Genomic DNA, 56,937 nt, shown 5'->3' with positions numbered 1-56,937 from the left:
CAACCTCCTGCACTACACGACAGTGACAAGAGAGGATTTCACCAGGCGGGGCCGCCTGACCGACCTGATTGTCAGCGGAAAACTCTTCAATGATCTCGGCTTGCCGAGGATCTCCCCCGAAGAAGACCGCGCCATGATCTGTGGCTCCATGGCTATGCTCAAGGACACGAAGGAACTCTGCATCAGCCACGGACTGACAGAGGGCGCGAACAACAAACCGTCCCAGTTTGTTGTGGAACGAGCATTTGTCGATTGAAGATCGTGATGCGAATTCCGGCATGGCTGCACAGCAATTCAGCGCTGAGCGCGCGCAATCCGCATTGACACGTTTTTCGAAAATATGTTTGCATACTAACGAAATGCAGACGCCGTACAAAGGGAGTCAGGACGTTGACTGCTGCTGAAGGCAAGCCAGAAAAGATCCGTTGCGACGCCTGTCCGGTGATGTGCTACATCGCTGAAGGCCGTTCCGGCGCCTGCGACCGCTATGCCAACGACAACGGCCAGCTGGTGCGCCTCGATCCCTTGAAAATTCTCGAACACACCGAGGCGTCCGGCAGAGATGTCGTTCCCTTCCTGGAAAAGGAATGGGACGGCGAAATTGTGCCCGGCAAGGACGGTTTCGTCACGGCCATAGGCGCAGGAACGACCTATCCCGACTACAAGCCCGCGCCTTTCATAGTGGCCTCTGAAGTCGATGGCATCGACATGATCACGGTCGTGACCGAAGGGATTTTCAGCTACTGCGGCGTCAAGCTGAAGATCGACACGGACCGTCACCTCGGCGAGGAATGCGCGCCCGTGCGGTCGGGTGGAGAAGTGATCGGCCACGTAACAACATCGGAGTATGGCAGCCAGATGCTCTCCATTGGCGGAGTGCATCACCTCACCGGGGGCTCGAAAAAAGAAGGCCGGCTGACCTGTTCGACAATGCTTGCACTGTGCAACGGTGAAGACGTCGCGCTTGAAATCGATGGTGGTGCGAACCTTCAGGTCCAGGCGGGCAAGGCCCCGATCATCAATGGCACATCCGAAGAACGGATGCGGGTCGGTTGCGGGTCGGCAACCGTCGGAATGTTCGCCGCGCAATGGAAAGGGCTTGTCGATGAAGTGGTCGTTGTCGACGATCACATCACCGGTGTCATGTCCGAGCACCAGGCGGGCAAGGTCATCGGATGGGAACCGACAGGCGTCAAGATCAACGGGCGCCGTTCCACGCCGGGGCGCTATTTCCAGGTGGCCGAGCCGGGGACGGGATGGGGTGGAACCAACCTGCAGGACCCACTGGCCATTCTCGGGAACTTCGACACCAGGACCGCTAGACCCGGGTTGAGCCTGCTGATGGTCTCCACAACCGGAGAACATGCCGCCTATTACGAACTCGATGAAGAGCTGTTGCCGGTTCAAAAGGAGATGCCCGACCGGCTCCTTCCTTCGGTGAAACGGATCGAGGACAATTGCGAACCGGCTCTGACCTCGGTGCTCTTCATGGCAGGAGCCGGCGGATCCCTGCGGTCCGGAGTAACGGAACATCCTGTCGGCCTGACCCGGTCCGTCCAGCAGTCCCTGACCTATGTGAGCTGCGGCGGTGCGCCGGTCTATATCTGGCCAGGCGGCGGCATAACCCTGATGGCCGATGTGACACGCATGCCGAAGAATGCCTTCGGCTACGTTCCAACGCCGGCGCTTGTGGCACCGATCGAATTCACGATGCGCGCAGAAGACTATCGGGCACTCGGTGGGCACATGGACTACGTCATGCCGCTGCAAGAGGCCCTGTCCGGAAAAACCGGCAGGCAAAACGATCACATTCTGACCGGCCGACGTGGTGTTGCCACACCGGCCGACAGCCCTTGGCCGACAAGGGCGAACGCCTACCCGTGGAAAGGGACATCCTGATGACCCGCCGGACCTGGTCGGAAACACCCACGGCACGGATGCTCCCGGACGGGCGGCGGCTTCATCTTCAGCATGGACCGATCGACCTCGTACTGGAGGCCTTCGGCGCACCGGAGGAGGTGTCCGAAGCCTATGCCCGGGTCCGGGCCGCTTTCCCGGCCGTCCTCACCGGCCTTACGGATGAATTGCCGCGCCTGCGTGCGGCCTCCGGACCGCCGCCTGCTGGACCGGTCGCGAAGACCATGTGGGCGGCAACGCAGCCCTTCACGCCTGAATTCATCACGCCAATGGCCGCTGTTGCCGGTAGTGTGGCAGACCATGTCCTGAGCATCTTGCGCGATGGCCGGACATTGACCAGGGCCTATGTGAACAACGGCGGTGACATTGCGCTGTTCGTCCGGGAAGGGTCATTCAGGATCGGCATATGCGACGATCCCGCAATTGGCCTGTCGGGCGGATCGGTGGAAATCGGTCCTGACGACGGAATCGGTGGTCTGGCCACAAGCGGCTGGCGCGGCCGGTCCCATTCGCTGGGAATCGCAGACGCGGTGACGGTCCTGGCCTCAAGCGCAGCCCAAGCCGATGCTGCCGCAACGCTGATCGCCAACAAGGTAGACTTGCCGCGGTCCTCCAAAATTGGGCGCACATCAGCCTCGGATTTGTCTCCGGACAGCGATCTTCAAGACAGGCCGGTAACAACGGGCGTTGCGGAACTGACGCCAAACGAAATTGAAGCAGCGCTTCAGCGCGGTGTCGAAACGGCGCAACACTATCGGACGACAGGACGAATTGTGGCCGCCTATATCGCCTTGTCCGGCGAGCGCCGCGTCGTTTCTCCAGCACAGCACATAACAACAAGCGAAATGAGGGAGGCAGCCTGTGCTTGAACCGATCCTGCGCAAGACCGCAGTGACACTGGAAGAGATCTTTCATGAAGGCGGCCCGGCATCGGAGCACCCTCTGCGCCGCGTGGCCATGGTCAGCGTCATCGAGAACCCGTTTGCGGGATCCTATGTCGAAGACATCTCGGGCTTCATGGACGATCTCAAACCACTCGGCCTGCGAATGGCGGAGAGGATGGTGACCGTACTTGGCGGAGATGCCAGCGTCATTGAAGGCTATGGCAAGGGCGCCATCGTCGGAATTGCCGGAGAGCTGGAGCACGGAGCGCTCTGGCATGTTCCCGGAGGCTATTCCATGCGCGAAATCCTGCCCGCATCCAACGCAATCGTGCCCTCGACGAAAAAGGTGGGCGGGCCGGGCACCACGCTCGATGTTCCGGTAACCCACTGCAACGCATCCTATGTCCGCTCCCACTTCGATTCGATGGAGGTCGGTCTGGCTGACGGGCCGAAAGCCAACGAAATTCTGCTGGCGCTCGTGATGACCACCGGCCCGCGCATTCATGCACGTGTCGGTGGCCTGAAAGCTTCCGAGATAAAGGGAGAAGACGGTCTGAGATGACGGCCCTGATCCGCAAACTTGTTACCACTCTGGAAACGGTCAGTCGAGAGGCCGGTCAGCGGGTAGCCCCTGCGTCCGTGCGTGTGTGCTGCTCGGCTGTCGTGACCAATCCGGTAGCGGGCCGGTTTGCGGAAGATCTTTCCGAGCTGATCGAGATCGGAGCGGAGATGGGTGATCTGCTCGCCAGAAGATGCCTTGAAGTCAGCGGATTGCAGCCGGCGGATATTCAGAGTTTCGGCAAGGCCGCGCTGGTCGGAGAAGCCGGCGAACTAGAACATGCAGCTGCGGTTCTGCATCCCGCACTCGGCGCACCTTTGCGCGGCGTGATCGGGGGCGGCAAGGCGCTGGTGCCCTCCTCGAAAAAGATGGGCGGGCCGGGAGACACGCTTGACGTGCCGCTTGGCCACAAGGATGCGGCCTACGTCCGTTCCCACTTCGATGGAATGCCAGCGCGGATTTCCGACGCCCCCCGCGCCGACGAAATTCTGATTGCGATTGCCCTTTCACCCACAGGCCGCCCATTGCCGAGAGTCGGGGGGCTGACCCACAGCAAACTCACAGGAACCGACGGTTTGAGATAGCCGTAGACAGGAGGGAGAGCCATGGAATTTGTTCGCAATGCTTGGTACGTCGCAGCCTGGTCTTCCGAGATCGACGACGAGCTCCGTCGTTTCACGATCCTGGACGAGCATATCGTCATGTACCGGAAGACGGACGGCACGATCGCGGCTCTGGAGGACCAGTGCCCCCACCGGCTGCTTCCCCTGTCACTTGGCAAGCGTATGGGAGACGATATCCAGTGCGGATATCACGGAATGACGTTCGACTGCGACGGCAAATGCGTTCGCATACCGGGCCAGAGCAATCTTCCGAGCTCGGCTTACGTCGTGTCCTATCCGGTTCACGAACGCCACGGCATTGCCTGGATCTGGACAGGCGACAGGGAAAAGGCTGACCCGGATGATATTTTCGACATGCCGGAGTTCACAGACCCCAACTGGCTGGCCCATCAGGGCGATGCGCTGCATCTGAAAGCAAATTACCTGAACGTCGCCGAAAATCTCGTCGACCCGGCTCATGTGAGCTTCGTTCACCCGACAACTCTCGGCAACGCCGCTTCGGAAAACATCCCGGTGCATGTTTCAACCGAGGGGAAGACGATCGTCGCCTGGCGCTGGATCCGGGACGCGGAGCCGATCGGTTTCTTCAGGAAGTTCGGAGGCTTCACGGACAATGTCGACCGTTGGCACTACTACTATCTCCATACGCCTTCGATCGCAGTGATCGATTTCGGCAGCGCTCCCACCACCGACAATCTGGCGGAAGACGAACGCGACAAAGGCAACAGGATTTTCGCGCTGCACTTTCTCACACCGGTCACCAAAGACCACACGATCGACCGCTGGATGCACGTTCGAAACACGGCGATTGACGATGAGGCAGCCTCCGAAAGCATGGACGCCATGTTCAGGATCGCTTTTCAGGAAGACAAGGAGGTGCTGGAGGCCATTCAGCAGGAAGAAGACCGGCCTGCCAAGCGCCGTCCCATCCGCATTGCCATCGACAAGGGACCGATGGTCTACCGAAAGCGCATCAGCGAACTCATAGAGAAGGAACGGACGCAAGATCTCGCGTCCAATCCGACCCCTGCCTACGTCTACCACGACTGATCTTTCAACAAGCGGGAACCTCGCGGCGGATCAGACCAAACGATACAGAGCGACCGAAAAAGGCGCCGCAATCACCTACCAGAACGAGGGAAGTAGAATGAGTTTAAAAACCTTAGTGGCGGCAAGCGCCGCCTTGCTTGCGGCAACCTGTTCATCCTTTGCCGCGGACAGCATCAAAATCGGTGAAATCAACCACTACAAGAGGCTGGCCGCTTTTGCCGAACCCTACAAGAAGGGTATCGAACTCGGCCTGAAGGAAGTCAACGACGCAGGCGGCGTCCTGGATCGTCCGTTGGAGTTCATCTTCCGTGACGACAACGGCAAGCCTGGTGACGCCGTCAAGATTGCCGAAGAACTCATGACCCGTGACGGCGCGGTCATGCTCACCGGGACGATCCTTTCGAACGTCGGTCTCGCAATCGCGTCTCTTGCCGGTGAAAAGGGCTATATCTACCTGGCCGCGGAACCGCTTGCCGATGCGCTGGTCTGGGAATCCGGCAATCCGTACACATTCCGCCTGCGCACCTCCACCTTCGTTCAGGCAGCCATGCTGGCCGAAGAAGCTGCCAAGACAGATGCTGTCCGGTATGCCACGATCGCTCCCAACTATGCCTACGGCACTGCCGCTGTTGCAGCTTTCAAGGAAAATCTGAAGAAGCTCAAGCCGGAAGTGGAATTTGTCGCCGAACAGTGGCCTGCTCTGTTCAAGATCGATGCCGGAGCGGAAGTCCAGGCAATCGAAGCGGCAAAACCGGATGCAATTTACAACGTCACCTTCGGTCCGGATTTGCAGAAATTCGTCCGTGAGGGCTCTACTCGCGGCGTATTCGACGGCCGAAAGGTCTACGGACTACTGACCGGTGAGCCGGAATATCTCGAGCCGCTGGCTGACGAGGCTCCGGAAGGCTGGTTCGTTACCGGTTATCCCTGGTACAGCTTTACGGAAGGGCCTGCCAGGGATTTCGTGGACACCTACACGGCTGAATACCCGGACGAAACACCCAAGATCGGTTCCATTGTCGGCTACATGACCGTGAAAAGCATCGCAGCCGCACTGGAAAAAGCCGGATCGACGGAGACACCTGCTCTCCTTGCGGCCTTCGAAGACCTCAAGGTCGATACGCCCATGGGCGAGATTGTCTATCGCGGCATCGACAATCAGTCGACCATGGGGGCATACGTGGGAACCACAGCCCTGAAAGACGGCAAGGGGGTCATGGTTGACTGGTCCTACAAGGACCCGGTCCCCTACATGCCGAGCGACGAAGAAATCAAGGCGAAACGTCCGGCTGAATAAGCCTGCACTTCACCGAAGACTTTCCCGGCGCGGGGTCTCTCCGCGCCGGCCCGTCAAATCTTTGCGTAGGAATGGTAACTCCCCATGGGTCTTTTTGTTGCTCAGATCCTGACAGGGCTTGCAAACGCCGCGGCTTTGTTTCTGGTGGCCTCCGGGCTGTCACTGATCTTCGGGGTTACCCGGATCGTGAACTTCGCACACGGGTCGCTCTATATGCTCGGTGCCTATTTCGGGATAACCCTGATGAACACATTGCCCGGGGCCTTCGGGTTCTGGGGCGCGATCCTGCTATCAGGCCTGATCGTCGGACTCATCGGCGTCATCATTGAAATGTGCGTCCTCAGGCCGGTTTACCGCGCCCCGGAGCTGTTCCAGCTGGTGGCGACCTTCGGTGTCATTCTGGTCATTCAGGATCTTGCGCTGATGATCTGGGGGGCGGAGGACCGCCTTGGGCCTCGAGCTCCCGGGCTGAAATCCGTTGTTCGCATCATGGGCGAACCCGTTCCACAATATGATCTTGCGCTGATCGCGATCACGCCCTTCATCCTTTTGGGCCTGTGGTGGCTTATCACCAAAACACGCGTCGGAATTCTTGTCAGGGCCGCCACGCAGGACAGGGAAATGGTCGGGGCCCTCGGGGTCAATCAGTCTTGGCTCTTTACCGGCGTGTTTTTCCTCGGGTCTGCATTGGCCGGGCTCGGTGGCGCGATCCAGCTGCCGAAAGGCGGGGCTGATCTCCTGATGGACCTGAACATCATCTCCTCGGTTTTCGTGGTGGTTGTCATCGGCGGCATGGGGTCAATTCCCGGTGCTTTCGTCGCTTCTGTTCTGATTTCCGTTCTCAACGTTTTCGGTGTCGCCTACCTTCCCCAGAGCACGCTTGTGCTGATGTACGTCGTGATGGCTGTCGTGCTGCTTCTGCGGCCTTACGGGCTCTTCGGACGCGAAGAAAAAGCTGGAGAGCATGGTCAGTCCGGCGAACCCGACAGGCCCATCCGTCCGGCGGGCCTGTACGGCCGCTTGGCGGTTGCTGCGCTTCTTGCCGTGCTCGCTCTGGTCCCCGCCTTCAGCGGAAGTTTCACGCAGGTCCTGCTGACCGACATCATCATCTTCTGCCTGTTTGCGGCCTCATTGCAATTCATACTCAGCACGGGAGGCCTGGTCAGCTTCGGTCATGCCGCCTACTTCGGTGGTGGCGCGTATGCAGCCGCGCTGCTGGTTTCCTACTCGGACACCCCCATGGAGATTGCGTTTCTGTTTGCCCCTCTGGCCGCGGGCCTGCTGGCGATCCTCTTCGGCTGGTTCTGTATCCGGTTAAGCGGTGTCTATTTCGCCATGCTGACGCTGGCCTTCTCCCAGCTGATCTGGTCTGCGGCCTTCCAGTGGTACGAAGTGACAGGCGGCGATGACGGACTGGTCAATATCTGGCCCGCCGAGTGGCTTTCCGGAACAACCGCCTACTATTATTTCACGCTGATTGTCGGGGTGGGCGGCATCATCCTCTTGCGCCATCTTACTCATGCACCCATCGGCTATGCGCTGCGTGGCACACGAGATAGTGCGCGCCAGGCGGAAGCGACCGGGATCAACGTCAAGCTGATCCAGTGGCTGGCCTTCTCGATTGCGGGCGCTCTTGCCGGTCTGGCCGGAGGACTTTTTGTCTTCTCAAAGGGCTCGATCTTCCCGAACGAACTGGAAATCTCCAAGAGTTTTGATGCCTTGATCGTGGTCTTTCTCGGCGGTGTGAAAACACTGTCCGGAGGCGTGGTCGGCGCGGGTTTCATGGAAGTGGCCAAAGACTGGCTCACACGGCTGGAATATTGGCGGCTGATCCTGGGCCTCGTGATCATCGGCGTTGTCATCATAGCTCCTGACGGCATTGTCGGAACACTCCGAAAGGTCAGTGAACGCATCGGACTGCGCCGGACAGAGGAGTTCATGAAATGAACGCCGTGCTCAAGGTCAACGGATTGAACCGCTTCTTCGGCGGCATCCAGGCGGTCAAGGACGTAAGTTTCGAAGTCGCCGCCGGAGAACTCAAGGCTCTGATCGGCCCGAACGGTGCCGGAAAATCCACATGCTTCAACATGCTCATGGGTCAGTTGCCCCCCTCTTCGGGAAATGTCTTTCTCAACGGGGAGGAGATAACCGGAAAGCCGCCACGGGACATCTGGCGCCGGGGTGTCGGCCGCACTTTTCAGATTACGGGCACGTATCAGAGCATGACGGTTGCCGAGAATGTCCAGATGGCCCTGATGTCTCATCACCGCAAGATCTTTGCCATCAGGCCCTACGCCTACAAGCTCTACCGGGAAGAGGCAACGGAGCTCCTGGAGATCGTCGGCATGGCGGATCAGGCCGACCGGGCCTGCGCGATCCTGGCTTATGGCGATCTCAAACGCCTGGAACTTGCGATCGCCCTTGCCAATGATCCGACACTGCTGCTCATGGACGAACCGACTGCCGGAATGGCCCCCAAAGAGCGGATCAAGCTCATGCAGCTGACCTCTGATATCGTAAGCGAGAGGGGCGTCAGCGTTCTCTTTACCGAACACGACATGGATGTGGTCTTCGCCCATGCGCACCACATCATGGTCCTGAACCGCGGTGAACTCATTGCCGATGGCACAGCCACGGAAGTCCGCAACAACAAGAAGGTTCAAGAGGTCTATCTGGGTGGCGGGATGCTCTTCAACAAGGAGGACGCCCATGCTTGAAGTCACATCCCTCAACAGTTTCTACGGCAAGGCGCATATTCTGAGCGATCTGAGTTTTTCCGTCGGCCGGGGCGAAGTGGTGGCACTGCTGGGGCGCAATGGCGCAGGCAAGACAACGACCATGAAATCCGTGATGCAGCTGGTCCGCCCGAAGTCGGGCTCCGTCATCTTCGAAGGGACCGACATCGCAGGACAGCCATCACATCGGGTTGCCCGGCTCGGTGTCGGTTTCGTCCCAGAAGAGCGGCGCATCTTTACCGATCTGACCATCCTGGAAAACCTCGAGGTTGGCCGTCAAAAAGCCCGCAGCGATGCTCCCGAGTGGACCCTGGAGGCCCTGTTCGAGATTTTTCCGAACCTCTGGGAGCGAAGGCACAACCGCGGCAAGGCCATGTCCGGCGGCGAACAGCAGATGCTGACCATTGCGCGCACACTGATGGGCAATCCGAAACTCTTGCTGCTGGACGAACCCTCTGAAGGCATAGCGCCCGTCATCGTCGAGCAGATGGCAAAGACCATTCTCCGGTTCAAGCAGGAAGGCCTGACTGTTATAATCTCGGAACAAAACCTCCATTTTGCCGGAGCCGTCGCCGATCGGGCCGTTATTATCGAAGGCGGTGAAAAGAAGTTCGACGGGTCATTTTCCACACTTGAAAACCAACCCGAAATCCGGGATGCCTATCTGTCTGTCTGAATGGCCGCAAAGGCGACAAGGAAACACTGTGAACGATCAAGCCGAACAAGCACTGTTCTCCGAAGCGAATGAGCCGGGCGATGACGTTTCCGATCACGGCTACGTTCTGGATGAACAGATCGGCTACCTTCTCAGAAAGGCCTATCAGCGCAATGCGGTGATCTTCTCCGAAAAGATCCAGGATCTTACCCCGACTCAGTTCGCTGTCATGGCGCGCCTGACAGAGCTGGGCCTGGTTTCACAAAACCGGCTGGGCAGAACGGTTGGACTGGACGTGGCGACAACAAAGGGTGTTGTCGACCGATTGAGCGCGCGCGGTTTGCTGCAATCCGAAAAGGATCCCGGCGACAAACGCAGGCAACTGATCTCATTGACACAGGAGGGGCACCGCTACTTCGGTGCAAACGCTAAACTCGGCCTTGAGGTGTCCACCGAGACAATCGCCCCGCTGACAGCAGCCGAGCGGCGTACCCTGTCCCGGCTTCTGAAGAAAATTCAGTAAGCATTCAGCCAGGCGGCTCGGTTGCATGCGGACCGGCCAGCAAAGGCCGTTGACGTTCCAGAACTCCTGTCTGAAAACCAAACACAAAATCACATTGCATGACTTGCGACAGTCCGGACCCCCGCATCGGCCATTGCCTTGCGGGCCGCGTCCAGAGAACCGTCCATGTCGATTGCCCGGCAAGCATCCTCGATCAGAAACGTTTCAAAACCGAGCACCGCGGCATCCACCGCCGAAAAAGCCACACAGAAGTCGGTGGCCAGCCCTGCCAGAAACACCCGTCGCAAGCTCCGCTCCTTCAAATAGCCGGCAAGGCCGGTCGGCGTTTTCCTGTCGTTTTCAAAGAACGCCGAGTAGGAGTCGATCCCGCCCCGGAAGCCCTTCCGGATCACAAGTTCAACGCCCGTCAGAACAAGATCCTTGTGAAACGCGGCCCCCTGACTTCCCTGGATACAATGATCCGGCCACAAGGTCTGCGCCCCATAGTCCAGCTCCGTCAGGGAAAATGGCTCTTTTCCCGGATGCGAACTGGCGAACGACGAGTGTCCCGACGGGTGCCAGTCCTGCGTGACCACCATGTGCGAAAACTTTTCACCAAGCCCGTTGATCGGCGCAACAACAGCGTCCCCGTCGGCGACGGCCAATGCCCCTCCGGGACAAAAATCATTTTGAACATCGATTGCGACAAGCACGTCCCGGTCAGTGATTGGCATGTCTGTTCCCCTGTCTTCTTCGGTCATTTGAAAAGTTGCACACTTTTTTATCACGCCAATTTAGCAGGCGAATCGCCGTTGCCAACCCATCATTCAATTGTTAGCATACACACGATTTGAAAGGTGCGTTCAGAAGGCCTGCAATCCGGTTTACAAGTATGATCGAGGGGATCAGTCAGATGGGAAATTTGTCTCGGCGCCGTTTTTTGTCGGCCACAATGTATTCAACCGGCGGCGTACTCGCGGCCGCCAAATTTGCCGCCCCGGCAATCGCTTCATCGCAACCGATCAAGATCGGAGCGGTTCTGCCTTTCTCGGGCGGGCTGGAGTTGTTCGGAAACCAGGCCAAGCTGGGACTGGATCTCGCCGCGCAGGAGATCAATGCATCCGGCGGCATACTCGGACAGCCCGTTGCAGTGATCTACGAAGACAACAAGACCGATCCGAAAACCTCCGTGGAACGTGCAACATCCCTGATCCGGCGCGACGGGGTGCTCGCTCTGAGCGGGCCGATCACCTCAAACGCCCGGGATGCGATGGCGCCAACGGTCAAGCGCATGAACACACCGCTTCTTTACGCGACCAACTACGAAGGCGGTGCATGTGACCGCTACATCTTCGGGTTCAACACGGTCCCCAACCAGGAACTGGAAAAACTGATCCCGGCCCTGAAGGAAAACGCAGGCGACAGCTTCTACATGTTCGGCGCGGACTATGTCTGGCCGCAAAAAATGTTCGAGACAGCTTCCGGGCTGATCGAAGATCTCGGGGGCAGCGTCGCAGGCACCGAGTTTACGCCCTGGGGCGTGAAGGACTTTGCACCCGTCATTCGCAAGATCAAGGACTCCGGGGCGAAGGTTCTGCTGTTCGCTCTCCCGGGCGCGGATGGCATCACCTTCATCAAGCAGGCGGAAGACCTTGGCCTTCTGGACGAAGTGACGGTCGGTTTCCTCGGGTTTGCCGAGACATATCTTGGCGCATTTGGAGAGGGCAAAGGCCAGAACATGTGGGTGACGGTTCCCTTCGCTGCCTCTCTGGACACACCGGAAGCTCAGGACTTCGTTGCCAAGATCCGGAAATCCGCGGGCGTGGGAACACCGATTTCCCACTATGTGATGACCCACTACAATTCCCTGAAAGCCGTGCAGGCCGCGCTGGAGAAAGCTGGAACTGCCGACAAGGAGGCGCTTGTCGACGGGCTAGAGGGCCTGACCATCGAAACCCCGACCGGACCGCTCACGATCGGTGCCGCTGATCATCATGTGACCATGAACATGTATCTGGCAAAGACCGAGGGACGAGACCTCAAGGTTGTTGAGGCGCTCGGCAGCCTCGCTCCGAACGCCCTGTGTTCCTGAACGCCGGATCTGAAACAGCTCATGTCCGGAAGCGGCCTGGAGGTTCGGGAATTGTTCAAGAGTTTCGGCGGGGTCAAGGCCATCGCCGGGCTCGATCTGACGGTTGGTGCAGGCGAACTCCTGTGCATCATCGGGCCGAACGGTTGCGGAAAAACAACGTTCTTCAACCTTGTTTCAGGTTTCTTGTCGCCGACAGCCGGGACCGTGTCGCTTGACGGGAAATCCCTGGTGGGGCTGGCCCCACACAAGATCGCCCGCCTCGGCATTGGTCGCAAATTTCAAGTGCCGTCGGTCTATGATGACCTGACGGTTCGGGAAAACCTGGAAGTGGCGGCTTTTTCAAAGGCGGGACAGCGCGGGCTGCTCGGTTTGTTGCCGCATTCCGGGGAAAAGACTGCTGATACGAACGGCATTCTTGAGACAATTGCGCTTTCAGATCTTTCAGAAACGACCGCCGGACACCTGTCGCATGGGCAAAAACAGTGGCTGGAAATCGGAATGGTCCTCGGCATGGGCCCGAGTCTTGTTTTGCTGGATGAGCCCACCGCCGGCATGACCCGGCAGGAAACGCAAAAGACAGCTGATCTCATTTCCAGTCTGATGGCTCGGGGAACCGTCTCAATCATTCTCATCGAACACGACATGTGGTTCGTGGAGGAACTCGATTGCAGGGTTGCGGTGATGATGGACGGTAAAATCATTGCCGACGGAGGCTATGAAGACGTTCGAACGATGAAAGCCGTTCAGGAGGCCTATCTTGGTCCAGCCACTCCTTGAATTGATTGAAGTCACGTCAGGATATGGCGAAGGGGCGGTCCTGCAGGGTTTGTCCTTGAGTGTCGATGCGGGGACGATCGTCGGATTGATGGGGCGAAACGGTGTCGGCAAGTCCACGCTGCTGAAAACCATCATGGGCACCATAAAGCTGCGCAATGGTCAAATCCGGATGTCCGGGCGCGACATTACGGGTGCAGCGCCGTTCCAGGTCGCCGCCTCCGGCATTGGTTATGTTCCGCAAGGACGGGAAATTTTCAAGGACTTCACGACTGAAGAGAATCTGTTGCTGGGCAACTTGAAGGCGACCAGAGAGGACCTTGATGAAGTCTATCGTCTTTTCCCGGTCCTGCGCGAGCGGGCCAAAATGCAGGCCGGTGCCTTTTCCGGCGGGCAACAGCAGCAATTGGCAATCGGCCGGGCGTTGATGGGACAGCCTGATTTGCTTCTGCTGGACGAGCCGTCCGAAGGCATTCAGCCCTCCATCGTCACCGAAATCGGACAAATGCTGAAACAGATTTCCGAAGAAAGGGGCGTAACCATCATCCTCGTCGAACAGAATATCGATATGGTCACCAGGATCTGCAGCCGCGCCGTCTTTATGGAGCATGGATCCATTCAGGGCGAAGTGCTCGCCAGTGAAATGGCCGGTAATTCCGGTGTGATTCAAAAGTATCTGGCATTTTGACATGAGCGAACTGGCCATCATCCTTCTCGACGCATGCAACTATGCACTCATCCTGCTTCTTGTTGCGCTGGGACTTGCGATCATCTTCGGGCTCATGAATGTGATCAATCTCGCCCACGGCGAGTTTCTCATGCTTGGCGGGTACGTCTTGCTGGCTGTCAAAATGTCCGGTGGATCCTTCTGGATAGGTCTGGTCCTTGCTCCGATTGTCGTGGGCCTTGTCGGCCTCGTCCTTGAAGAGTTGGTGATCCGGCGCATCTACAGCCGGGTAGTCGATACAATCCTGGCCACCTGGGGCATTTCCTTGCTGATCAAACAATTGATCGTCATCGGATTTGGTCCGGGCTCCTACTCCGTCGAAGCGCCATTCAGCGCAGCGGTACCGATCCTGGGAACGTCCTACCCGTCCTACCGGCTGTTCATCATGGCGGTTTCGATATGCTGCGTGACCGCAACATTCCTGTTCTTTTTCAAGACAAGAACCGGTTTGGCCGCGAGAGGTGTGATCGCCAATCGGACGATGGCCGCTTGCCTCGGGGTCAATACGCGCCGGCTCGATCGCCTGACATTCGCTTTTGGAGCAGGGCTTGCCGGCCTTGCCGGGGCAGTCATTTCACCGCTTGTTTCCCTGGATCCGCAAATGGGGCTTGGCTTTTTGGTACCGGCCTTTCTGGCCATTCTTGTCGGTGGGCTGGGGACCATCACAGGCCCGGTTGCAGGTGCAAGCGGAGTTGGACTGGCCGATAATCTGACGGCAACATTCCTGTCCCCGGTCTGGGCACAGCTCGTGGTGTTCGTGCTTGCCATTATCGTTATCCGCCTGGCCCCCGGCGGCCTGCTTGCTCACAAGAGACGCAAAACATGATCCGGAAAACGCTTGAGACCGCAGACACACAAGTACTGACCGCGCTTGCTTGCCTTTTCATCCTTATCATCATGCCCGCGATCTCCGCCGAATGGCTCCTGGCCGACCTGTCGATATATTTCTCCTATGCCCTGTTTGCAGCCAGTCTCGCGTTTGTCTGGGGGCATTGCGGATTGTTGTGCCTGGGCCAGGCGGTCTTTTTCGGACTTGGCGCTTACGCCATGAGTTTCGTCACTCTGGGAATGGCTCCCGGAGCGGCGGGACTTGTCTCCACATGGGCCGGACTTGCGGCGGCCATGATCGTTCCCGCCCTCTTTGCCTATGTACTTGGCCTGTTTTTGTTTTCGGCCAAAGGGCTTGAAGGCGCCTTTTTCGGCATCGTGACGCTCGCGGTTGCCTTCGTCGTTGAACGGTTGTTTATCAACTGGGACTTTGCGGGTGGGCTCAACGGGCTCATGAATGTGCCACCGATAAACCTTGGCCTCAACGGAGGTGGGTTCGAGGTCTGGGAGACCGTCCCGCTTTACTATGCGGCGCTCGTCACCCTCGTTCTCGGTTTTTCGGTGCTCACGGCCATTCTTCGATCCAGGTGGGGACTTGCGGCAAAAGCCCTGTCCCTGCATGAAACCAGAACCCTGGCTCTCGGATATGACACAACCGCATACAAAGCGACGGCCTTCGCCATCGGCGCGGCGTTCGCAGGCTTGGCCGGCGCTTTGTTTGTGACCCAGTTCGGTTTCGTCTCACCTTCCCTGATAGGTTTTACCCTGTCTGCGGAGGTCTTGATCTGGGTTGCTTTGGGCGGGCGCGGCATGCTGATTGCCGCCTGTCTCGGGGCAATTCTCGTCCGTGTTCTGGAAAGCAACCTGTCCTCGGTCTTTGACGAAACATGGCTTGTGTTTCTCGGAAGCCTTTTCATCGCTTGTGTCATGTTTTTGCCGCGCGGCCTGATTGGAGACATCATCTACCGGCTCGACACGATACGCGCACACGCCAGGAGCGCCTGAATTCATCCTCAAGGGCTGCTGTCTCCGCCATCATGCTTTCCTGAATGAGATCTGTCGTGTCACCAGCGCTTTCCGAACCGCTGCGGAAAGGATCCGGTTGATGAGCATGTCTGCGAGGCGCTCAAACGTCAAAAAGCCCGCAGGATTTCTCCTTGCGGGCTTTTTGTTTATTTGCGTTTGTTTGGTTGCGGGAGCCTGATCACACCGAGACCGTGACGTTTGCCGCGATCACACGAGCCTGCTGCAACTGTCAATCCGGCTTGAGCGGCAACCTGTTTGAGGACGTCGCGGTCGGCAATTGCCTGCGAGAGTTCGGCTATTTCAGGCTCATTCGTCACGACGGCTCTCGACTTCAGAGACATAACCGAGGGCTCAGGGCGGAGTACATCAGATGCAGTTCACTCTTGCCCCTCGTAAAGCCCACATGAACCAAGCCCCGAGCTTTGAGCACCTCTGGCGCTGCAGTCCGCAATGAGGGGTTCGATTACGGCTTCACTCAGATAGGACAGCCGTTTGGAGGGCAAAAGCCGTCCTTAAATCCCGGTTTTGCGGCTTATCAGGACCGCCAATCGTTCGGTTGAGGGCGCGTTGCAGAGCGCGCGCGTTCAACCCCTTGTCGCCACGGAAAGCGCGTGCATGGTGTCAATGGAGACCCGCCTGCCGTTGATTTTTGACCAAAGCGATTTTGGAATTCCAGCGGATCGGCCGGTACCTGCCCTTACTATCGATGAACCGCTCCGTCAGAGCAATTTGATCGCGCGTTCGGATGTGTCGCGGATGTGTTGTTCGATCAGGTCGCATGCGAGATCGGCATCGCGTGCGAGCGTTGCTGCCATAATTTCGCGATGCTCTTCAAATTTCCGGACGCCGAGACCCTCCGGGGCCCGTTTGGTGACAAAGCGGTACCGGTCGAGCTGGTCGAACATGATGGACCGCAGCCGAAACAGCCATGTTCCCTTGCAGGCCGCGACGATGGCTTCGTGGAATTCACGGTGACGTTCAACCCATTCCGAATGTCGCTCCATCCGCCGTTCCCAGGGCAGCATCTCGATGAGGCTGAGCCGATGGTTCACGGCAACGATGTTTGTTTCCCAATCTTCACCGCCATGTTCGATGGCTTCGCGCACGGCGCGCTTTTCGAAGTTGATGAAGTGGTCGGTGATTTCGATGAGTTCTTCGGCCGAGACGGGGGCAACCCTGAAGCCCTTGCCGGCTTCCACCGTGACAAATCCTTCGGACGAGAGTTGTGAGAGAGCTTCGCGCAGCGTGCCGATCCCAACGTCGTAGCGCTTCGTCATGTCTGCGAATTTCAGCCGGGTTTCCGGCTCGAAGACGCTGCTCACGATATCTGTGCGCAAACGCGTCAGCACGTCACGTTGTCCGGTCCCGCCGGAGTTCAGGGATCGGCTGTTTGTTGTTGTCAAACTACCAGGCGTCACGCGGTTCTCCAGTCTGGATCAATCTTTGCCACGGCGCGTGCACAGCGCATCAATCGCCTGCCTTGGATTTTTGAATATCTCATGTATGCGCGAATGAATACCGGTTTTGAGAAAAGGGGTTCAATTTTCATTTTTTCGAGCATACACTTATTTTCGAAAATGTGAAGGTTAACGAATGAAACTGCTCTCTTTTTCCCGTAACGGACGTGCCTCCTGGGGGGCTGTCGTGGGAAAGGGCCTCGTCGATCTCGGGGCGCGTCACGCAAGCAAATACCCTGATCTCAAGTCCTTTATCGCAGCCGGCATGCCGCCCGATGTGCTGGCAGGCCTGACCACTGCGGAGTTCGACATCGGAGACATCGACTTTTCTCCAGTGATTCCGAACCCTGACAAGATCGTGCTGGCGGCCATCAACTACTGGGAGGACGAATCTGACCGGGACAAGGCTCCGGCCTATCCGGTGCTCTTCCTGCGCTTGCCGACTTCGCAGATTGGTCATGGCGCGCCGCTGATCGAGCCGCATTCCTCGCAAAAGCTGGATTTCGAGGGCGAGCTGGCCGTCATCATCGGAACCGGCGGACGCCACATCCCCGCCGAGCGAGCGATGGAGCATGTGGCCGGGTACTCGATCTACAACGACGCCAGCGTGCGCGACTGGCAAAAGCATTCTCACCAGTTCACGCCCGGCAAGAACTTTACCGGAACCGGCGCTTTCGGGCCGTGGATGGTGCAGGCGGACGACCTGCCCGATCCCAAAGAGGGGATTGCACTGATGACGCGGGTCAACGGGGTCGAAAAGCAGCGCACGACCACATCGCGGATGATCTTCGATGTTCCCTATCTGATTTCCTACATCTCCACGTTTGCACCGCTTGCGCCGGGCGATGTGATCGTGACGGGAACCTGCACGGGTTTTGGAATAACGCGAGACCCCAAGGAGTTTCTGAGCCCGGGGGACGTCGTTGATGTCGAAATCGAGGGAATTGGAGTGCTTTCGAACGCTGTGGAGGCTGAATAATGAGCCCGCCGTCCTGCTTTGATCGGCTTCCGTTGAACGTTAATTTATTCTATGATAGTAGAACTTTCGAAAATCTCTTGCATTTGCGAAAGTGCATGCTATGCCAATTGGAAAATAGCAGGAGGAGGCTTTGGCCATGAGCTATCTGGTGAACTCGGTGGGACACGTTCAGCTGAACGTGGTGGACATCGAAGCAATGGTGCGTGAATCCTGTGACATTCTCGGATTGCGCGTAACCCGGGAGAAGGCTGGCTGTGTCTGGCTGTCTTCCAATGGACGTATGGTCGAACTGGTCCTGCACGAGGCCAGCGAAAACGCGATCCGCTCGCTTGGATTTGAGGCGGTGTCGGAAGCGGCTGTGGCAGAAGCGGCAAGCCGGGTCGAAGAAGCGGGCTGCAAGCTTGTCTCGACCGAGCCAAGCCTTGATTGCTGCGTGACCGGGATGCAGTTCGTGACGCCTCAGGGGCACACGTTCGAACTTCACGGTGCCGCTGAAACGGTAGTTTACGGCAGGCGGCACCCGACACCCGGCATGGCGCCGCTCAGGATCGACCACGTCAACATTACCTCGCCCGAGCCAAAAGAAACCCGCGCCCAGATGGAAAAGATCATGGGTATGCGGCTTTCAGAGCGGATGGTGGATGACGGGCTGAGCTGGATGCGGGGGGCGAACCGGTTGCATCACATCCTCGGGATTGTGCGGGGCGATACGGGTCTGCACCATTACTCATGGGAAGTAGTCGAATTCTCGGATTACTGCCACCTGGGCGATCGCCTCGACACTATCGAAAAGAACTTCATCTGGGGTCCGGGCCGCCACCGGCCCGGCGACAACACCTACGCCTATTACATCGATGCCTGCGGCGCGATGGTTGAATGCGCGGGCAACATGGCGCTGATCAACGATGATGATCGCTTTGAGCCAAATGTCATCACCGCACTCAAGCGCCCCGACAACATTCGCGTCATGAATGTCTGGGGAGAGCCTGCACCGCTGCCGTGGCGCGAGCATCGTTTCCCATGGGCCGCTCCAGCAGCCTGACGATCAAGAAAAGGAAGAAATGCGTGACAAAACTTGGGATCCTGGAAGGTTCATTACGGCGCGCTTCGCTGTCCCGTGCTGCAGGCCGCGCTGCGGCAGGCTTGTTGCCTGACGGCATGACGGCGGTGGCGCTCCCGAACCCCGGCAGCCTGCCGTTGTTCAATCAGGACGTGTTGGACGAAGGCATGCCTGAAGCCGTCAGCGCGTTCATTTCTGCTGTCGAAGGCGTGGACGCCCTGTTGATCGTGACACCCGAATACAACTGGTCCATTCCCGGTGGACTGAAGAACGCGATTGACTGGCTGTCCCGCAAGAGCCCAGGTCCGCTGGCCAACAAGCCCGTCTCGATCTGGAGTGTTTCTCCCGGCCTTCTGGGCGGTGCGCGGGTGCACGAAGGGCTGCGCCACACGCTGTTGTCGCAGGACATGATGATAATGGCCAAGCCCGAGGTCCAGATCGCAGGCGCCAAGGGCAAGCTGGATGTGGACGCGGGCAAAATCGTCAATGCCGATACGGAGGCATTCTTGCGCGGCCATCTGTCCAGCTTCGCGAATTTCTGCAACTCATGGGGCGGCGCATAAGCGCTGCCGCCAGCCGACACCAAAGAGGCGCACCCAAATGGAACATTCGCTAACGTTCATGTCCGATGGCCTGAAACTGTCTGGCGTGTTGCACGTGCCCGAGGGCCGCAAGCCGGGGCAGCGCCTTCCGACATTTATCGTCTTGCACGGTTTCGTCGGCACCAAGGACAAGTCGCACGTCGAGCTTGTCGCCCGCATGATCGAAGAGATGGGGTATTGTGTTTTCCGTATCGATTTCCGCGGCTGCGGCACGTCGGAAGGCGCACGGGGCGAGGTGCGGTGCCACGATCAGGTGGCCGACACGCGCAATGCACTCTCATTCATTTCGCAGCGTGAAGAGGTCGACCCTGACTGCATCGGCCTCACCGGCCACAGCTTCGGGGCAGCGGTTGCCATCTTTACCGGTGGCGTCGACCAGCGGGTTGCCTGTGTCCTGTCGCTTTGCGGCTGGGGTGACGGGGAACGCAAGTTCCGCGGCCAGCATCCAACGCCCGAAGCCTGGGCCAGGTTTACCGGCATTCTGGAAGACGGGCGCAGGCACAAGGCCGAGACCGGCGAAAGCATGTGGGTTTCGCGCTTCGACGTGGTGCCTATCCCGGAAGAGTTGCGCAAGAACCTGTCGCCGCACGCTCAATTCGAAGTGCCGGTCGAAACGGCGATCTCCATGTACAATTTCCGCGCCGAGGATGTCGTGGCCGACATCGCGCCGCGTCCGCTGTTGCTGTTTCACACAGCTGGCGACGTCATCACACCGATGGAGCAATCGATTAGTCTCTTCCAGAAAGCGGGAGCGAACGCCGAACTGATGATACCAACGGGCGTGTCGCATTTTCCGCTCTCCGACGAAGATGCGCCGCACACCCGCGCGCTGATCGACGCCTGGCTGAAGAAATTCTTTCCCACCCCGTTGAGCGCGATCTCGTGACGATGTTTCGCGCAGATACCCTGAAGGCCTATGCCGCGGGCCTGCTTGAGGCCGGGGGATACAGTCCGGCCCATGCGGAGCGCACGGCGGATATCCTCGTGTGGGCAAATGCGCGTGGTGCGAACTCGCACGGGGTGCTGCGCATCCCGCGTTACATCGAAATGGTGCAGCAAGGCCTGATCGATCCTGTAGCCAATCCGCAAATCGTGAAGCACGATGGCGCCATATGCGTTGTTGAGGCTGCGCGCGCGCCGGGCCCTTCGGCGATGGTTACCGCGATGGACACCGCCATCGATATTGCAAGTCGTTTCAACATCGGCTGGTGTTCTGCGCGCAACATCACCCATGCCGGCGCCATTGGCTACTTCGCCCTGCGGGCGGCAGAGCGTGGTTATATCGGGCTTGTCATTACAGCCTCGGGACCCCTGATGGCCTACCATGGCGCCAGGGTTTCGGGCTTGTCGACCAATCCGATCTCGATATCTGCGCCATCGGGGGGGCGGCCACTGCTGCTCGACATGTCCACGTCGACCATTGCACTGGGAAAGATCATCCATGCGAAAGACGCGGGCACCAAAATTCCGACCGGATGGGCCATCGACGCGGACGGCGCGCCTGCTACCGACCCGGCACAGGTGGCCACGCTGACACCGATGAGCGGTCCCAAGGGATCGGGCCTGTCGCTGATGATCGAGGTCCTGTCCAGCGTTCTGGTGTCAAATCCGGTCATCGCAACAGTGCTCGGCGGCGGAAAGGGTGCCATGAACGGGGCCGCTCTTGCGATCAAGGTGGATGCCTTCGGTGCACCAGACGTCTTTACGGACCACATCTCGGAACTCGGCCAAAGGTTGAAAAACCTGCCGAAAACGCCAGACACAGACGAAATACTGTTGCCGGGAGAACGTGGATTTCGTCTGTCGGAGACGCGGATGCAGGATGGCATCCCCGTGGCGGATGGCACGCTTGCCCGGTTGGCCGGTCTGGCCGACAAGCTTGGCGTTCCACAACCGGCCGCGACAGTGCCGGAAAAACCATAAGAAGCGGAAACATGGACAGCGCCTGGCAACCGGCGTTTTGGGAGGAAACCTTGGCAGAAACTGAAGATCATGGAGGTCAAGGCAAGGTACTTGCCGCCACAAGCGGCGAAGTGCTGTTGCTGGCCGGTCTTGCCATGCTGTTCTTTGCCTGGGGGTACCCCACAGGCACGCTCAATCAGATGGGGCCGGGGTTCATTCCGCAAACCGTCGGTGGTCTGCTTTCCTGCCTTGCTGTCGCAATCATCATCATGGACCTGCGGGCACCCGAACAGGCGAGCGCGGGTGTGATGCACTGGCGTGGCCTGATCTTCATATCCGCAGCCATCACCATCTTTGCGGTGCTCGTGGATGTCGCGGGCCTTGTGCCGTCGATGTTCCTGGCCGTGGCGGTTTCCATGTTTGCCGATAATCAGGCCCGACCGATCCCCGTCCTCGTCTACGCCGTCATCGCAACGCTCCTGGGCTGGCTCCTGTTTCTTGTCGCACTCGAGCTGCCGATTCCGGCGTTTTGGACGTAGCTATGCTCGATCAGTTCCTTCTTGGTCTTTCGGTCGTCCTTCAGCCACATGTCCTCATGTACGCGTTCATGGGCGTGTTCCTTGGACAGCTTATCGGCGTTCTGCCCGGTGTCGGAGCGATCACGGCGATTTCGTTGCTGTTGCCAGTGACCTTCTACCTTGATGCGACAACCTCGATGATCCTGTTGGCGGGCATTTACTATGGTTCGCAATATGGCGGGTCCATTGCGTCCATCCTTCTGAACCTGCCGGGCACGCCGTCTTCGGTCGTGACCTGTCTGGAAGGCTATCCGCTGGCGCAGGAAAATCGTGCCGGGCTTGCGTTGTTCGTGGCAGCCTTCTCGTCTTTCGCGGGTGGTATGGTCGGCGTGTCGATCCTGGTTCTGGCCGCGATCCCGATGACCGTCATCGCCCTGAAATTCGGCGCGCCCGAATATGCGATGCTGGTCATACTGGGTCTGCTGGCGGCGTCCATGATCGGGTCGGGTTCACAGATCAGGTCCTTTGCGATGGTCATCCTCGGCATTGGCCTTGGATTGGTCGGAGCGGACGCGACGACGGGCTACTACCGTTTCGTCGCGGTGCCGGAACTTGCCGACGGGATCAGCCTCGTGTCCCTCGCAATGGGGCTGTTCGGAGTGAGCGAAGTCATCCGCAACGCGTCTCAGCGGCCAGCGGTGGGTACACCGCCCCTGTCGGTCAGCATGCGGGACGTGATCCCGACACGTGCGCAGGCACGGTCGCTGGTGTTCCCGATAATCCGCGGGTCAAGCATCGGCAGCTTCTTCGGAGCATTGCCGGGAACCGGTGCTGCCATCGCATCCTTCATGGCCTATGCAACGGAGAAGCGGTTTTCGAGAACTGCGGAGAAGTTCGGCAAAGGGCACTTGCCCGGTCTGGCGGCTCCTGAATCCGCAAACAATGCAGCGTCACAAACCGGGTTCATACCGACCCTCACGCTCGGTGTTCCGGGAGATGCGGTGATGGCACTGGTAATCGGCGCGCTGATCCTCAACGGCATTATTCCCGGCCCGCGCTTGATGGTGGACCAGCCGGAGCTGTTCTGGGGCGTCATCGCGAGTTTCTTCGTGGGCAACATCATTCTGCTGCTGATCAACATTCCGCTGATCAGGCTGTGGGTGCTGTTGCTGCGCATTCCCTACCAGAAGCTCTACCCGATGATCGTGGTCATGATCTGTGTCGGTGTCTATTCACACCGGACCAGCGTGACCGACGTGCTTATGACGCTGGCGTTCGGGATCCTCGGGTACCTGATGAAGAACTTTCGGTTCGAACCTGCACCGGTCCTGCTGGGCTTTGTGCTCGGGCCGCTCCTGGAAGACAATTTCCGTCGAACGATGTTGCTCTACGGCGGCGACTTCACGGTTTTTCTGACGCGACCGATCAGTGCAGTCCTGGTCGCCTGCTCGGCATTCCTGGTCGTGTTCGCGATCTGGTCGGGCGTCTCCAGCCTAAGAACGCGCGCGCGCTCCACGCCATGAGCGCGCGTCAGGCCTTTCCTAGCCCGAGGCACAATCCAGGAAACTAGGGCTTAAACAACTGGGAGGAAGACAATGTTCAATAAACTTCTAACAGCACTGCCGCTCATGGCGGCGCTGGCGATGCCGGCGGCAGCGCAGGACTTCCCTGAGCGTGCCTTGCGGATCGTCCACGGGTTCGGCGCCGGCGGCAATGCCGACACCGTTTCGCGCATCATGGCCGAGGAAATGTCCAAGACGCTTGGCCAGCCTGTCGTGGTGGAGTCGCGCCCGGGCGCGGGCGGCACCGTTGCTTCCGGCTATGTGTCGAAGGAAGACCCGGATGGCTACACGATGCAGTTGATGGTCGGTGGTCATGCGGTTGCCGCGGCGCTTTACAACAGCCTGCCTTACGAGTCGGTTGATGGCTTCACCTTCATCTCGACCCTTGGCCAGTTCCCCTTCATGGTTGCTGCGCGCTCTGGCGAGTACGAGTCCATGGAAGCTCTGATCGAGGCCGCCAAGGCCGCACCGGGCACGATCAAGATCGGGCATTCGGGCGTTGGTTCGACCCAGCACCTGACCGGCGAATTGCTGGCGCTGCGCACCGGTGCAGACTTCCTGCACATTCCCTACAAGGGCGGCGCTGCAGCATCGACAGCACTGATGGGCGGTGAGATCGATGTCGTCATCGACACGGGTACCGTAATCCGGCCCCAGGCAGACGCGGGCGTGTATGACATCCTCGCGATCACCTCGGGTGACCGCTGGCCAGATGCTGCGGACGTGCCGACGGTTGCCGAAACGGTAGCACCTGACTTCGACATCGTGTCATGGACCGGCATTGGCATGCCCGCGGGAGTTCCGGACGATGTCGCCGACACGATCCGGGGTGCAGTCCACGATGCTCTGGCCGTTTCTGCGGTTAGCGAGAAGATCGAGTCCCTCGGCGCAAAACCCTCGCCATCGTCCGGTGAAGAGATGAAGGCGCTCATCAAACGGCAGATCTCCGTGTGGTCCGATGTGATCGACACGGCCGGCATCGAAAAACGCTGAACGAAACTGACCCGCGGACAAGTCGTCCGCGGGTCACCCGACTGATGCAGGAGGAACCACAGCATGAGCACCGAAAAGCCCGAAGACCTCTATGCCAGGATGTTGCGCCGGAACCTCTATGTCATCACCACCACACCGGCGCGTGGCCCCGGCATGCAGGAACTTCTGCCGGCGCATCTTGAGTATCAGATCAAGATGGAACGCGAGGGCATCCTTTTTGGTGCGGGCCCGCTGTTTGAAGAAGGCGAGACGGTGCCCTATGGCGGCATGATCATTGTGCGCGCCGTGGACGAAGCCGACGCCCGCGCCTGTGCTGACGCCGATCCGTTTCACGCTACGGGGTTGCGGCAATACACTCTGACACGCTGGATGCTGAACGAAGGCGCGATGACCTTCACCGTGCGTTACTCCGACCAGACTGCCGTTGTCGGCTGAACCCTTTTCAAGAGGCACGAATGTCGGATCAAAAACAGAATTTCATTGGCGGAACATGGGTCGCAGGCAACGCTGCGCCCAATATCAACCCATCCAACACGGCTGATGTCATAGGGCATTATGCCCGCGCCGACAAAGCGCAGGCCGAAGCTGCCATTGCAGCCGCGAAGGCCGCCTTTCCCGCATGGTCGCGCAGCGGCCCGATTCAGCGTCATGCCGTCCTGCGCCGGGCTTCCGACGAAATTCTTGCGCGAAAGGAAGAGCTTGGGCGGCTCTTGTCCCGCGAAGAGGGCAAGACGCTTGCGGAAGGTATTGGTGAGACTGCCCGCGCTGCGCAGATCTTCGACTTTTTCGCCGGCGAGGCCCTGCGCCTGACAGGCGAGACCGGGCCGTCGGTTCGACCGGGCGTCGGGGTCGAAGTCACCCGGGAGGCGGTTGGCGTGGTCGGGATCATCACGCCATGGAATTTTCCCATCGCCATTCCCGCATGGAAGCTGGCGCCCGCCCTTTGCTACGGCAACACAGTCGTGTTCAAACCTGCCGATCTGGTGCCGGGCTGCGCGTGGGAACTGGTCGATATTCTGCGCCGCGCGGGCTTGCCTGACGGTGTGCTGAACCTTGTCATGGGCCGCGGCTCCGTTGTGGGGCAGGCCATCGTGCAAAGCCCGGACGTCGATGCGCTTACCTTCACCGGCTCACAGCCCACTGGTGCGGCACTTGCTGTTGAGTCTGCCAAGCTGATGCGCAAGTCGCAGATGGAGATGGGCGGCCAGAACCCTTTCGTGGTTCTGGCCGACGCCGATCTGGATGTCGCCGTCGAGTGCGTCACCCAGGGTGCATTCTATTCGACGGGCCAGCGCTGCACCGCCTCATCCCGCATCATAGTCGAGCAGGCGATACATGATCGTTTTCTGGCCGCGCTGAGCGAACGGGTCAGCGCGCTCACGGTCGGGGATGCCCTGGCGGATGACACCCAGATCGGCCCGGTCGTCGACGAAAGCCAATTGGCGCAGAACGAGGACTATATCCGGATCGGTCAGCTCGAAGGCGCAACCCTGGTTGTGGGCGGCGAGCGCCTGTCCCGCACCACGGAGGGTTTTTTCCAACGGCCCGCACTCTTTGCCGAATGCACCAACGACATGCAGATCGCCCGGGAAGAGATCTTTGGACCCGTCGCAGCAGTGATCGCGGTCAAGGACTACGACGAAGCGCTGCGTGTCGCCAATGACACCGACTTCGGCCTTTCAGCGGGCATTGCCACCACCAGCCTCAAACACGCCACGCATTTCAAGCGCAACTCCGAGGCGGGCATGGTCATGGTCAATCTTCCCACCGCCGGAGTCGATTTCCACGTGCCCTTCGGCGGCCGCACGGCATCCAGTTTCGGGCCGCGTGAGCAGGGGCGCTATGCCGCCGAGTTCTACACGACCGTCAAGACCTCCTACACGTTGGCCTGAGCCCTCCAGAGGACACATCATGATCTATGAAATGCGCGTCTATTCCTGTGTGCCCGGCGGCATGCCAGCACTGTTGCAACGCTTCGAGGAGACGACCCTGCGGATATGGGAGCGGATCGGACTGCGCCCCGCGGGCTTTTTCACCACCCTGATCGGTCCATCGAACCACGACCTTACCTATTTTCTGGCATGGGAGTCCCTTGAGGAACGCGAACGGCTCTGGAACAGCTTTGCCGCCGATCCCGAATGGCTTGCTGCCCGCGCAGCGCACCAGAAGGAACACGGAGAGGTCGTTGCGAATATCGCCTCGAACTTCCTGTCACCTACTGCATTTTCGACCATGCGCTAGAGGGCAAGATGGAAGAGAATTCAACGTCCGCCCCCGGAGCCGCGCTGTCGGGGATCCGCGTGCTGGACATGACGCGCATCCTCGCAGGACCGTGGGCCACACAAATCCTTGCGGATATGGGCGCGGAAGTGATCAAGGTCGAGCGGCCGGGAGAGGGAGACGATACCCGTTCCTGGGGGCCGCCGAACGTGGTGGACCTGGCAGGCATGGACCGGGGCGCGGCCTATTTCCACGGGGCCAACCGGGGCAAGAAATCAGTCACCGTCGACATGGCACGGCCCGATGGACAGCGCATCCTGAAGGCCTTGGCCGCGCAATCCGACGTGTTCATCGAGAATTTCAAGGTCGGTGGGTTGGCGAAATACGGGCTGGATTATGCCTCGCTGGCGGGGATCAAACCCGATCTGGTCTATTGCTCGATCACCGGGTTTGGCCAGACCGGCCCCTATGCCGAACGCGCGGGGTATGACTTCCTGATCCAGGCCATGGGCGGGCTGATGAGCGTGACCGGCCAACCCGATGGCGTGCCGGGAGCGGAGCCGATGAAGGTTGGCGTGGCGCTGACGGACGTTTTGACCGGGCTCTACGCCGTCATCGGCATACTCTCGGCCTTGCGTCACCGCGATGCGACGGGCCAGGGGCAGCACATAGACATGTCCTTGCTGGACGTGCAGGTGGCGACGCTGGCCAACCAGGCGATGAACTACCTTGCGACCGGTTCTTCTCCGGGGCGGCTTGGCAACGCCCATCCCAGCATCGTGCCTTATCAGGCCTTCGCTGCCAGCGACGGCCATGTGATCCTCGCCGTGGGCAATGACGGACAGTTCGCACGGTTCTGCGAGGTTGCCGGTGTGCCGGCCCTGTCCGCCGATGCGCGCTTTGCCACCAATCCCGCGCGGGTGCGCAACCGCGATGTGCTCATCCCGATCCTGCAAGGCGTGATATCCGGGCGCAGTATTGATGAATGGATATCAGACTTGAACGCGGCAAGCGTGCCCGTTGGTCCGATCAATACCATCGAGCGGGTGTTCGCCGACCCCCATGTCATATCGCGCGGATTGCAGATCCGCCCTGCCACGCCCGAAGGCGATGCATTGGTCGGCGTGGCCTCGCCCCTCAGGCTGTCGCGCACCCCGGCTGTCGCACCGCTTGCTGCCCCCGAACTTGGCGCGGATACCGCGTCGATCCTGTCGCGGTTGCTCGATCCGGCCGCGTTCGACCTGAACGCGCTGATGGCCGACGGCACGATTGGAGGCGATCTTGCCAAACCAGAAGCCGGAGAGACCCGATGACCGAAAAACTGCTCATTGCGCAGGAAGACGGGATTGCCACCCTGACCCTGAACATTCCGGAGTTGCGCAATCCGATCACCGATGCCGACATGGTCGCCGAAATCTGCGCCGCGATGGAGTGGCTCAACACCGATCAGTCGATCCGCTGCGCGATCCTGACCGGGGCGGGCAAGGCCTTCTCCTCGGGCGGCAATCTGAAACACATGCGCGACAAGGAAGGCATCTTTGCAGGTGACGCCATCGCCGTGCGCAATGGCTACCGGGCAGGGATCCAGTGTGTCGCCAAGGCGGTGTGGTCCGTCGAGGTGCCAATGATCGCGGCGGTCAACGGACCCGCCTACGGAGCGGGCTGTGACCTGGCCCTGTTTTGCGACATTCGGATCGCGGCGGAGGAAGCGACATTTGCCGAAAATTTCGTCAATGTGGGTATCGTCTCCGGGGATGGCGGTGCCTGGATCCTGCCCCGGCAAGTGGGTCTGTCCCGCGCATCCGAGATGGCTTTCACAGCCGATCCGATCGACGCCGAAACAGCGCTAGCCTGGGGGTTGGTGTCGCAGGTTGCACCACCGGGCGCGCTTCTTGACACGGCCATGGCCATGGCGCGCCGCATTGCCCGCAACCCTCCAAGGCAGCTCCGGCTCACCAAACGCCTGATGCGTGAGGGCACCACATCGACACTTGATCAACTGCTTGAATTGTCCGCCGCCTATCAGGGAGCGGTGCACCAGACATCAGATCACGCCGAGGCCGTAGCGGCCCTCCTTGAGCGGCGCGAAGGGGTGTTCAACGGCGATTGAAGGCTAATGCTGAGAGCTGGCTCGGTTTGTCTGAACAGATCGGGGCGTTTTGCTAAGTGGATTTCCGCCTCGATTATGCCGCCGCCATCATCGGCGTCAGCGCGTTGAAGTAGGCCTGATCCGGCGTCTGCCGGTCAAGGGATGAATGTGGGCGTCGGCTATTGTAAAAGGTCAGATAGCGGCTGATGCCAGCGCGGGCCTCGGACACGGTCTTGTAAGCGTGGAGGTAGACTTCCTCGTATTTGATCGAACGCCAGAGCCGTTCGACGAATACGTTGTCCCGCCACGCACCCTTGCCGTCCATCGAGATGGCGATCTCAGCTTTCTTCAGCACCGCCGTAAAGTTGATGGAAGTGAACTGCGAACCTTGGTCGGTGTTGAATATTTCTGGCTTGCCATAGCGAGCCAGTGCCTCCTCGACTGCCTGGATGCAGAAGGCTGCCTCCATCGTGATCGACAGCCTCCACGACAGAACCCTCCGGCTGAACCAGTCCACAACGGCACAGAGATAGACAAAACCGCGAGCCATCGGAACGTAGGTTATGTCCATTGCCCACACCTGGTTGGGCCGGGTGACCGAAAGCTTGTGCAGGAGGTAGGGATAGATTTTGTGCCCTGGCGCTGGTTTCGAGGTGCTCGGGCGGCGATAGATCGCTTCGATGCCCATCTTCTTCATCAGCGTGGTGACGTGCAGCCGCCCAGTCTCCAGCCCTTCTCCATTCAAGAGCCCTTGCAACATTCGACTTCCGGCAAAGGGATAGTCGAGATGCAGTTCGTCGATCCGGCGCATCAGAGCCAGATCGCCATCGGATACTGGACGCGGCGAATAGTAGACACTGCTACGGCTGAAGCCGAGAAGCTTCGCCTGGCGCACGACGGATAGCTTATGCTCGCGGTCGATCATTTCTTTCCGCCCAGCAATCCCGCCTTGCCGAGCGCTCCGGCTAAAAAATCATTCTCCAGCGTCAACTCCCCGATCTTGGCGTGCAGTGTTTTGACATCGACGGTTGGCCCCGCCGGTTCCGTCTTCGATTCATCGCCAAAAACGCCCATCGCCCCCTCAAGGAGTTGGTCTTTCCACTGCTTGATCTGGTTGGCGTGCACGTCGAACTGCTGGGACAGTTCCACCAGCGTCTGTTCGCCTCTGATCGCGGCAAGCGCCACTTTCGCCTTGAAAGCCGGGCTGTGGTTCCGGCGCGGTCGTCTAGTCATCGTCTCTCCTGTTTCCGGCATCTAAGCCAAAGACAGGCAGAAATTCCACTTATCCCAGCTGTTCAGATTTCCCGAGCCACCTCTCTGCGTATCGGGACCATCCGACTTGCTGAATCCCCGCACCCGATCCCGTTGGTAATGCCATTGCCCCTCCCCCGTCACGCGGAGCATTCGCTCGGGTTTCGGGGCTCCGGTCGCGGCTGAATGAAAGATCAGTGGCAGGTCAAAAACACCTTAACTCGGTGTCCACGAAACCAGCAGCAGCTCAAAACAGGCGAGCAGGTTCTGACCGGCATCCGTTGAGCAACAAAAAACCCCGCCAGCTATTCTGACGGGGTTGTTATCTGGTTTCGGGAGGTTGATTTGAGTGTTTTTTTGTCCCCCTGCGTCGGGGGTTGCCCTTCTTGCGGGCTGCTGGCCAGGTTAAAATCTGTATTCGTTACCAAAAAAAAAGCCGCCCTTTGTGGGCGGCTTTATTATTTGGTTGCGGGAGCACGCAACCCGCTTAGCCTACTCCTACTAGCAACAGATATCTCGGGATGGCGTTACGGCTCCTAACACATTGAATGTGTTAGGAGAGTTGTTTTCGCCGCCAGACCGGGTCCGGAAAGGACTCGCTATGGCAAAAACACTGATCAATGTTCCATTTTCACTGAGGTTGACGTTCGAGGAACGGGCAAAGTTGGAAGAAGAAGCAGCAGGCATTCCGCTTGGCGCTTACATTCGCAAACAGGTCTTGGGCAAGGATGCCAAGCCGCGCAAGACGAGAGGCAAACATCCCGTCAAAGACCATGTTGCCCTTGGTCGTGTTTTGGGCGCACTGGGGCAGTCTCGGCTATCCAGCAATCTTAACCAGCTTGCACGAGCCGTGAACACAGGCTCGTTGCCCGTCACTCCAGACACGGAACAATCCCTTCTGGAAGCCTGCGAAGCTGTCGAAGAAATCCGCGAAGAACTATTGAAGGCCCTTGGTGTGCGCCCTGGAGGTGCTGAATGATCCTCAAGGGCTCAGTCAGAGGAAGCGCGCGGGAACTCGCATCCCACCTTCTCAACGTCAGCGACAACGAGCATGCTGAAGTTTATGATCTGCGCGGTTTCTCGAGTGATGATCTGACCGATGCGCTCATCGAGGCTGAATGCGTAGCCAAGGGCACCCGCTGCTCAAAGCACCTGTTCTCGCTCAGCATGAACCCACCATCCGATGTATCCGTTTCCATCGAAGAGTTCGAAGAGGCTGTTGAACGCATAGAAGCTGAACTCGCGCTCGAGGATTGTCCAAGAGCAATTGTGTTTCATGAGAAGGATGGCAGACGGCATTGTCATGCTGTCTGGAGCCGCATTGACAGTCAGGAGATGAAGGCTGTCCCCATGCCTTTTTTCAAGAACCGGCTTATGGACGTTTCCAGAGACCTTTATCTGGAGCATGATTGGGACATTCCAACCGGCATTCTCCATCGATCTGCTCGGAACCCGTTGAACTTCAACTTGGCTGAATGGCAGCAAGCCCAACGGACAAAACAAGACCCCAGATTGCGCAAGGCTTTTCTTCGGGAGTGTTGGCAGGGCTCAGATTCCAAGGATGCCTTCGAGAGCGCTTTGCAAAGCTATGGCTATCTTCTGGCCAAAGGTGATCGTCGGGGGTTTGTCGTCGTCGATATTCAAGGCGAAGTCTTTTCCCTTTCCAGAGACACCGGCGTAAAAACAAAGGAACTCAGCGGTAAGCTGGGCAATCCCTCCACACTACCAACCGTCAATGAGACCAAAGCCCTGTTGAATGCCCGTTGGACGGAAAAGCTGCAAAACCTGTCCGAGGATCTGAAAGCTAAACAAGACCGGCAAAGAAAACCGATCAAAGACAAGCTTCACCAGGTCAAAAAGCGCCAACAGCAAGAACGACAGGACCTGCAAGACGCACAGCAAAGCCGCAGGGATGAGGAGAACAAGCGGCGGACGGAACGGTTGCCAAATGGCCTTGGCGGTATCTGGAGCCGTCTAACTGGTAAATACGGCAAGATCCGGCGACAGAACGAATATGAGGCCTGGGAAGCGCTCAAACGGGATGAAGCGGAAAGAGACGGTCAGATCACCAAACACCTTGAAGAACGACAGGCGTTACAAAGGTCGGCCCGCAAACTAAAGCAGCACCATCAGTTGGAACGCGCTGAACTCCAGCGAGAGATAGCTGCAAGAATGGACCCCAGCAAAAAACGGCAGCAGAGCCTGAGCAAGGAATTCAATACGCCGACCCCGCAGAAACTGCGGCGCGCTCGGGGGCTCTACCGAGGTGACGATGACCTGGAACTTGAGCCATGACTCTTGGCTCAATGCTCTCTTTTTGCAATCATTCCTGCCAATATGGTAGAATGGAAGCATTGACTAGATAATTGTATTTTATTGAGAATTCAGAATAAGGGCATGCATACGAAGGAATTCAATTATATCGCGCAGGCGCAAAGGGAGCGGGCCAAGGCCCAGGATCTTGAAGACTACAACAACGAGCTTCAGGGTAACGAAGTTGGACGTCAACATCGATTCCTAAGCGCTGAGGCCTTCGACGAGATTCATTCTGCCAGAACCGGCAAGAAGAACTCAAATGGCAAACTCTCAACGCTGGAATTCCTGCTTCTCAACGATCTGGCCTATGCCCAGCTTCACCAGCAAGTGGCTGAGAACAACCGCTCGGCTCAAGCGCGATTGACAGATTTACAGGATCGCATCGAACGAGCCGCCACCAAATTTGGAAGCCAGATCGAAGCAACACTCGATCAGGCGGTAACGCTGCCCGATGGCCGCAAGGCATTCATGCGTGACGACGGCGCAGTACTTACAGCCGATGGCGAGTTAGTCGACCCGATTATTGTGCAGGGCCTTAATTGGGACGGTCGTCCGACCTACGAGACTTACCTCGAACGGATAGAAGGGCGCTCAAAGCTTGAAGAACTCAAGACGGAAGGCGATAAACAGAGTCTTCGCCTTGGGGAGATTATGGATGCTCTCGAGGACGAGGATAGCCCGCCGACGGCAAGTGAATTGCAGTCGTTAAGCGACGAACAAGACAAGATCTCAGAAGCCATTGATGCGCTTGATAGTGAGGTTTCGGCCATAGAACGCAGCTTCGATAGTCAACCATCGGCCCCTCGATCTGAGACTGGCTCGTCGGTCGCGCCCACCGCAAATCCCACCGATCTGACTTTCTAGTTCTGCCCATATTGGAACGACCCGCATTCCTTTTCCGCGATGGCCAGTATGATGGCGACCGGGTGGTGGTCGGTATTCTTTTTCATGACATCATAGATGTAGTCGTTGGCGCCATCTTTGTTACGATCATACCAGTCGCCAATGCAGGTTGACTGGGTTGGGTCATTCCGGCTGGCAATCGTGCTTACTGTGATTAGGGATATTTGAATGTAGGAAGATCGTTCTTCTTCTTTCCATTCCAGAAAGTCCTTTGACGTAAATCGCTCTTCTGCATACCCGGGCATGCAGAATCCCATCAAAAACACGATAAAGCTTGCAAGAAATTCGCGATTTACAGCAAACATAAGGGAAGGCTTTTGTTATACTTATATTGAATTAGAATTATGGAATTAATGCAGCAAGAAAGACCGCGTTTATGCGGTTTTGATTTTCACCCACCACACAAAACACCCCTTCCTGCCAACCACACAAAAGGGTTCCCTTTTGTCCATGACAGGAGGCCGATATGAACACCAGTTGGCCACACTTAGAATGCACCGGTCGCAAGATCGGTTATGCCCGCGTTTCCACGTTCGATCAAAAGCTTCGGATACAGCTGGACGCCCTGACGTCTCTTCCCTGTGACAAGATCTTTACAGACCACGGCGTCTCCGGTGCGAAGTCAGCACGCCCCGGATTGGACGACCTTTTGAAGGAACTGAGATCCGGCGACACGGTCGTTGTCCTGAAGCTCGACCGTTTGGGACGCTCCGTGCTGCACCTGTCGGATCTCCTTGTCCGCTTTCGACGAGATGGCATTCATTTCTGCTCAATCGCAGAAGCCGTCAACACCAGTACACCCGGAGGCAAGCTGGTCTATCACCTGTTTTCCGCGTTTGCTGAGTTCCAACGGGATATCATCATCGAAAACACGTTGGCCGGCATGGAAGCAGCAAGACGGAGAGGCAAGTCCATTGGCCGCCCCTATAGCCTTCGACCGCAGCAAATCGCTTCGGCGCATGCAGCAATTCATCAGATGGGAGAACCAAGGGAGAAGATTGCTGCGCAATATGGGGTCAATCCGGTGACGCTGGATCGCGCATTCAAGCGAATGGAGTTGGCCACATGAACAAGACAATCATAACCGATGAAGAACTTGATCAGCTGATCGACACCATGACCAGTTTGATAGAATTGGAATGTGCTGTGCGATGCTCTCGAGAGCGCCTGGAACAAGTAACCGATGCCCTATTCCGGCAGCAAAACCTTCTGGACCTCAAAAACAAGGTTGATTGAACCGTTCGGTTTCAGGGTCAAAATAGAAGGAAGCGCCTGTGGCGCTCCCTATCGGTATCAACTTTTCGGGTCATCCAGTGGTTGGCGCATGACAATGCGGCCATTGATGGGGACGACTTCGAGCTGGAGGGTGAAGCCTTTGTCATCCTTGTGCTTCCAGGCAGCTCCCACCTTGTTCCAGTATGACTTTTCGCCTTTGTCGATCACGTGCCAGGCAAGAAAGTCCGGTGCGTTGGTTGCTTGAGTGGGTTGGTTTTCGTTTGTGTGTGCCATGATTTTCTCCTTTGGTTCGGTTTGGCTTGTCTACGCCTTCCCGAAAGATCGGGCGGGGAAGGGCTGCGGTCATGTCCAACACGGGTGAGTTTTTTGACGAACCGGCGCGGGCAGGCACTTGACGGCAGCCCACGTTCGGTCAGGAAGACAGCGTTAAAGACGAGCTCCACCGATCCAACAGAAGATCTCTGGCGCTTCGAATGCGTTTCACCAACGCCAATCCAAATTTCAACGCACCGTTTCTGCTGCCCCTGCGATCGCGCGGGTCTATGGCTTTTTTCGGTTCTGACATGGTCTGCCCGGCTGGATGACAAGGACGGCTTAGGCCTTCCTGCTCCACTTCTGATGTTGCGCCCCTCATGGGTGTTATCGCCGAACAGCCGCATGCCTCTCCGATCAGCGAGACGACCCGCATTAGCTGGGTCCAAAGCGAAACGGAGGCTCATATGAATGGATGGATAGGACGAGATGAACTTGGAAGGCTTAGTGACCAGGCCCTTTATGGATTGCAAAAATTACTCTTCCGCGCCCTGACCTGCCCGCAGATTGATCCGGCGGATTTACCTGCGATACGCGCTACTTTGGCCGCTATCGAGGCCGAGTTGGATAGGCGTAATTTCCTCCCGGCCTTTGTGCCTTAGCCGTAGCCCCGGAGTAAAAAACCGCTCAATCGGGCTCAGCAAGAATGGCATCATCAATCTGGCGAAGCCGCCGACGAATTGCCTGGGTTTCAGATGCTATGATCTTCTGCGCCTCTTTGTGGGCATCACTTGCGGCATCGGCTTTTTGGGGGAGTTCGTCACAACCTGACACTTCAAGATTTTGAAGCTTTTCTTCGATCTCTGACGTCACGAATGGGTCGCCGGAGTTCCTCGCATAAGCACTGATATCATCGAAGCAATTCTCTAGCCCCCTCATCGCCTCGATCACCTTTTGACGTGCTTCTTCGATTTTATGCGTATCACGCATTCTGTTTTGCTGTTTTTCGAGCTCTGCAGCTATGGAACTACATTGATGCATTTTATTATGCGCCCAATGTACATTTAAGGTTTCCGGATCGTATTCCACTTCATCTAAGCCAACATAATCATAGATAGTTCTCCAGATCTCCTGCATGAGAGGGTCGATTTCGGATTCCATTTCCCTCCCATTTTTTTCCATTGCTTTGAGTCTATCTACAATGGCGGATCGGGCGGCGATATCTTGCTGCAATCTCATTTTTTGAAGCTGCTGCCACGCGGGGCGAGCGGCTATATAAGCAGCCAGAATTGCCAAGCCCGCCCCTAAAAGCGTTTGGTATTCACTGAAGGTTCTAACGAAAATACATGCGTGGGTTTCGCAAGATGCGGACGGGTCTTGCGGTACTATCATCGCGTTCGCTGTTGCCAACAGAATGAACGCCATGACGCAAATCGTACCAAATACCGGAAGTTTCAAATCAGCTCGCCCCCACATCAACCCTTAGTAGCGTTTGAGGGCAATAGAACCAAGCCCAAAAACTATCGACAATGGCGATAGTTAGCCAATTATGGCCGATATACTGACCATTATTGGCTTAAAACTAGGGGCTTTGCCCCCGCTGCATGCAAGAGGAACCGTGGCTCGGGCAAGCCCTGCGCACGCACCCATCCCCTTGCATTTGCACCCCCACATTCGCCATGGGGCAGAAAGGCAAGAGACTTGCCCCTCAAACCAATCAAAACGGTTCGAGCTGAGACGGTATCGAATTCAGCTTCTGCAGATCGATGAAATCATTCAGCAGATGGGGGAATTTCAGGCTCATGGCGACATGTACATCATCACAGATATTTGGGCTGACTTCGGGTTGGTGGTTTTTCCTGTAGGCCGATAGATTCCTTACGGCTTGTCGGTAACCGCTGATATCCCTGCGCAGCTCGTCCATGATTTCAGCGCGGATCTTTGAAAGCGTTGCCGTGCGTTTGGGCTCGGGTAATCTATGCGCAGCGTCGATTTCTTCTGCCCTGTATCCGCGCTTTTCAAATCGCTCGGCATAGGCGCAGATTTGCTTCAAGGTCGGTCGTTTGCCGCCGAGCAGATAATACCAAGGGCGTCCCGCGCAATATCCGCCGCATTCCAATTCAGTTTCCAAGGTTTCGGTCGGTGTCATGATCCCCTCCTTCTACGCGCAGCGATAGATAAGGGTTTCACCAGCGATGACCGTCTCGGCGTAGTCCGCCGACAGGTCACGGGCGATAGCATCATAATCAAGGTAGTATTGCAGGCGCTCGGGGATCTCACCGAACAGGCCTGCTTCGACAAACTGCTCAGCCAGCTCCCGCATGTTGGACAGATAGTAGATTTCCAGATCCACGCCGCCGATATAGCCAAGAACACGCTCGATGTCTTGGCCGCATTCCCCCACGGCCAAGATCACCGTTTTCTTTTCGTCTTCGTCCAGTTCATCAACGGCGCTGAAATAGCTTTTTAGATTGGCATGATTAATCCCGTAGGCTTTGGCGAGTTCGCAATCGATGTCATCGCCATCGATAAACTGGATCTCGAATTCTTCCACGCGCTGCCCGTGGCTGTTTACGGCCTTGGCTGCCTTGGTTTGGTAGTCTTCAAAGTCTGAAAAATAGAAGCCTCGCGCTGAGATGTCGTAAGGCTGAGCAAAGAGATAAGTCATAGATAAATCCTCCAAATCAAAAGTGGGTTGTTCATACAACCCTGCTTCCGGCCGAGGATGGAGATGGGAGGGGACAAGGAAAATCGATGCTGGGTGGTGCGGGCGCAGGCAAAGCCGAGCCACGGCCAGTGTCTATTTTCCTTGCGGGGAGAAAGAGGCAAGGCCTCTTGGCTTTTCCGACTAAGAGCAAGCGCTGCAAAGCAGTTCAATGCTCATGCGTCAGGGATGGAAGCCGACCGGCCGAGACGACAGGCTCGGTTCACGACAGCCCGCCTGGACGCCCCTCCTTTATAGCGGTCACAGAACCGGCCACTAAAGCGGACAAAATGGCGGTCTAAATTTCGTGACAAATCATATAAACATATGTATTATATAATGAAAATAAGAAACAAAAACAGCCATCAAAGCGGCCAAAATTGAGGAAATAATGACTATAAGGGATGAAGGGGAGTCGATAGGATTATTCGAGCCTTTGATGGTGAGCGAGGGATCGGGTGACAGATCAAAGCTCAATGATCTGGCTCTCGAATTGGCTGAGCGCACTGCCGCCTTTCGCAGTAGCCTTCCTGCTTCCACGGCTTCTGCCCTGGCTGATCTGATCCGCTCGATGAATTGCTACTACAGCAATCTGATTGAGGGGCATAACACGCATCCTGTCGATATCGAGCGTGCACTCAAGGATGACTACAGCGCTGATCCCAAAAAACGGGATTTGCAGCTTGAAGCCAAGGCCCATATCGAGGTTCAGAAATGGGTTGATAATAACGGCCTTGAGGATGCGCCAACAGCGCCGGCAAGCCTTCTGGAAATCCATCGCCGCTTTTGCGCGCTTTTGCCCGAAGATCTGCTCTTCGTCGAGAACCCAGACACGGGCGAGCGTTTGCGCGTTGTACCGGGAGAGCTGCGGGAAAGCGACGTACGGGTTGGACGGCATTTTGCGATCAGCCCGGGCTCTGTGCCGCGTTTTTTAGATCGTCTGCATAATGCTTATCGCAGATCGGGCAAGATCGACTCCATATTGGCGTCAGCCTGTGCGCATCACCGCATGCTTTGGGTGCACCCTTTCCTTGATGGCAATGGCCGCGTTGCGCGATTGATGTCCTATGCTATGCTGCGCCAGACGCTCAACACGGGCGGATTATGGTCGATTGCGCGGGGGCTGGCACGCAATGAAGCGGCCTATAAAACGCACTTACAGGCCTGTGATGAGCCGCGCCGTGGTGATCGCGATGGACGCGGTAGTTTGAGTGAAAGCGCCCTTTCCAACTTCACGGAATTCTTTCTCACGATCTGCATTGATCAAATCGACTTCATGGAAGGGCTGATGAAGCCGGATCGGCTACGTGACCGGATCATGATCTGGGCAGAGGAAGAAATGCGAGCAGGCGCTCTGCCTGCAAAATCCGACCTGGTGCTCAAAGCCATACTCTTTCAGGGCGAGCTTAGCCGCAGCGAGGTGGCTGAGATGTTGGGAGCCAGTGATCGCACGGCGCGCCGCATTACATCGGCCTTGATCGAGTCCGGCGCTCTAAAATCAGAAAGCAGCCGCGCCCCACTCCTCCTCGCCTTCCCCGCCAAGCTAATAGGACGCTGGATGCCGGGACTGTTTCCGGAGGAATAAGGATAGGTTTGAACAATGTCAGAAGACCCTTTTTTCTTCTTGCCTGATAACTCTGAATGGAACGCATTGATCGGCAGACAAGGCGATCCGACTTCCTACGCAGAAGGTTATATCGAGGCTGCACTAGAACTTGCCAAACTAGTGATCGAAAAGGAGTTATACGCGCAACGCGATACACTTGTTATGCCGATGCTTTACAATGGAAGGCACTCTATCGAGAGAGCTGGCTCGGTTTGTCTGAACAGATCGGGGCGTTTTGCTAAGTGGATTTCCGCCTCGATTATGCCGCCGCCATCATCGGCGTCAGCGCGTTGAAGTAGGCCTGATCCGGCGTCTGCCGGTCAAGGGATGAATGTGGGCGTCGGCTATTGTAAAAGGTCAGATAGCGGCTGATGCCAGCGCGGGCCTCGGACACGGTCTTGTAAGCGTGGAGGTAGACTTCCTCGTATTTGATCGAACGCCAGAGCCGTTCGACGAATACGTTGTCCCGCCACGCACCCTTGCCGTCCATCGAGATGGCGATCTCAGCTTTCTTCAGCACCGCCGTAAAGTTGATGGAAGTGAACTGCGAACCTTGGTCGGTGTTGAATATTTCTGGCTTGCCATAGCGAGCCAGTGCCTCCTCGACTGCCTGGATGCAGAAGGCTGCCTCCATCGTGATCGACAGCCTCCACGACAGAACCCTCCGGCTGAACCAGTCCACAACGGCACAGAGATAGACAAAACCGCGAGCCATCGGAACGTAGGTTATGTCCATTGCCCACACCTGGTTGGGCCGGGTGACCGAAAGCTTGTGCAGGAGGTAGGGATAGATTTTGTGCCCTGGCGCTGGTTTCGAGGTGCTCGGGCGGCGATAGATCGCTTCGATGCCCATCTTCTTCATCAGCGTGGTGACGTGCAGCCGCCCAGTCTCCAGCCCTTCTCCATTCAAGAGCCCTTGCAACATTCGACTTCCGGCAAAGGGATAGTCGAGATGCAGTTCGTCGATCCGGCGCATCAGAGCCAGATCGCCATCGGATACTGGACGCGGCGAATAGTAGACACTGCTACGGCTGAAGCCGAGAAGCTTCGCCTGGCGCACGACGGATAGCTTATGCTCGCGGTCGATCATTTCTTTCCGCCCAGCAATCCCGCGGTAATCATCCCCAAAAACCACTGGATTGAAAATTGGACTTCTCCGGCCTTTGATACGCTTGGAGAACGAGATGAAGAAATCAAGATTTACGGAAAGCCAGATCCTGACGATTTTAAAGCAGGGTGAGAGCGGTGTGCCGGTTGCCGATCTTTGCCGGGAACACGGGATCAGCAACGCGACCTACTACAATTGGCGCTCGAAATACGGCGGCATGGATGCGTCGTTGATGGCGGACATGAAGGCCATGGCCGACGAGAACCGCCGTCTGAAGAAGATGTATGCCGAGATGGCGATGCAGAACGAGCTGCTGAAGGATGCTCTGGGAAAAAAGCCTTGAGGCCGTCTCGGCGCAAGGAGATGGCCATCAGTGCAGTCCGGCTGCGTGGCGTGAGCATCGCGCTTGCCTGCCGAACGTTCCAGATCAGCGAAAGCTGCTATCGTTATGAGCGCAAACTGGGCGATGAAAATGGCGAGATCGCGGACTGGCTGGTCCGTCTTACGACGGCGCATCGCACCTGGGGCTTCGGCTTGTGTTTCCTTTATCTGCGCAATGTCAAAGGCTTCGCATGGAACCACAAGCGGGTCCGGCGGATTTATCGTTCGCTTGAACTGAACCTGCGCATCAAGCCCAAGAAGCGTCTGGTTCGGGAAAAGCCGGAACCTTTGGCTGTGCCGGATGGCCCGAACATGACCTGGTCGATGGATTTCATGTCTGATCAGTTGGCAGACGGGCGCAGCTTCAGGACCTTGAACGTTCTGGACGACTTCAATCGGGAAGGTCTCGGCATTGAGGTCGACATTTCCATTCCGGCCCTTCGGGTTATCCGCACGTTGGAGCGGATCATCGAATGGCGCGGCCAGCCCTTGAACATCCGGGTGGACAATGGTCCGGAAAACGTCAGTGCCGCCCTGCAAATATGGGCCTCAAGGCGTGGGATCGGCTTGCAGTACATCCAGCCCGGCAAACCGCAACAGAACGCCTATGTCGAGCGCTACAACCGAACGGTACGCCATGAATGGCTCGGACAATACATATTCGAAACGATCGAGGAGGCTCAAGACCACGCCACACGCTGGCTATGGACATACAACAACGAGCGGCCCAACATGGCCATCGGCGGCATTACACCCGCAATGAAACTCAAAACAGCGGCCTGAAGTCCAGTTTTCGACCCGACGAAAAATGGGATGATTACCCAAGTAACGGCATTTTTTGCCGCGATTTTAGGCGCTTCTATTGAGGCAAATTCGAGCCGTTCACATTTTGGAGAGCTAGAGCGTTTCATGTTTAGACGGAAGCATATCCGGCGTTTGTGATATAGTTTGCACACTCGCCTGGCTGAATATCTGCGACGAGGGCGCCGACGTGTCGCCAAGTGTCTTCTATTGAACGTTTCTGAGCAGTTCGCATCCAATGCTTAATTTTGGCAAATGCTTGTTCGATTGGATTGAGATCCGGTGAGTAGGGTGGCAGGAACCAGATCCTGGCTCCGGCGGCCTTGATCAACTGACGCACGCTGGCTGACTTATGACTTCCCAGATTGTCCAGGATTACGATGTCGCCTGTTTTGAGCGTCGGGACGAGGATCTGTTCGACATAGGCGCGGAAGCATTGTCCATTGATCGGACCATCAAAGACACACGGTGCGGTCAGGCCATGCCAGCGCAGCGCGCCGAGAAAGGTCAGTGTGCGCCAGTGACCGTGCGGCGCAAAGCCACGAAGGCGTTTGCCCTTTGCCCCCCAACCACGCAGGGGAGCCATGTTGGTCTTGATCCAGGTTTCGTCGATGAAAACCAAACGTTCCGGGTCAAGACGCCCCTGAAAGGATCTCCAGCGCCGCCGCCTTCGCGCAACGTCATTGCGAGCTTGCTCAAGAGCAAACAGTGTTTTTTTTGAACCGGAGGCCCTCGCGCCGCAAGAACTGCCAGACCGCATTGTGCGAGACCTTAACCCCGCGAGCGGACAGCTCTTCTTTCAGACCATGCAGAGTAAGATGCGGTGTTTGATTGATCCGTTCGATGATGAAGTCACGATACGGCTCCAGAACCGGCTTCCGATAACCACCAATCTGTTTCGGTGCCACCGAGCCCGTCTCGCGATAGCGCTGAGACCACTTCACAACGGAAGACACCGAAACGCCAAAACGCGTGGCAACAGATCGGCAGCTTTCGCCACAAAGAACCGCCGCGACTACCCGCTTGCGAAGATCATTGGAAAGAGGTGCTGTCATGTGATGCTGGCCTCCAAATCCAGCATCAATCTTGAATCACAAATCAATGAAAATGGGAATCCCTTACGATTCTGAATAAACATGAACCGCTCTAACAGCGTATAAACGGTTTCAAGCACCGCAGCTACACAGAAATGGATATTGCCCAAAAACAGTGGCCTCAATAGGTTCACCAGCGAATAGCGCTTTATGAGACAAGAGAAGTGAACATCGTAAGCGCGCGACAGCGATTGACGGTCTAAGAGTTGCCACTACCTCAAACTAAACTTGGAGCGCTTTAATATCAAAACCACCCTCTGGTGTTGTTTGCCACCATCGCGAGACAGCGTAGGGCTCTCGCAGAGCGTTTGTCCCGCAATGCACCTCACCTGACACCTCGTGATAGGAATACCAGTCATCAATAAATGTTACGCGACGACTTGGGACGGCATCGCGAAACGCTTTTTCGAACGCACATATACCGTCAATTTTGGGTCCATACGGCTTAGGCACTATGCTGAGATCTTTGTGTACTAAGTGGTTCACCATATCTGGAAAGTAGGCCAAGGTCCGGTACAAGTCGCCATTTTCTCGTCTATCAACTTTAAAGACGACAGGAACATCGCGGAAATCATCGTCGTTCAGTCCAAGCTCTTGAATGAGGGTAGCCCTGACACCATCCATAATTGCTTGGTATTCGTCATTACCTCGCCAGAACTCAGTCTTGCGCACCAATTCTTCAACGGTGGTCTCAGCCGAGCCAATGATATCACCGAACCGATTTATTCGATTGAGACCTTCGAATAGTTTTACACTGCCGTGCCCCGCATCCAGTAAGTTTTTCAGAATTGACTTGCTCAGCTCAGGACTCGCTAGCAGGCACCGAAACCCTTTTGGTGCATTTGAATCCGACACAAAACAAACGATCTCGTCGACATGTCCCACAGCCAGCCAGTCAGTATACACCTCGAATGGAAATTGAACACGTTGAGCGTATAGGAACTGGCGTACTTCTGCCATCATTTGGTTAGTGTCCCGTCCAAGTTCGCCAGCTTTGCGTCCACCAACAATTATTCGACCCAGGGGATAGTTTATCCCGTTTACAGTGACAGGCGGCGAAACTTCAAGATTACCGAAGGAATCAAGGCTATTAGGAATCCCCCCTCCGACGACAAAATGCCCAAAGTCGGGTCCAAGCATGCGGGTTTCTGGATAATCATCGAGACCTCGGTCACGAGGACTGTCGAAAACGACGGGCAGCGAACCGCGATGGCTGCGCGAATATCCGATTTCTATTTCATCCTGAATCCATCGATCACCATTGTGATCGTCAAAGCCAATGATCTCGAGTTCCAGCCCCTCTGCTTCTACGGCCGTTTTCAAACCTTTCAAAAAGAGTTCGTTCGCCGTGATGCCGCCGTTATCCCTTTTGATCTGTGTCGTGTATATTTTTTTCGCAGGCTGCGTATTTGGCGTCATGACCCATGGGGCAACTCGCATCAATATTCTATCCATCCCTGAAATCTGGTAATGGTCTCCAGACGGAGTGAGGAGCAGCAAGTTGAATACCAACAGGCCTTCAAAGTAAGGTCCCGGAAAAGCATGCGCGGCAACGTAGAGCGTTTCACCTTCAAGGCTGACATAACCAATATTTGTGACGCTTTGCAAATTGTCACCCGGTCGGCGGCCGAGAACTTTTTCAAAGCCAGAACTCGTTTTTCGTAAAACTGAGATGTGGTGAGCGGCTTCAGGCGCGACTTCTAATGCCAGACGAAAATTTGTATTATTTGCAGCAACGCCGGATGGGCGCACAATAATTTGCTCTCTCTCTTCCAGCCGTGTTGGATCATCGTCATCTTGGTCATTGTCAACGAGGACGATCGCGCCGTGACCATTTGCTCCCCAGATCCAATTGGCTTTTCCAGGTTCATCCTCGCCAATCACTCCGTCGCGATCAGCATCACAGTCGAGCCGTACGAGCGGCACCGTCGTTGAAACATTGAAGTCTTTCGTGCCTTGGTCATCGGCAAACTCGAATTCGATTGATATATCTCCGTGAACACCGGGCGGGGCTTCAACGTAGATGTTGTTCGTATCAATTTCTTCTAAATCGACGAGCTCGCCCGCTTTCAGCGATCGCGAGTCCCGTGTCGCTATTTCAATTACGATAACCGATAAACCTCCACCATCTTTTAGCTTGATAGTCCCTTTTTCGAAGTCCAAGGCAAATGTCGTGTAAGCATCACGACGTGACTCGAGAATTAGGTTTTTATCCATCTTCCTCTCCTCGGGAATTATTATGCTAACGGTGATTGCTGAAGTGACTTAACAACATCGGATATTCGCGAGCAGTCTTCTCCGCGACACCCTGTAATTGGACAAATCAATGATGAGTAACAATTGCCCATGGGTACAAAGTCAGCAGCCCCACGAACCAGAATCGCTTCAACCTTATTTGTGAGCGCATTAAAAACGGGGGAGCCTGAGTTTCCACCATATGTGTCGAGATTGGCAACAAAATGCGACGCAATCGAATTATCCCGTATTTCTGCATTTCCGGCAATTTTTTTGGGCAACCCAGAAGGGTGTCCAATCACAAACAGTGGGGTATGTTCTTCCGGTGCGCCATCTTCGCGAAGGACGAGCGGGTCGCGATCAGCGACCGGCCTCTCCAACTCAACGAGCGCCCAATCTTCTCCGGCATTATTGATCTTACCGTCGAGAAAGCGCTTCACTGGATAAAGTTGATCTACATTGAACTTCGTGGGCGCAATGCCGTCTTGCCCGAGTTCAAATTCAAATATCAAGCAATGAAGTGCAGAATTGTCTTCGTTAAGGCAATGGTGTGCTGTAGCGGCAATGTTGGGTGTTACCAAGAACGCAGAGCCTGTTGCGCTACTAGGCTGGTCTCGAAAAGCCTCGCGGTCGCAAAGCGGCTTACCAATCGCGGCGTATCTCTGCGCTAAGGTTGCACCGCCAATATTGACCTGGTCCCCGCCCGTACTGAAAAGACGGGACCTCGGGATAATTGCCGCGACAGAGCGAGCAAGGTCTTTACGCTCTTCGAGAGTACAGTTTGTGACCTCGACGCGATCATCATCGCCATAAATCGACTTCTGACGCGCGCGTATTTCGTCAACAATGTCTTTTGACGAAACCTCTGAGATTGGATCTTGCTCTCTCGGATCATTTCCGTCACTCCTTGGGAAGGCATCGTCAATATCTTTCCGCGAAATCCCGCCAATTGAATCGGCCGGCGCAGGAGCACCCAAAATAATTTCGTGAGTCTCTGATGTTGTTCGATGACGTCGAAACTCTAAGATGTTACGGAGCTCTTCAATCGAATAATTTAGCATGATACCTTCTCCAGTTGCACTAAAACACAACTTTAAGTTATATGCAATCAAATCTTCGTGTAATTCGCGCTGCGATGAGCAAAACGCTTCAACACTGCGCTCTGCTTAGCTATAGGTCTGCATCCGATTTGTCACCGCTAATACTTGCTCGTCACCGCTGGAGACCTTTGGCCTTATGATTAACCTTTCGTCTTTGTAAGAGCGATGAAGTTTGTCGGGGTGGCTTACACCTCACCTACGCGCGACTACACAAAGTTAAATGAAACTTTTACGTGCAATTTTTCGCAAAAGGTATCAGTATTCCTATTGGATTTCTTACCTCGTCAGATTTGTCTTTTAATTGTCGCTTTCTTATGGGTGGAAAAGTAATGCATCGACTAGAAAAAGCTGTACACAAAACCACACCGGCCATCGATTGTGATGCAGACCCAATAGGTTCTTTGGTTTCGATGTTTGTGGATATTGTCCAAATGGGCCGGATCAATGCAGGCCAATGTCCGGCCCTTCGTCCGGTATTCCTGAAACCTCACGGCGTGGTTCAGGGAACCTTTCGGGTTCGACCGGACTTGCCGGAGAACTTGGCGGTGGGCTTGTTCAGTCACAAAGAGTACCCGCTGTGGATGCGATTTTCGTCAGACACCATACAGACAGCATCGGACTTTCAAACCACCGTGGGGGTCGGGCTGAAGCTGTTTGATACACCGACACCCAAAATCTTCGGTGCTCCGGATGATACGACATTCGATTTCATTTTTCAGAACATGGACGTGTTTTTCGTCGATACCGCCAAGGACATGTGCGAATTCACAAATGCAGGTGTCGTCGATGGTAACTATCAAAAGTATCTGGACGATCATCCCAAAACAGCCAAGATTCTTGATGAAATGAGAAAGTCCGTTGCCTCAGTTCTGGCATCGCCCTACTGGAGCATTCTGCCTTTCGCCCTAGGGCCAGGTAGGTACGTCAAATACAAACTCGAGCCTGAATTTCATCTCGACCCGCCATCGAAGCAACCGACAGACCCGACCTATCTAAGCGCCGACCTTCGAAAACGCTTAGCTGATGGCCCAGCTGGCTTCCGCTTCATGATCCAAGATCGCACGAATCCCGATTCAATGCCGTTGGATGCCGCGACTGTGGCATGGCCCGAAGACGAAAGCCCGTTTGTGCACGTCGCCGACATTGAATTGCACCAGCAGGATATCGATGACCGCGGACAGGCTGCCTATGGCGAAAATTTGTCCTGGAATATATGGCGTGTTACCGCCGAACATGCGCCGCAGGGCTCGATTGCCGATGCCCGCCGAGTTGTCTACGCAGCATCTGCCGAGACCCGTCGCAATGCCAATGGTGTTCCCGACGGCGAACCCGACCAGTCCCGACCAATCCCAGACCTGCCACCGTGCAAGGACACGACTATTGTTCGGGCTGCAATTCACCCTGCGATCGGGGTCGCGCGACTCGGAGACGCTCAAGATGCGTTTTTCGTAGGCCCTGAAATCATAAGCCCACCGAGGGAAGGTGCCGGCTTCTATCGCGACGGCGATAATCTGAAACGTCAAGCGGCGAAGTTCCGGATATATGGATTTAACGCCGCAGGAGAAGTAGTCCGGGAGTTGAATGTAAACAACGCAGCGATCACGTGGACCGTGGAACTCGCCAACCGGAAGGCACAGTGGTACCGGTTCATAACCGCGATGGACATTCCGGAAACCGCCGACTTGAAGGTGCTCCGTCGTAATGCGAGCGAGAGGTCGCAATCTGCGCGCGAGAAGCTCGCCATTACTCCCGGCCCGCGATCGATCTCTGGCATCTCTGTTTCAGGAGGAGCAGAGCACACTTTTGATACGGGAAGCTTTGCAGTCAGTGGGCACGAGGAAAACAAAATCTATCTGGGAGAACTCCAGACCACGGCTTTGGGACAACTGCTTGTTCTGGGTGGCCGGGGAGTTTCCAAATCTCTTGTAGGTGCGCCACCATACGATCCGAATGAGCCAGATACGTTCAACAATGCCGACACCTGGTACGACGATACGTCAGACGGGCCGGTAACGGCAGAGGTTTCGATCAACGGTCGGCCGGTACCTGTCGATGGAGCCTGGGTCGTTGTGGCACCGCCGAATTATGCGCCCGACGTGATTGGCTGGCGTACGATGTACGATCTTATGACAGACACGTTCGTCGCGAGCGGAGCGCTACCGGTACCCGCCACGACTTCCTTTACTAAGGATGTCCTGCCTCAATTGCAGCGATTGTCCAACCTGCAATGGGTGAACAAGGGCTTTGCAACAATGTTCGGTAGCGGCGGGCCCATGAACTTTGACGATCAATCCCTGTTGGCGCGCCTTTCCCGTGCACCGGGCGCCGAAGACCCTTGGCAGGAACTTCGACAGCAGATTATGAATGCGTTCCGGCCGACACAAACCACTGTTAACGAGCCGAGGGTCTGGCCTTGGATATATGGTGATGATTTTGGTGGAGACTTGGACGCCAAAAGCCCCCGCACGATGCTGGCGCTACCCTCGGTCCAAGCTCTACATCTCGGTCGTTGGGTCACGGGTGATTTTCTTGCCGATTGGGATCCAAATCACAAACCTCCTGAGTCCCTCGACCAGGTGCCTTTGGAGGATCGGCCTGCCATGCTCGATCAGGCCGCCTTGCATTTCTGCCTTGCGGATGCATTTCACCCGGGCTGCGAACTGACGTGGCCCATGCGGCATTCGTCGATGTACGCAGCACCGTTCCGCATTCGCCGTAAGGCAAATACGGAATATGAGGATTACGGGCCCAGTCTGTCTCCCGCCGTTGCGCTCTCGCCATCCGGTCCGCTGCATGGTCAACGGGCCGGCGACCTGACACGGTGGATGGGCGTGCCCTGGCAGGGGGACACCGCCTATTGCCGTTCGGGCTATGAACCTGGGTTCGACCCTTATCTGCCCACCTTCTGGCCTGCACGCGTGCCTAACCAAGTATTGACTGAACCCGACTATCAGATCGTCATAGATCCGTCCGTCCCACTAGAGGAGCGTATCGCAGCATACAACAGGCGTGCCAGCTGGTATCGTTTTATCGACGAGGCGCCGGATATCGTGAAACGCATGGAGCGGATGATTGCGATCTTCGGACAGCAAGGCATCGTTGAAGCACGAGACGGTGTCAAAGACGTTCCAGACTTTCCGGAAATCCTGTATGTCGAAACTGTGGCCCCGTCACTGCAGGCTTCGATGAAAGCCGCCGCAGCATTGGCCGTCAAAGCTGAGCGGGTAACAGCGCGAAGTCTCCAGTTGCAACGCTCTGGTTGGAACACTGAGGAACATTTGCAAGACGCGATCAATTTGCGTCGCCGCCGCCGGTGACCCACGAAGACGTTGCGGTAATTGGTGCGGGGCCTGCAGGCGCCATCGCCGCAACCAGTCTGGCGCGGCGCGGATTTGGAGTGCTCCTCATCGATCCTGGACCACGCCCAGGCCCGCGGATTGGTGAGACGTTGCCAGCATTTGCAGCGGAGATACTGGCGCGGCACCGATTACCCGGTCCATTGGACGCTTCACACCACCGTCCGATCGGCGGCACCGTATCAGCTTGGGGCGGACCAGTTGTGATCGAGGATGCATTGACGCGTCCTGGCGGACCGGATTGGCGGCTCGATCGCAGCGGCTTCGATGCAGCTTTGGTTGCTGCCGCCGAAAAAGCGGGGGCGATGCAACTTCGTTGCAAGGTCAGGCACCTAAAGCGGAACGACGACCACTGGTCAATGTACCTGGACGGCAAACGCTTCCGGACAGCTAAGCTGATCGTCGACGCGACGGGGCGAAGCGGCGTAGTCGCAAGATCATGCCGCGTGACCCGTCACTGGCAGACCCGCCAGATCGCCGTTTGGGCGATTGGAACACCGATAGAAGAGATGGAGGCCACCACCAAAACCTTGATCGAGTCCCAACGCAATGGTTGGTGGTATGGTGCCATCCTGCCTTCGGGTCGCCCTATTGCTGCCTACCATACCTCCGTCGAAAATGCTTTATCGCTCCGTCGAAGACCCAATCGCTGGCAGGCGATGCTTTTGCAAACAGGTGTTTTAGCGCGTCGATTGAATCCAGCGGCATTTACCGCCGCTCATCTTCAGTTCGCCGATGCATCAGCGAGTGTTTGCCCAAGGCCGGCGGGGCCAGGCTGGGTCGCATGCGGCGATGCAGCGATAGCCTTTGACCCTGTTGCAGCGCAAGGATTGCTGAACGCTGTGCGCACTGGATTAGCGGCCGCAGAGACTTTGACCGGCGGAGAAGCTGCTCGCGCCGCCTATTGTGCGGAAATTGCTAATGTGTGGTCGCAGTACTTGGCCAGATACAGCCATATGCAATCCCTCCTGCAAATGGATCTCCAAACAACCCCAACTGATCATTCATCTTGCCAAGGCACACTTTAGAAGAACCCAAAAATGCTAGGTGATAGCGCCATCAGAATTGCCGTCGCGACAAGTGCCGCACACACGTTGCTCACCGCAGCGTGGCGCTCGCGTTCAGCCACGAGCCCCCCCAGTGCGCTGCCAACCGAAAAACCGGCCAGGACGGTCGCGATGACCGCTGTCCATGTCACCAATGATGTACCGAAGAATGGTGCGAGGACGCGGCCGGCGGCGATCTCATAGGCGAGCCCCACTATAGACAAAACAAGGATCAGGCTGATCGTGGTCCAGAACCGCAAGATGGCCTCCTAAAAGTTGGTTTGGATGGTTCACTGCCCACCTCCAAGAAGTGTCGATCCAAACCTAGTGCTCCTGCAGCATCGGTTACTGAGATACCCGAAAGTTCAAAGATGCTCGTGGGATGTTGCCTTTGGTCTCGTTCGGTCCGAGCTTTGCTTGTAATGCGATCGCACAAAATCGAAACCCAAATCGATACAGAATGCGAAGATGAACTCTGTTTGCTTTTGAGCAATGCGGCCACCCTCCTTGTGACGGTGGTCAACACGTGGTGACCAGCTTGCAACGTTGACCGCTGCAGCTCCTTGATGCCTTTACAGACGCCGGTTACCGGAGTGTCTCTCCCGATTTGTGCAACTTAGTGTATATTGTCGAAAAGAAGCACTACTAGTGGAACATTGCATGCTGACGGATCTGTTGAAGACAGCCGTAAAAGTCGGATTGAACCGCCCCGGGTTTTCCGGAGGCTGTTTGGTTTAAGTTATGCTGCGACCGCCGGTTGATCCAGCGTGGCGTAGTATCGTTCCTCCGCTTCAGCCGGAGGGATGTTTCCTATGGGCTCCAGAAGACGCCGGTGATTGAACCAGTCGACCCATTCGAGTGTGGCAAACTCGACGGCTTCGCAGTTGCGCCACGGTCCACGTCGATGAATGACCTCGGCCTTGTAAAGACCGTTGATCGTTTCGGCGAGAGCATTGTCATATGAGTCGCCTACGCTCCCGACCGAGGGCTCAATGCCTGCTTCTGCCAGCCGCTCGGAATAGCGAATGGACACGTACTGGACACCCCTGTCCGAGTGATGCACGAGGCCACCGCCATGAACGGGACGTCGGTCATGAAGTGCTTGCTCCAGGGCATCAAGAACGAAGGTCGCATGCGCCGTCCTGCTGACACGCCAGCCGACGATACGCCGGGCAAATGCATCGATGACGAAAGCGACGTAGACGAAGCCCTGCCAGGTGGACACATATGTGAAATCCGAAACCCAGAGCCTGTTCGGTGCCGGAGCCCTGAACTGACGGTTCACGCGGTCGAGCGGACTGGGTGCCGACTTGTCCGGAAACGTCGTTTTGACCGGCTTGCCACGGATGATCCCTTGAAGCCCCATCGCCCTCATGAGCCGCGCCACGGTGCAACGGGCGACATCGAAGCCCTCCCGCTGCAATTGCCGCCAGACCTTGCGCACGCCATAGACCCGGAAGTTCTCTTCGAACACACGACGGATCTCGATCTTCAGAGCGATATCGCGGCGACCACGCGCCGACAGACGACCCGCATCGACCCGTTTGGCGATGGCATGGTAATAAGTCGACGGGGCAATCGGCAGCAGTTTGCAGATCGGCTCGACCCCGAGCACCGAACGGTGTTCATCAATGAAGGAAATCATCGCTTCAGTGGGCGGTCGAGCTCCGCCTGAGCAAAATAAGCAGACGCCTTACGCAGGATCTCATTGGCCTGGCGAAGCTCACGGTTTTCCCGCTCCAGAGCCTTCATCTTATCGGTCATCTCGCTCGGGATACCCGGCCTGGAGCCGTTGTTCACCTCGGCCTTCTTCACCCACTCGTTCAGCGTGTGCGCCGAGCAACCGATCTTCGCCGAAATCGAAACGATCGCCTGCCAGCGTGACCCGTGCTGGCTCTCATTATCCAGCACAAAGCGGACCGCTCGTTCACGTACTTCAGGGGAAAACTTGTTCGTCGTTTTGCTCATGGTGCTCCATCCTACTCAGGAGTTGGAGCCTCCGGCAAACCCGGGGCGGTTCACATCATCGATGAAGACCTATGGCAGGCAGTGCGCGACCGCCAGGGCAGGCTCAACGCAAACACAAAACCGTTCTGGGCCAAGCAGCGTCCCAAGAACCTCTTCTCAGGTCTGATCAAATGCGGCAGCTGTGGTGGCGGCTATTCCATGATTTCCCAAACGCACCTTGGATGTTCCAACGCCCGCAACAAAGGCACCTGCGACAACCGCAAGGGGTTCAAACGCGATACACTGGATCAAGACGTCCTGAAAGCGCTCCGCGCTCACCTGATGGACCCGGAGCTGTGTGAACTCTTCTGCAAAGAGTATACGGCGCACTTGAACGAACTGCGCCGGAACCACAATATCTCGCTTGAGGGACACAAACAGGAATTACAGCATACGAAGAAAAAACTCGATCAAATGGTCGACGCAATTTCTGAAGGCGCGCCTGTAGCGCCGATCAAAGACAAGATGCATGCACTCGAAGCAAGACGCATTGAACTGGAAGCCATGCTTCAGGACGTTGCAGAAGCGCCACCGCTGCTGCACCCGTCCATGGCAGAACGCTACCACACACAAGTCAAAAATCTTCTGGAAGCCCTCAATGTGGCAGACAGCCGCCCAGAGGCTGCAGAACTGATCAGATCACTCATCGAGAAGATCGTACTGACACCAGACGATCGCGAAGACCGTCTGGTTGTTGATCTTCACGGTGACCTTGCCGGGATCTTGGCGATCTCAGCAAGCCACCCGTCTCAGCTGAAGTTCAACGAGACGGAGATCCTCAAACACAAAAAGCTCCTGGAGCCGGTTAAGGCTTCAGGAGCATTTGAGACTGATGATCAGCAAGTTAAGTTGGTTGCGGGAGCAGGATTTGAACCTGCGACCTTCAGGTTATGAGCCTGACGAGCTACCGGACTGCTCCATCCCGCGTTAATTGGGTATTTTTGTTGAAGAGATTTTTTTGTCAAACTGCGTTTTGCAGGCCTGGCGGCGACCTACTCTCCCACACCTTAAGATGCAGTACCATTGGCGCTGGGGAGTTTCACGGCCGAGTTCGGGATGGGATCGGGTGGGGGCTCCCCGCTGGGGCCACCAGGCCGGCGAAGCGCAGTTTGCTTGGTAAAACTGGTCTGTTTGTTTGTGCTCACGGTTGAGCGGGCCTTTGGCCCTAACCTGCGCAGGCGCGGCCAATTGTGGCCGACGCGCGGTCGCGCTTTGCGAACCTATCGGTTCGGCTCTTTTCCCTTGCGGGTTTTGAGCGTGAAGCGCTGAGAACAAACTGGTCTTATCGATGATTTTGATGTGATTGGCTGTTTTCGGGCTGCTTACTGCCGGCGTTGCGAGGGAACGACTGTTCCGAGCGCAGCGAAGGCAAGGCCAAGCGGCCGCCGGCCGGTCAGGCCGCGTGGTTCCCAGGACAGGTCGTTAAGGACCGGTACGTCCGTGAGAACAAAACAAACAATCAGATTGAAGGGTCCGGATGGGCCAAACCGTAGGTTTGGCACGATGCGCACCCTTCAAGATGAGCATTGACTAATGAGAGGATCAAGCCGAACGAGCTATTAGTAAAGCTAAGCTCCATGCATTGCTGCACTTCCACACGCTTCCTATCGACGTGGTGGTCTTCCACGGCTCTTCAGGGAGAACTGGTTTTGAGGTGGGTTTCCCGCTTAGATGCTTTCAGCGGTTATCCCTTCCGTACATAGCTACCCTGCAATGCGGCTGGCGCCACAACAGGTCCACCAGAGGTACGTCCATCCCGGTCCTCTCGTACTAGGGACAGATCCTCTCAATTCTCCTACACCCACGGCAGATAGGGACCGAACTGTCTCGCGACGTTCTGAACCCAACTCACGTACCACTTTAATTGGCGAACAGCCAAACCCTTGGGACCTGCTCCAGCCCCAGGATGTGATGAGTCGACATCGAGGTGCCAAACAATGCCGTCGATATGGACTCTTGGGCATCATCAGCCTGTTATCCCCGGCGTACCTTTTATCCGTTGAGCGATGGCCCTTCCACGAGGGACCACCGGATCACTATGGCCGACTTTCGTCTCTGCTCGACTTGTCAGTCTCGCAGTCAGGCAGGCTTATGCCATTGCACTCAACGAGCGATTTCCGACCGCTCTGAGCCCACCTTCGCGCGCCTCCGTTACCATTTGGGAGGCGACCGCCCCAGTCAAACTACCCGCCACACACGGTCCCGGATATGGTTGTACCGCGGTTAGATATCCATGACGACAAGGGTGGTATTTCAAGGGTGACTCCACCTCAGCTGGCGCCAAGGCTTCAACGTCTACCACCTATCCTACACATGTCGTGACGAATACCAGTGTGAAGCTGTAGTAAAGGTGCACGGGGTCTTTCCGTCTGACCGCAGGAACCCCGCATCTTCACGGGGAATTCAATTTCACTGAGTCTATGCTGGAGACAGCGGGGAAGTCGTTACGCCATTCGTGCAGGTCGGAACTTACCCGACAAGGAATTTCGCTACCTTAGGACCGTTATAGTTACGGCCGCCGTTTACTGGGGCTTCAATTCGGTGCTTGCACACCTCCTCTTAACCTTCCAGCACCGGGCAGGCGTCAGACCCTATACGTCGTCTTGCGACTTCGCAGAGCCCTGTGTTTTTGATAAACAGTCGCCACCCCCTGGTCTGTGCCACCCCTCTCCGGTTGCCCAGAAAGAGGTCTCCCTTCTCGCGAACTTACGGGAGCATTTTGCCGAGTTCCTTCAGCATAGTTCTCTCAAGCGCCTTGGTATGCTCTACCAGTCCACCTGTGTCGGTTTCGGGTACGGTTTATACGTGGGAGCTATTTCCTGGAACACCTTCGCTGCACCCCCAATCCAATAAGGAGATACAACACACGGCATCCGTCACTACCCACAAGCTGCAGAATATTAACTGCATTCCCATCGACTACGCCTTTCGGCCTCGCCTTAGGGGCCGGCTAACCCTGCGCCGATTAGCGTTGCGCAGGAACCCTTGGACTTTCGGCGAGAGTGTCTCTCACACTCTTTATCGTTACTCATGTCAGCATTCGCACTTCTGATATCTCCAGGAGCCCTCGCGGGTCCCCCTTCGCAGACTTACAGAACGCTCCGCTACCGCGCATCCCGAAGGATGCACCCGCAGTTTCGGTGTATGGCTTGAGCCCCGGTACATTTTCGGCGCGGAACCCCTTGATTAGACCAGTGAGCTGTTACGCTTTCTTTAAATGATGGCTGCTTCTAAGCCAACATCCTGGTTGTTTTGGGAGTTCTACATCCTTTCCCACTTAGCCATAACTTAGGGACCTTAACTGGCGGTCAGGGTTGTTTCCCTCTCCACAATGGACGTTAGCACCCACTGTGTGTCTGCCGGATAGTACTTCTCGGTATTCGGAGTTTGGTTAGGATCAGTAAGGCGGTAAGCCCCCATAGCCCATCCAGTGCTCTACCCCCGAGAGTATTCATCCGACGCTCTACCTAAATAGATTTCGCGGAGAACCAGCTATTTCCGAGTTTGATTGGCCTTTCACCCCTAGCCACAGCTCATCCCCGACTTTTTCAACAGGCGTGGGTTCGGTCCTCCAGTGCGTGTTACCGCACCTTCAACCTGGCCATGGCTAGATCACTCGGTTTCGGGTCTAATCCAACGAACTAAAACGCCCTATTAAGACTCGCTTTCGCTGCGCCTACACCTACCGGCTTAAGCTTGCTCGTTAAATTAAGTCGCTGACCCATTATACAAAAGGTACGCTGTCAGGCTTGCGCCCTCCAACTGTTTGTAGGCATCCGGTTTCAGGAACTGTTTCACTCCCCTCGTCGGGGTACTTTTCACCTTTCCCTCACGGTACTTGTTCGCTATCGGTCGACAAGGAGTACTTAGGCTTGGAGGGTGGTCCCCCCACGTTCAGACAGGATTTCACGTGTCCCGCCCTACTCGAGGACTAAGATAATTTCTACCCGTACGGGGCTATCACCCGCTAAGGCCCGACTTTCCAGACGGTTCCGGTTCTTAAATCTTAGCCACTGGCCTGGTCCGCGTTCGCTCGCCACTACTAACGGAGTCTCGGTTGATGTCCTTTCCTCCGGGTACTTAGATGTTTCAGTTCCCCGGGTTTGCTCCCTTGCGGGTACTCCATACGGAGTGGGTTTCCCCATTCGGAAATCGCCGGATCAAAGCTTATTCGCAGCTCCCCGACGCTTATCGCAGCGTATCACGTCCTTCATCGCCTCTTGTCGCCAAGGCATCCACCGAATGCCCTTCTTTCACTTGATCACTCTCATTATCAATGCTCATCTTGAACAGTGCCCCATCGCGCCGAACCTGCGGTTCGGCCAATCCGGACAACTCCAAGACAATTCCTTTTGCCCGACCAACCGCCAACTGCTTGAGCGCGTTACCGCACACAAACCCGACAGAAGGCCAAACACAAAAAGATCATCTTTGCCTGCACCGCCGTATTCGAACCACCCGAGCGCCTAAACACTCAGATAATCCCAAAA

At 56.7% G+C, this 56,937-nt stretch carries 53 protein-coding genes, 1 tRNA gene, 2 rRNA genes, 2 pseudogenes and 1 other annotated feature (1 of these 59 cut by a window edge); of the genes and pseudogenes, 41 read left to right on the top strand and 17 right to left on the bottom strand.

The genetic code is table 11. The features are described from left to right. From AC0VX3_RS05165 to AC0VX3_RS05115, 11 genes are all read left to right on the top strand, one after another. Positions 1-256, top strand: partial view of a ferredoxin--NADP reductase gene (locus tag AC0VX3_RS05165; RefSeq protein WP_475525137.1) — the 3' end only. 578 nt of this gene lie to the left of the window's left edge; only the last 256 of its 834 coding nucleotides appear in the window; its start codon lies beyond the left edge, outside the window; it ends in the stop codon at positions 254-256. Between the two features lie 188 nt (positions 257-444). Then, entirely contained in the window at positions 445-1,899 is a 1,455-nt protein-coding gene (locus AC0VX3_RS05160; RefSeq protein WP_475525136.1) for a 6-hydroxynicotinate reductase, read from the top strand. Further along, the gene (locus AC0VX3_RS05155; protein WP_475523823.1) at positions 1,899-2,786 is read left to right on the top strand and encodes a UPF0280 family protein; all 888 of its coding nucleotides are present in this window, start codon (positions 1,899-1,901) and stop codon (positions 2,784-2,786) included. Before AC0VX3_RS05160 ends, AC0VX3_RS05155 begins: the two co-directional genes overlap by 1 nt. Beyond that, positions 2,779-3,363 carry an amino acid synthesis family protein gene (locus AC0VX3_RS05150; RefSeq protein ID WP_475523822.1) on the top strand — a complete coding sequence of 195 codons (585 nt, stop codon included), beginning with the start codon at positions 2,779-2,781 and terminating at the stop codon, positions 3,361-3,363. The genes AC0VX3_RS05155 and AC0VX3_RS05150 overlap by 8 nt, the downstream gene beginning before the upstream one ends. Beyond that, on the top strand, positions 3,360-3,944 hold the full coding sequence (locus AC0VX3_RS05145; protein WP_475523821.1) for an amino acid synthesis family protein: 585 nt from the start codon (positions 3,360-3,362) through the stop codon (positions 3,942-3,944). The genes AC0VX3_RS05150 and AC0VX3_RS05145 overlap by 4 nt, the downstream gene beginning before the upstream one ends. Positions 3,945-3,965: 21 nt before the next feature. After that, positions 3,966-5,033: an aromatic ring-hydroxylating dioxygenase subunit alpha gene (locus tag AC0VX3_RS05140; RefSeq protein ID WP_475523820.1), complete on the top strand. Its 1,068-nt coding sequence runs from the start codon at positions 3,966-3,968 to the stop codon at positions 5,031-5,033. Positions 5,034-5,130: 97 nt separating this feature from the next. After that, positions 5,131-6,330 (top strand): ABC transporter substrate-binding protein, encoded by a 1,200-nt coding sequence (locus AC0VX3_RS05135; RefSeq protein WP_475523819.1) that lies wholly within the window; start codon positions 5,131-5,133, stop codon positions 6,328-6,330. 84 nt (positions 6,331-6,414) lie between these two features. Beyond that, positions 6,415-8,277 (top strand): ABC transporter permease, encoded by a 1,863-nt coding sequence (locus tag AC0VX3_RS05130; protein WP_475523818.1) that lies wholly within the window; start codon positions 6,415-6,417, stop codon positions 8,275-8,277. Further along, positions 8,274-9,047 (top strand): ABC transporter ATP-binding protein, encoded by a 774-nt coding sequence (locus AC0VX3_RS05125; RefSeq protein ID WP_475523817.1) that lies wholly within the window; start codon positions 8,274-8,276, stop codon positions 9,045-9,047. The genes AC0VX3_RS05130 and AC0VX3_RS05125 overlap by 4 nt, the downstream gene beginning before the upstream one ends. Beyond that, positions 9,040-9,741 carry an ABC transporter ATP-binding protein gene (locus tag AC0VX3_RS05120; RefSeq protein WP_475523816.1) on the top strand — a complete coding sequence of 234 codons (702 nt, stop codon included), beginning with the start codon at positions 9,040-9,042 and terminating at the stop codon, positions 9,739-9,741. Before AC0VX3_RS05125 ends, AC0VX3_RS05120 begins: the two co-directional genes overlap by 8 nt. Continuing rightward, on the top strand, positions 9,698-10,243 hold the full coding sequence (locus AC0VX3_RS05115) for a MarR family winged helix-turn-helix transcriptional regulator (protein WP_475523815.1): 546 nt from the start codon (positions 9,698-9,700) through the stop codon (positions 10,241-10,243). The genes AC0VX3_RS05120 and AC0VX3_RS05115 overlap by 44 nt, the downstream gene beginning before the upstream one ends. Positions 10,244-10,332: 89 nt before the next feature. Here AC0VX3_RS05115 and pncA read toward each other — a convergent pair whose 3' ends face one another. Beyond that, a complete protein-coding gene (gene pncA, locus AC0VX3_RS05110) occupies positions 10,333-10,956 on the bottom strand; it encodes a bifunctional nicotinamidase/pyrazinamidase (protein WP_475523814.1) in 624 nt (207 codons plus the stop codon). 218 nt (positions 10,957-11,174) lie between these two features. Between pncA and AC0VX3_RS05105 the strand changes: the two genes are divergently transcribed. From AC0VX3_RS05105 to AC0VX3_RS05085, 5 genes are read left to right on the top strand one after another with little or no spacing between them, the layout of a single operon-like run. Beyond that, positions 11,175-12,314, top strand: coding sequence for a substrate-binding protein (locus AC0VX3_RS05105; RefSeq protein ID WP_475523813.1), 1,140 nt, complete (start codon positions 11,175-11,177; stop codon positions 12,312-12,314). A 21-nt stretch (positions 12,315-12,335) separates the two neighbouring features. Continuing rightward, positions 12,336-13,091, top strand: a complete 756-nt coding sequence (locus AC0VX3_RS05100) for an ATP-binding cassette domain-containing protein (RefSeq protein ID WP_475523812.1) — start codon at positions 12,336-12,338, stop codon at positions 13,089-13,091. Beyond that, positions 13,072-13,776, top strand: coding sequence for an ABC transporter ATP-binding protein (locus tag AC0VX3_RS05095; RefSeq protein WP_475523811.1), 705 nt, complete (start codon positions 13,072-13,074; stop codon positions 13,774-13,776). The genes AC0VX3_RS05100 and AC0VX3_RS05095 overlap by 20 nt, the downstream gene beginning before the upstream one ends. Position 13,777: 1 nt before the next feature. Beyond that, the gene (locus AC0VX3_RS05090) at positions 13,778-14,641 is read left to right on the top strand and encodes a branched-chain amino acid ABC transporter permease (protein ID WP_475523810.1); all 864 of its coding nucleotides are present in this window, start codon (positions 13,778-13,780) and stop codon (positions 14,639-14,641) included. Further along, the gene (locus AC0VX3_RS05085) at positions 14,638-15,648 is read left to right on the top strand and encodes a branched-chain amino acid ABC transporter permease (RefSeq protein WP_475523809.1); all 1,011 of its coding nucleotides are present in this window, start codon (positions 14,638-14,640) and stop codon (positions 15,646-15,648) included. Before AC0VX3_RS05090 ends, AC0VX3_RS05085 begins: the two co-directional genes overlap by 4 nt. Before the next feature lie 740 nt (positions 15,649-16,388). Here the strand turns inward: AC0VX3_RS05085 and AC0VX3_RS05080 are convergent. Next, positions 16,389-17,018, bottom strand: coding sequence for an FCD domain-containing protein (locus AC0VX3_RS05080; RefSeq protein WP_475523808.1), 630 nt, complete (start codon positions 17,016-17,018; stop codon positions 16,389-16,391). A 244-nt stretch (positions 17,019-17,262) separates the two neighbouring features. On the opposite strand from AC0VX3_RS05080, the gene AC0VX3_RS05075 reads away from it, so the two are divergent. The 13 genes from AC0VX3_RS05075 (at position 17,263) to AC0VX3_RS05015 (ending at position 29,072) form a co-directional block, all read left to right on the top strand. Continuing rightward, on the top strand, positions 17,263-18,105 hold the full coding sequence (locus AC0VX3_RS05075; protein ID WP_475523807.1) for a fumarylacetoacetate hydrolase family protein: 843 nt from the start codon (positions 17,263-17,265) through the stop codon (positions 18,103-18,105). Positions 18,106-18,241: 136 nt separating this feature from the next. Further along, positions 18,242-19,147: a VOC family protein gene (locus AC0VX3_RS05070; RefSeq protein ID WP_475523806.1), complete on the top strand. Its 906-nt coding sequence runs from the start codon at positions 18,242-18,244 to the stop codon at positions 19,145-19,147. Beyond that, positions 19,126-19,728: an NADPH-dependent FMN reductase gene (locus AC0VX3_RS05065; RefSeq protein WP_475523805.1), complete on the top strand. Its 603-nt coding sequence runs from the start codon at positions 19,126-19,128 to the stop codon at positions 19,726-19,728. Before AC0VX3_RS05070 ends, AC0VX3_RS05065 begins: the two co-directional genes overlap by 22 nt. 37 nt (positions 19,729-19,765) lie before the next feature. Beyond that, complete coding sequence (locus tag AC0VX3_RS05060) at positions 19,766-20,653, top strand: alpha/beta hydrolase (RefSeq protein WP_475523804.1); 888 nt, start codon at positions 19,766-19,768, stop codon at positions 20,651-20,653. A 2-nt stretch (positions 20,654-20,655) separates the two neighbouring features. Then, positions 20,656-21,690 (top strand): Ldh family oxidoreductase, encoded by a 1,035-nt coding sequence (locus AC0VX3_RS05055; protein ID WP_475523803.1) that lies wholly within the window; start codon positions 20,656-20,658, stop codon positions 21,688-21,690. Between the two features lie 11 nt (positions 21,691-21,701). Then, positions 21,702-22,208: a tripartite tricarboxylate transporter TctB family protein gene (locus AC0VX3_RS05050; RefSeq protein ID WP_475523802.1), complete on the top strand. Its 507-nt coding sequence runs from the start codon at positions 21,702-21,704 to the stop codon at positions 22,206-22,208. Between the two features lie 2 nt (positions 22,209-22,210). Continuing rightward, positions 22,211-23,710, top strand: a complete 1,500-nt coding sequence (locus tag AC0VX3_RS05045) for a tripartite tricarboxylate transporter permease (RefSeq protein ID WP_475523801.1) — start codon at positions 22,211-22,213, stop codon at positions 23,708-23,710. 72 nt (positions 23,711-23,782) lie between these two features. After that, positions 23,783-24,742, top strand: a complete 960-nt coding sequence (locus AC0VX3_RS05040) for a Bug family tripartite tricarboxylate transporter substrate binding protein (RefSeq protein WP_475523800.1) — start codon at positions 23,783-23,785, stop codon at positions 24,740-24,742. 63 nt (positions 24,743-24,805) lie between these two features. Then, entirely contained in the window at positions 24,806-25,177 is a 372-nt protein-coding gene (locus tag AC0VX3_RS05035; RefSeq protein WP_475523799.1) for a YciI family protein, read from the top strand. Between the two features lie 20 nt (positions 25,178-25,197). Continuing rightward, positions 25,198-26,634: an aldehyde dehydrogenase family protein gene (locus AC0VX3_RS05030; RefSeq protein ID WP_475523798.1), complete on the top strand. Its 1,437-nt coding sequence runs from the start codon at positions 25,198-25,200 to the stop codon at positions 26,632-26,634. Between the two features lie 19 nt (positions 26,635-26,653). Continuing rightward, positions 26,654-26,983 (top strand): NIPSNAP family protein, encoded by a 330-nt coding sequence (locus AC0VX3_RS05025; protein ID WP_475523797.1) that lies wholly within the window; start codon positions 26,654-26,656, stop codon positions 26,981-26,983. 8 nt (positions 26,984-26,991) lie between these two features. Beyond that, entirely contained in the window at positions 26,992-28,275 is a 1,284-nt protein-coding gene (locus AC0VX3_RS05020) for a CaiB/BaiF CoA transferase family protein (protein ID WP_475523796.1), read from the top strand. Next, the gene (locus tag AC0VX3_RS05015) at positions 28,272-29,072 is read left to right on the top strand and encodes a crotonase/enoyl-CoA hydratase family protein (protein WP_475523795.1); all 801 of its coding nucleotides are present in this window, start codon (positions 28,272-28,274) and stop codon (positions 29,070-29,072) included. The genes AC0VX3_RS05020 and AC0VX3_RS05015 overlap by 4 nt, the downstream gene beginning before the upstream one ends. Positions 29,073-29,145: 73 nt before the next feature. On the opposite strand, the gene AC0VX3_RS05010 is transcribed toward AC0VX3_RS05015, so the two are convergent. Beyond that, a protein-coding gene (locus tag AC0VX3_RS05010) for an IS3 family transposase (RefSeq protein WP_475522824.1) occupies positions 29,146-30,284 on the bottom strand; the annotation gives its coding sequence in 2 pieces (ribosomal slippage) (positions 29,146-30,017 and positions 30,017-30,284; 1,140 coding nt in all). 619 nt (positions 30,285-30,903) lie between these two features. Between AC0VX3_RS05010 and AC0VX3_RS05005 the strand changes: the two genes are divergently transcribed. The 3 genes from AC0VX3_RS05005 (at position 30,904) to AC0VX3_RS04995 (ending at position 33,482) form a co-directional block, all read left to right on the top strand. After that, positions 30,904-31,281, top strand: a complete 378-nt coding sequence (locus AC0VX3_RS05005) for a hypothetical protein (protein WP_475523794.1) — start codon at positions 30,904-30,906, stop codon at positions 31,279-31,281. Next, a complete protein-coding gene (locus AC0VX3_RS05000; RefSeq protein WP_475523793.1) occupies positions 31,278-32,597 on the top strand; it encodes a relaxase/mobilization nuclease domain-containing protein in 1,320 nt (439 codons plus the stop codon). The genes AC0VX3_RS05005 and AC0VX3_RS05000 overlap by 4 nt, the downstream gene beginning before the upstream one ends. A 102-nt stretch (positions 32,598-32,699) precedes the next feature. Beyond that, positions 32,700-33,482: a hypothetical protein gene (locus tag AC0VX3_RS04995; protein ID WP_475523792.1), complete on the top strand. Its 783-nt coding sequence runs from the start codon at positions 32,700-32,702 to the stop codon at positions 33,480-33,482. Here AC0VX3_RS04995 and AC0VX3_RS04990 read toward each other — a convergent pair. After that, positions 33,479-33,826 (bottom strand): hypothetical protein, encoded by a 348-nt coding sequence (locus AC0VX3_RS04990; RefSeq protein ID WP_475523791.1) that lies wholly within the window; start codon positions 33,824-33,826, stop codon positions 33,479-33,481. The genes AC0VX3_RS04995 and AC0VX3_RS04990 overlap by 4 nt on opposite strands. 161 nt (positions 33,827-33,987) lie before the next feature. Between AC0VX3_RS04990 and AC0VX3_RS04985 the strand changes: the two genes are divergently transcribed. Continuing rightward, entirely contained in the window at positions 33,988-34,590 is a 603-nt protein-coding gene (locus AC0VX3_RS04985; RefSeq protein ID WP_475523790.1) for a recombinase family protein, read from the top strand. Next, on the top strand, positions 34,587-34,757 hold the full coding sequence (locus AC0VX3_RS04980; RefSeq protein ID WP_475523789.1) for a hypothetical protein: 171 nt from the start codon (positions 34,587-34,589) through the stop codon (positions 34,755-34,757). Before AC0VX3_RS04985 ends, AC0VX3_RS04980 begins: the two co-directional genes overlap by 4 nt. Positions 34,758-34,814: 57 nt before the next feature. Here the strand turns inward: AC0VX3_RS04980 and AC0VX3_RS04975 are convergent, their stop codons facing one another. The 4 genes from AC0VX3_RS04975 to AC0VX3_RS04960 form a co-directional block, all read right to left on the bottom strand. After that, a complete protein-coding gene (locus AC0VX3_RS04975; protein ID WP_475523788.1) occupies positions 34,815-35,030 on the bottom strand; it encodes a hypothetical protein in 216 nt (71 codons plus the stop codon). 666 nt (positions 35,031-35,696) lie between these two features. Continuing rightward, positions 35,697-36,434, bottom strand: a complete 738-nt coding sequence (locus tag AC0VX3_RS04970; RefSeq protein ID WP_475523787.1) for a hypothetical protein — start codon at positions 36,432-36,434, stop codon at positions 35,697-35,699. Between the two features lie 292 nt (positions 36,435-36,726). Continuing rightward, positions 36,727-37,158: a hypothetical protein gene (locus AC0VX3_RS04965; RefSeq protein ID WP_475523786.1), complete on the bottom strand. Its 432-nt coding sequence runs from the start codon at positions 37,156-37,158 to the stop codon at positions 36,727-36,729. Between the two features lie 12 nt (positions 37,159-37,170). Beyond that, entirely contained in the window at positions 37,171-37,677 is a 507-nt protein-coding gene (locus tag AC0VX3_RS04960; protein ID WP_475523785.1) for an antirestriction protein ArdA, read from the bottom strand. 475 nt (positions 37,678-38,152) lie between these two features. On the opposite strand from AC0VX3_RS04960, the gene AC0VX3_RS04955 reads away from it, so the two are divergent. Continuing rightward, positions 38,153-39,298 (top strand): Fic family protein, encoded by a 1,146-nt coding sequence (locus AC0VX3_RS04955; protein ID WP_475523784.1) that lies wholly within the window; start codon positions 38,153-38,155, stop codon positions 39,296-39,298. A 15-nt stretch (positions 39,299-39,313) separates the two neighbouring features. Continuing rightward, entirely contained in the window at positions 39,314-39,613 is a 300-nt protein-coding gene (locus AC0VX3_RS04950; protein WP_475523783.1) for a hypothetical protein, read from the top strand. Here AC0VX3_RS04950 and AC0VX3_RS04945 read toward each other — a convergent pair. Further along, positions 39,579-40,430, bottom strand: a pseudogene (locus AC0VX3_RS04945) (IS3 family transposase); the annotation flags it as partial. The gene AC0VX3_RS04950 and the pseudogene AC0VX3_RS04945 overlap by 35 nt on opposite strands. A 73-nt stretch (positions 40,431-40,503) precedes the next feature. On the opposite strand from AC0VX3_RS04945, the gene AC0VX3_RS04940 reads away from it, so the two are divergent. After that, positions 40,504-41,591 (top strand): IS3 family transposase gene (locus AC0VX3_RS04940; RefSeq protein ID WP_475523782.1). Its coding sequence is split into 2 segments (ribosomal slippage): positions 40,504-40,765 and positions 40,765-41,591, totalling 1,089 coding nucleotides; the frame shifts between segments, so codons are not numbered across the junction. 130 nt (positions 41,592-41,721) lie between these two features. Here AC0VX3_RS04940 and AC0VX3_RS04935 read toward each other — a convergent pair. The 3 genes from AC0VX3_RS04935 to AC0VX3_RS04925 form a co-directional block, all read right to left on the bottom strand. Beyond that, positions 41,722-42,664, bottom strand: a protein-coding gene (locus tag AC0VX3_RS04935) for an IS630 family transposase (protein WP_475523781.1) whose coding sequence is annotated in 2 segments (ribosomal slippage) — positions 41,722-42,327 and positions 42,329-42,664 — 942 coding nt in all. Because the reading frame shifts where the segments join, the coding sequence is not laid out codon by codon here. A gap of 261 nt (positions 42,665-42,925) precedes the next feature. After that, positions 42,926-44,920 (bottom strand): protein-arginine deiminase family protein, encoded by a 1,995-nt coding sequence (locus AC0VX3_RS04930; protein ID WP_475523780.1) that lies wholly within the window; start codon positions 44,918-44,920, stop codon positions 42,926-42,928. A 20-nt stretch (positions 44,921-44,940) separates the two neighbouring features. After that, the gene (locus tag AC0VX3_RS04925) at positions 44,941-45,999 is read right to left on the bottom strand and encodes a trypsin-like serine peptidase (protein ID WP_475523779.1); all 1,059 of its coding nucleotides are present in this window, start codon (positions 45,997-45,999) and stop codon (positions 44,941-44,943) included. 272 nt (positions 46,000-46,271) lie between these two features. Between AC0VX3_RS04925 and AC0VX3_RS04920 the strand changes: the two genes are divergently transcribed. From AC0VX3_RS04920 to AC0VX3_RS04910, 3 genes and pseudogenes are all read left to right on the top strand, one after another. Further along, positions 46,272-49,355, top strand: a complete 3,084-nt coding sequence (locus AC0VX3_RS04920) for a LodA/GoxA family CTQ-dependent oxidase (RefSeq protein ID WP_475523778.1) — start codon at positions 46,272-46,274, stop codon at positions 49,353-49,355. Then, a pseudogene (locus AC0VX3_RS04915) lies at positions 49,352-49,429 on the top strand (FAD-dependent monooxygenase); the annotation flags it as partial. The gene AC0VX3_RS04920 and the pseudogene AC0VX3_RS04915, both read left to right, overlap by 4 nt. A 168-nt stretch (positions 49,430-49,597) precedes the next feature. Next, the gene (locus AC0VX3_RS04910) at positions 49,598-50,422 is read left to right on the top strand and encodes an NAD(P)/FAD-dependent oxidoreductase (protein ID WP_475525262.1); all 825 of its coding nucleotides are present in this window, start codon (positions 49,598-49,600) and stop codon (positions 50,420-50,422) included. Here the strand turns inward: AC0VX3_RS04910 and AC0VX3_RS04905 are convergent. After that, positions 50,419-50,700, bottom strand: coding sequence for a fused MFS/spermidine synthase (locus tag AC0VX3_RS04905; protein ID WP_475523777.1), 282 nt, complete (start codon positions 50,698-50,700; stop codon positions 50,419-50,421). The genes AC0VX3_RS04910 and AC0VX3_RS04905 overlap by 4 nt on opposite strands. 479 nt (positions 50,701-51,179) lie before the next feature. Further along, positions 51,180-52,408 (bottom strand): IS3 family transposase gene (locus tag AC0VX3_RS04900; protein ID WP_475521913.1). Its coding sequence is split into 2 segments (ribosomal slippage): positions 51,180-52,120 and positions 52,120-52,408, totalling 1,230 coding nucleotides; the frame shifts between segments, so codons are not numbered across the junction. Then, positions 52,011-52,127: a sequence feature (AL1L pseudoknot), on the bottom strand. It overlaps the preceding gene by 117 nt. A 198-nt stretch (positions 52,409-52,606) precedes the next feature. On the opposite strand from AC0VX3_RS04900, the gene AC0VX3_RS04895 reads away from it, so the two are divergent. After that, positions 52,607-53,341, top strand: coding sequence for a hypothetical protein (locus AC0VX3_RS04895; protein ID WP_475525135.1), 735 nt, complete (start codon positions 52,607-52,609; stop codon positions 53,339-53,341). Here the strand turns inward: AC0VX3_RS04895 and AC0VX3_RS04890 are convergent. The 3 genes from AC0VX3_RS04890 to AC0VX3_RS04880 all read right to left on the bottom strand — a co-directional run bounded on the left by AC0VX3_RS04890 (position 53,298) and on the right by AC0VX3_RS04880 (position 56,710). Beyond that, a tRNA-Met gene (locus AC0VX3_RS04890) sits at positions 53,298-53,374 on the bottom strand. The genes AC0VX3_RS04895 and AC0VX3_RS04890 overlap by 44 nt on opposite strands. A gap of 52 nt (positions 53,375-53,426) precedes the next feature. Further along, a 5S ribosomal RNA gene (rrf, locus tag AC0VX3_RS04885) occupies positions 53,427-53,541 on the bottom strand. Between the two features lie 444 nt (positions 53,542-53,985). Continuing rightward, positions 53,986-56,710, bottom strand: a 23S ribosomal RNA gene (locus tag AC0VX3_RS04880). Between the last annotated feature and the right edge of the window lie 227 nt (positions 56,711-56,937).

This window comes from Roseibium sp. QJM3NY_11, assembly GCF_056173175.1.
This window is presented reverse-complemented; position numbering and strand designations above follow the sequence as displayed.

Bases quoted from the DNA above. Each gene is read 5' to 3' on its own strand.
- AC0VX3_RS05160 (WP_475525136.1), top strand. From the start codon at position 445: ATGTGCTACATCGCTGAAGGCCGTTCCGGCGCCTGCGACCGCTATGCC.
- AC0VX3_RS05155 (WP_475523823.1), top strand. From the start codon at position 1,899: ATGACCCGCCGGACCTGGTCGGAAACACCCACGGCACGGATGCTCCCG.
- AC0VX3_RS05145 (WP_475523821.1), top strand. From the start codon at position 3,360: ATGACGGCCCTGATCCGCAAACTTGTTACCACTCTGGAAACGGTCAGT.
- AC0VX3_RS05140 (WP_475523820.1), top strand. From the start codon at position 3,966: ATGGAATTTGTTCGCAATGCTTGGTACGTCGCAGCCTGGTCTTCCGAG.
- AC0VX3_RS05135 (WP_475523819.1), top strand. From the start codon at position 5,131: ATGAGTTTAAAAACCTTAGTGGCGGCAAGCGCCGCCTTGCTTGCGGCA.
- AC0VX3_RS05130 (WP_475523818.1), top strand. From the start codon at position 6,415: ATGGGTCTTTTTGTTGCTCAGATCCTGACAGGGCTTGCAAACGCCGCG.
- AC0VX3_RS05125 (WP_475523817.1), top strand. From the start codon at position 8,274: ATGAACGCCGTGCTCAAGGTCAACGGATTGAACCGCTTCTTCGGCGGC.
- AC0VX3_RS05120 (WP_475523816.1), top strand. From the start codon at position 9,040: ATGCTTGAAGTCACATCCCTCAACAGTTTCTACGGCAAGGCGCATATT.
- pncA (WP_475523814.1), bottom strand. From the start codon at position 10,956: ATGCCAATCACTGACCGGGACGTGCTTGTCGCAATCGATGTTCAAAAT.
- AC0VX3_RS05105 (WP_475523813.1), top strand. From the start codon at position 11,175: ATGTATTCAACCGGCGGCGTACTCGCGGCCGCCAAATTTGCCGCCCCG.
- AC0VX3_RS05100 (WP_475523812.1), top strand. From the start codon at position 12,336: ATGTCCGGAAGCGGCCTGGAGGTTCGGGAATTGTTCAAGAGTTTCGGC.
- AC0VX3_RS05090 (WP_475523810.1), top strand. From the start codon at position 13,778: ATGAGCGAACTGGCCATCATCCTTCTCGACGCATGCAACTATGCACTC.
- AC0VX3_RS05085 (WP_475523809.1), top strand. From the start codon at position 14,638: ATGATCCGGAAAACGCTTGAGACCGCAGACACACAAGTACTGACCGCG.
- AC0VX3_RS05075 (WP_475523807.1), top strand. From the start codon at position 17,263: ATGAAACTGCTCTCTTTTTCCCGTAACGGACGTGCCTCCTGGGGGGCT.
- AC0VX3_RS05070 (WP_475523806.1), top strand. From the start codon at position 18,242: ATGAGCTATCTGGTGAACTCGGTGGGACACGTTCAGCTGAACGTGGTG.
- AC0VX3_RS05065 (WP_475523805.1), top strand. From the start codon at position 19,126: ATGGGCCGCTCCAGCAGCCTGACGATCAAGAAAAGGAAGAAATGCGTG.
- AC0VX3_RS05060 (WP_475523804.1), top strand. From the start codon at position 19,766: ATGGAACATTCGCTAACGTTCATGTCCGATGGCCTGAAACTGTCTGGC.
- AC0VX3_RS05055 (WP_475523803.1), top strand. From the start codon at position 20,656: ATGTTTCGCGCAGATACCCTGAAGGCCTATGCCGCGGGCCTGCTTGAG.
- AC0VX3_RS05050 (WP_475523802.1), top strand. From the start codon at position 21,702: ATGGACAGCGCCTGGCAACCGGCGTTTTGGGAGGAAACCTTGGCAGAA.
- AC0VX3_RS05045 (WP_475523801.1), top strand. From the start codon at position 22,211: ATGCTCGATCAGTTCCTTCTTGGTCTTTCGGTCGTCCTTCAGCCACAT.
- AC0VX3_RS05040 (WP_475523800.1), top strand. From the start codon at position 23,783: ATGTTCAATAAACTTCTAACAGCACTGCCGCTCATGGCGGCGCTGGCG.
- AC0VX3_RS05035 (WP_475523799.1), top strand. From the start codon at position 24,806: ATGAGCACCGAAAAGCCCGAAGACCTCTATGCCAGGATGTTGCGCCGG.
- AC0VX3_RS05030 (WP_475523798.1), top strand. From the start codon at position 25,198: ATGTCGGATCAAAAACAGAATTTCATTGGCGGAACATGGGTCGCAGGC.
- AC0VX3_RS05025 (WP_475523797.1), top strand. From the start codon at position 26,654: ATGATCTATGAAATGCGCGTCTATTCCTGTGTGCCCGGCGGCATGCCA.
- AC0VX3_RS05020 (WP_475523796.1), top strand. From the start codon at position 26,992: ATGGAAGAGAATTCAACGTCCGCCCCCGGAGCCGCGCTGTCGGGGATC.
- AC0VX3_RS05015 (WP_475523795.1), top strand. From the start codon at position 28,272: ATGACCGAAAAACTGCTCATTGCGCAGGAAGACGGGATTGCCACCCTG.
- AC0VX3_RS05005 (WP_475523794.1), top strand. From the start codon at position 30,904: ATGGCAAAAACACTGATCAATGTTCCATTTTCACTGAGGTTGACGTTC.
- AC0VX3_RS05000 (WP_475523793.1), top strand. From the start codon at position 31,278: ATGATCCTCAAGGGCTCAGTCAGAGGAAGCGCGCGGGAACTCGCATCC.
- AC0VX3_RS04995 (WP_475523792.1), top strand. From the start codon at position 32,700: ATGCATACGAAGGAATTCAATTATATCGCGCAGGCGCAAAGGGAGCGG.
- AC0VX3_RS04990 (WP_475523791.1), bottom strand. From the start codon at position 33,826: ATGTTTGCTGTAAATCGCGAATTTCTTGCAAGCTTTATCGTGTTTTTG.
- AC0VX3_RS04985 (WP_475523790.1), top strand. From the start codon at position 33,988: ATGAACACCAGTTGGCCACACTTAGAATGCACCGGTCGCAAGATCGGT.
- AC0VX3_RS04980 (WP_475523789.1), top strand. From the start codon at position 34,587: ATGAACAAGACAATCATAACCGATGAAGAACTTGATCAGCTGATCGAC.
- AC0VX3_RS04975 (WP_475523788.1), bottom strand. From the start codon at position 35,030: ATGGCACACACAAACGAAAACCAACCCACTCAAGCAACCAACGCACCG.
- AC0VX3_RS04970 (WP_475523787.1), bottom strand. From the start codon at position 36,434: ATGGCGTTCATTCTGTTGGCAACAGCGAACGCGATGATAGTACCGCAA.
- AC0VX3_RS04965 (WP_475523786.1), bottom strand. From the start codon at position 37,158: ATGACACCGACCGAAACCTTGGAAACTGAATTGGAATGCGGCGGATAT.
- AC0VX3_RS04960 (WP_475523785.1), bottom strand. From the start codon at position 37,677: ATGACTTATCTCTTTGCTCAGCCTTACGACATCTCAGCGCGAGGCTTC.
- AC0VX3_RS04955 (WP_475523784.1), top strand. From the start codon at position 38,153: ATGGTGAGCGAGGGATCGGGTGACAGATCAAAGCTCAATGATCTGGCT.
- AC0VX3_RS04950 (WP_475523783.1), top strand. From the start codon at position 39,314: ATGTCAGAAGACCCTTTTTTCTTCTTGCCTGATAACTCTGAATGGAAC.
- AC0VX3_RS04930 (WP_475523780.1), bottom strand. From the start codon at position 44,920: ATGGATAAAAACCTAATTCTCGAGTCACGTCGTGATGCTTACACGACA.
- AC0VX3_RS04925 (WP_475523779.1), bottom strand. From the start codon at position 45,999: ATGCTAAATTATTCGATTGAAGAGCTCCGTAACATCTTAGAGTTTCGA.
- AC0VX3_RS04895 (WP_475525135.1), top strand. From the start codon at position 52,607: ATGATTTCCCAAACGCACCTTGGATGTTCCAACGCCCGCAACAAAGGC.